This window comes from Streptococcus infantis, assembly GCF_964243025.1.
Lineage (GTDB): Bacteria > Bacillota > Bacilli > Lactobacillales > Streptococcaceae > Streptococcus > Streptococcus infantis_N.
In genome coordinates, this window is the sequence record NZ_CAXTDJ010000003.1 from 1 (window position 1) to 57,671 (window position 57,671).

The window sequence follows — 57,671 nt, forward strand, 5'->3', positions numbered from 1 at the left end:
CAAGACCTGGTAAGGTTCTTCGCGTTGCTTCGAATTAAACCACATGCTCCACCGCTTGTGCGGGCCCCCGTCAATTCCTTTGAGTTTCAACCTTGCGGTCGTACTCCCCAGGCGGAGTGCTTAATGCGTTAGCTACGGCACTAAACCCCGGAAAGGGTCTAACACCTAGCACTCATCGTTTACGGCGTGGACTACCAGGGTATCTAATCCTGTTTGCTCCCCACGCTTTCGAGCCTCAGCGTCAGTTACAAGCCAGAGAGCCGCTTTCGCCACCGGTGTTCCTCCATATATCTACGCATTTCACCGCTACACATGGAATTCCACTCTCCCCTCTTGCACTCAAGTTAAACAGTTTCCAAAGCGTACTATGGTTAAGCCACAGCCTTTAACTTCAGACTTATCTAACCGCCTGCGCTCGCTTTACGCCCAATAAATCCGGACAACGCTCGGGACCTACGTATTACCGCGGCTGCTGGCACGTAGTTAGCCGTCCCTTTCTGGTAAGATACCGTCACAGTGTGAACTTTCCACTCTCACACTCGTTCTTCTCTTACAACAGAGCTTTACGATCCGAAAACCTTCTTCACTCACGCGGCGTTGCTCGGTCAGACTTCCGTCCATTGCCGAAGATTCCCTACTGCTGCCTCCCGTAGGAGTCTGGGCCGTGTCTCAGTCCCAGTGTGGCCGATCACCCTCTCAGGTCGGCTATGTATCGTTGCCTTGGTGAGCCGTTACCTCACCAACTAGCTAATACAACGCAGGTCCATCTGGTAGTGGTGCAATTGCACCTTTCAAGTAGCTATCATGCGATATCTACTGTTATGCGGTATTAGCTATCGTTTCCAATAGTTATCCCCCGCTACCAGGCAGGTTACCTACGCGTTACTCACCCGTTCGCAACTCATCCAGAAAGAGCAAGCTCCTCCTTCAGCGTTCTACTTGCATGTATTAGGCACGCCGCCAGCGTTCGTCCTGAGCCAGGATCAAACTCTCATTAAAAGTTTGAGTTCTCACTCATTTCTGTCACTGACAGATTTATTGTTTTTTTCATTGTTCAGTACTACAACATCAGTTGTAGTGCCCTGCACATTGGTTCGTCTTGTTCAGTTTTCAAAGGTCTTTGTCGCGCTTACGACAACTATATTAGTATATCACAGTCACTTTTCTCTGTCAACAGGTTTTTTAACTTTTTTTAAATCCTATTTCCATCAACCACGATACACCCATAGTCCGTACGGGATTCGAACCCGTGTTACCGCCGTGAAAAGGCGGTGTCTTAACCCCTTGACCAACGGACCCTGAGCTTTTTCAACTCTTTCTATTATACCCACTTTTTCTGCCTTGTCAACTAGTTTTTTAAAAAATTAGTTGACAGAATGCTAGATTCACAAGTAGATGAGTAACTGAGATTACAATTCAGCAATTTGATTCAAGTTTACTTCTGCTACTGTATCATTACCAAACATTGAAATAATCATTTTCACTTTGTTGTTATCAATTTCAGTAATTTTTCCTGTGTAATCAGCAAAGGCACCATCAATGATTCGAACTGTTTGACCAACTTCAACATTGATATCGAATTCTTGAACTGTTTGTCCCATTGATACCAAGATATCTCTGATTTCTTGTTCCAAAAGTGGAGTTGGTTTAGATCTGTTCCCGTGTGAGCCGACAAATCCCGTAACGTTTGGTGTATTACGAACTACAAACCAAGCTTCATCAGTCATAACCATTTCCACAAGAACATATCCTGGGAAGCGATTTTCTTCAACTTCTTTTTTCTTCCCATTTTTTTCAACTTGCACAGTTTGAGTTGGAATTTCCACACGTAGGATATTATCCAACATATTGTATGTTTGTGCACGTTGCAAGAGATTTTCTTTTACTTTATTTTCATAACCAGAATATGTTTGTAGGACAAACCATCCTTTATCAAAACTATCCATCTTTTTTCCTTTCTTAATGGTAAACTTCTTTCAGCCTATTTATATTATCTTAAAAAATGTTAATGAATCGGATCAATCCGCTAACGATTAACTGGTCAAAAATATAAATGATGACAACAAAGAAGGCAGTGTATTCCATGATAGATTTGAAATCTACCCAACTTTGTTTTCGAGTTGGCCAAGTTGTATCTTTAAGAAGTGTAAAGATATCCTTTATAAAACCCATTCTTATCTCCTATCTCGTTTCTCGATGTGTTGTGTATTTACCACAATGTTTACAAAATTTATTTACTTCTAAGCGAGTCGGTTTTGGATTCCCACTAATTTTAATTGAGTAGTTTCTTGAACCACAAACCGCACAGGCTAAACTTGCTTTTTTAAGTGCCATAGCGCCTCCATCCTATCTATTATAACAAGAATCCTTGTCTTTGACAAGTTAAATTGCACTCTGCATTTTCCTATTTTTAAAATAAAAAAGCCTAGGAATAATCCTAGACTCTATTTTACATTATTTACCAAGATAGTATTCAGAAACTACGTTCAATTTTTCGTCAAATTCGAATACCAATGGTGGGAAGTTAGGGATTTCCACATCCATGATTTCGTCATCTGACAATTGTTTGATGTGTTTTACAAGGGCGCGGATTGAGTTACCGTGTGCACCTACGAATACGTTTTTACCATCTTTAAGTGCTGGAGCGATTTTGTCTTCCCAGAATGGAAGGGCACGTTCCAAAGTCACTTTCAAGTTTTCAGCATCTGGAATTACTGAGTCATCAAGTGAAGCGTAACGACGGTCAGTATGAGCTGAGTACTCATCATCACGAGGCATTGCTGGTGGCAATACATCGTATGAACGACGCCAGATGTGAACTTGCTCATCACCAAATTGTTCAGCAGCCTCAGCTTTGTTTTTACCAGTCAAACCACCGTAGTGACGTTCGTTCAAGCGCCATGATTTTTCAACTGGAACCCACAATTGGTCAGATGCTTCAAGAGCCAAGTTAGTTGTTTTGATTGCACGTTTCAATACTGAAGTGTAAGCTTGGTCAAATTCAATACCAGCTTCTTTGATCAATTTACCAGCATCGATAGCTTGTTGAGTACCTTTTTCAGAAAGATCTACGTCAGCCCAGCCTGTGAAAAGGTTAGCTTTGTTCCATTCAGACTCACCGTGGCGAGCGAAAACCAATTTTACCATTAGTTGGATTCTCCTTTTATTTTTCGAGGTTGCCCTCGTTTATCTATTCTATTTTACACAATTTTTCACAAAAAAGCTAGTTAAAATCAACGAAAAAGAGAAGAGCTCATGGACTCTTCCCTAAAAAATAATTTATTCTTCAATTCTAAATTGTTTCAAGCTTGCTAGGTACAAAGCTCCACCAATGACAAGGACGATTCCACCAATCCACCCAAGGAAAGGAATCAAGGCAACTACAGATCCAACGATAAATAGAATCGATGGTGCTAGTGAAATACGATTGTCATCCTTATAGTAGACAAGTGAGAGGATTCCAAGAATGAGGGTTGCAATTTTCACTAAAGAGAAAACAATGAAAATAATGCCCAAAATTAGCCCTGCAGCATCTTCGTCTTCAGAAATGGCTGCAAGAAATACCATAAAAATTGGTAAGAAAGCTAAAATTGCCCCTGCAATAATACCAATAAAGCCATCTACTTGTGCTAGTGTTTTTGTCTTCATAAATATCTCCTTTTATTTTAATAAGGTATATTATACCATATTTTTATTAAAGTTTTTATTTTTTAAAAAAATACAGGAATTTCTCCTGTATTTTTGTTAGACTATTTAGCTTCAAATCCTTCTGCTACTGCATCCGCAAAGTTTTCTTCGACGATGCTTGCACAGTGATCGCAGATAGTTGCATGGTAGCTACGTTCTGCTGTACTTGGATCAATACGACGGCAACGATCACAAACTTCACCAGCTGCACGTTCAACAGTGAAGGCAACATCTTCGAAGGCCACTGCACCTTCTGGAGCTGGACCTTCTGCAATGGTCAATTCTGATACAATCAAGAGTTGAGCAACATTACTATCTACTGCCCCAAGAAGAGTCTTCACTACTTCGTTAGGATAAACTGTCAAATGAGCTTCAAGAGATTTACCGATCACTTTTTCATTACGAGCTTCTTCCAAGGCTTTTTGAGCTTGTCCACGGAAGTCCATGAAGGCTGCCCATGTATCCAAGATTTCCTCTTGGTTAGCAAAAGTTTGAGCTTCAGGTAATTCTGACAATTGAACAAAGTCTTCTGTTTCAAACTCGAGATATGACCAGATTTCTTCAGCAGTGTGAGGAAGAATTGGTGTCAAGAGTTTTGTGATTTTTACAAGGATGTCATAGAAGACTGTTTGCATCTGACGGCGTTCGAGAGATTTGGCACCTTCGATGTAGACAACATCTTTGGCGAAATCAAGGTAGAAGGCTGACAGATCAACATTGATAAAGTTAACCAAAGCCTTATAAATCGTCAAGAATTCGAAGTTTGCATAAGCGTCACGAATGGCCTTAACAAGTTGGTTAAAGCGGATGGTCATGTACTTATCAACAGAACGAAGTTCTTCGTAAGCGACTGCATCCTCAGCTGGGTTAAAGTCAGAAGTGTTAGCAATCAAGAAACGAAGGGTATTACGGATCTTACGGTATGTTTCAGAGACTTGGCTCAAGATATCCATAGAGATACGTACGTCGTTGCTTGAATCAACACTTGTTACCCAGAGACGCAAGATTTCCGCACCGAATTGTTTTTCAACATCGCTTGGGGCAATGGTATTTCCAAGAGATTTAGACATCTTCTCACCTTTACCATCCAAAGCAAAACCTTGCGACAAGATTTGTTTGTATGGTGCAACACCATGATTAGCCACAGAAGTGATAAGTGATGAGTTGAACCAACCACGGTATTGGTCTGAACCTTCAAGATAAAGATCTGCTGGGTATTTGAGTTCTGGACGGTTAACCACAACACCATTCCATGATGAACCTGAGTCAAACCAAACGTCCATTATGTCTGTTTCTTTCTTGAACTCGCCATTTGGTGAACCTGGATGGGTAAATCCTTCTGGCAAGAGGTCTTTAGCATCACGTTCCCACCAGATGATTGAACCATGTTCTTCAAAGAGTTGGGCTACATGTTCGATGGTTTCAGCTGTCATGATTGGTGTTCCGTCTTCTGCGTAGAAGATTGGAAGAGGAACTCCCCAAGCACGTTGACGAGAGATCACCCAGTCACCACGGTCACGGATCATGTTGTAAAGACGGACCTTACCCCACTCTGAGTGGAACTTCACTTTTTCAATTTCGTCCAAGATTTCTTGGCGGAATTTAGATACAGAAGCAAACCATTGAGGCACTGCACGCCAGATGATTGGTTTTTTCGTACGCCAGTCAAATGGATAAGAGTGAGAGATTTCTTCTTGAGCAAGAAGTAAATCACCAAGTTTTTCAATAACCGTTGGCACAACCTTGTCGTAGAATTGACCTTCGAACTCTGCACCAGCATTGGCCATCATGATTCCGCGTTCGTTAACAGTCACAGCAACTTCAAGCCCATTGGCAACACCGACATTGTAGTCATCCTCACCAAAACCAGGAGCTGTATGGACGATACCAGTACCAGAATCAGTTGTAACGTGGTCACCAAGGATAACGAGTTCATCTACTGCTGTATCCCATGGGTGCTCTGTCACAATTTGGTTCAATTCTGAACCACGGTAAGTAGCCAAAACTTGAACATCTGCCCAACCGAATTTCTCAGACAAACTGTTCAACAATTCTGAAGCAACCACAAACTTACGAGATTCGCCAGCTGGTTGCACCAAGACGTAATCAATATCCGCACCAACAGTCAAACCACGAGAAGCCGTGATGGTGAATGGAGTTGTTGTCCAAACGACGATGTAAGTATCAGTATCAAGGGCACCTTTACCATCTTTTACCTTGTTGGCATAGTAAAGGGACGTAGAAACCAAGTCGTGGTATTCAATTTCCGCTTCAGCAAGCGCAGACTCAGATGACCAAGACCAATAAACAGGCTTCGCTCCACGGTAGATATAACCTTTATTAGCCATTTCACCGAAGACACGGATTTGCGCTGCTTCATAGTCAGGCGTCAAGGTTACATATGGATTTTCCCAATCACCTGAAACACCCAAGCGCTTAAAATCTTCGCGTTGTTTATCTACTTGAGACAGAGCGTATTCACGGCAAAGTTTCAAGTACTCAACAAGGTCCATCTCTTTGCGTTTAACACCTTGTTTTGCCAAAACTTGCTCAATTGGCAGACCATGAGTGTCCCAACCTGGAATATATGGTGCGTAAAATCCTGACATAGACTTAGAACGAACAATGATGTCTTTAGAAATCTTGTTCATGGCATGCCCAACGTGGATGTTCCCGTTAGCATATGGAGGGCCATCATGAAGCGTGAAATGTGGTTTTCCTTCATTTAATTCTTGACGACGTTGATAAAGTTTAGCTTCATCCCATTCCTTTTGCCAAACTGGCTCTTTGGTCGGAAGACCGGCACGCATTGGAAATTCTGTTTTCCCAAGATTGAGGGTTTCTTTAAGTTTCATTAGTACTCCTTTAATGTAAATTGACAATATAAAAACCACGACTCGCAAAAAGGACGAAAATCGTGGTACCACCTTTGTTCGGAAAAAGACCTAGTCTCTTTCCCTCTTTTCCCGTAACGTGGGCAACGTCAAATCTTACTATTTTCAGATTTGATACTAAGAGAGGATAAATTTACCAACAGGGATTGTAGGACTTCCACCATCTCCTACTCGCTAGAAATGTGATTGATAAATTCTTGTTCTCTAATGAGATTCTTATAAAATTAGAACTGATTCTTGTTGAGTGTCAGCATCATCTTGAGATTCTTCCTCATGTGCTGGTTCAACAGGAGTTTCAGCAACTGGCTGAACTTCAACTTCAGTTTCAGTTGACTCTTCAGTAGCTTGTTCAGCCTCTAACAATTCTTTGTTAGCTGCTTCAATACGCGCTTGAAGTTCTGCAACTTCTTCTGGAGAAAATTGACGAGTCATGTCAATCGGTTCTTCATCATGATATGAAGATACATCTTCACCTAGAACCTCTTGGACGACTTCCTTGAATGCTTCGTCGCTCGTTTGAAGATAAGTTGCAGTAGGACGCAAAATTTCTTCCCAATCTGATGAATCAACAATAGCCAACTGACTTTCGATTGTTGATTTCAAACGTTGGTGGAAGACGCGACTCTTGTTCTTCAACTCTTCAGTTTCTACAGCAACTTTTTTAGCATTATCTGTTGCTTGTCGCAAAATTTCATTGGCTTTGTATTTTGCTTCATCAAGCAAGCGTTGAGCATCTTGCTCAGCCTGCTTAATGATGTTGTTAGAACGGTCATTCGCAGCTTGTTTCACACGTTCAGCTGTATCTTGAGCAATCAATACTGACTGACTCAATGAATCTTTGATTTCATCAAAATAAGATAGACGGTCTTCTAAATTTTTAATGTGCTGATCTTTTTCATGATTACTACGAACTAAGTCTTCATAGTCACGAACAACAATATCTAAAAATTCATCAACTTCTTCACGGTTAAAACCTCTAAACTGAACACCAAAGGTTTTATCCTTAATTTCTAACGATGTAATTGGCATATTTTTCCTCACTTATTTAATAAAAAATAGAATCATTAATTGCTTCTGGTTCTTGCTCGTTTGTTACTGTTCTCTTAGGAATATCATTCGTATAGTCGGAAAGACGTTCTTCTAGTTTTTTGATGTAGAGTTCAGTTTCCTCTTTGTTTCGGATTAATTCCTCTAATTCAAAATAAATCTTATCTAGAAATAAATCAACTTCTTCCTGATTATAGCCTCTGAATGTTCTTGAGAACGCCTTATCACTAATTTCTTGTGGTGTAATTGACATATTTTTCTCACTTGCTTAATAGTAGCTGGACTGTTAATTTTTTCTTATCCTTTTTGGTTTGACCGTTTTCTTTGAGTAAGATAATTCGACCAAAGCGTCTGACGCTGATTAAATCACCAATTTTTACCGGATAGTCCGATTTTTCAACTATATGATAGTTGACTTGAACCAACTTTTTTTCAACCAGAGCCGAAGTTTGGGAACGAGATAATTTCAATATGCTAGATAAGAAGGCATCCAGACGAAGACTTGAAACCAAGACTTCTTTTTCTTGATAGTCATCTTTGGATTCTATCATATCTGAAAAAGGGCGTTCTACTAAACTTACAGGCAACTTGGAAATCTTTTGAATTCCATCTTGGAAAAGAGTGGTAAATCTCCGGTCGACAATAATTTGGGCTTTTTCTTCTGTCACCAGAATGTCTCCGAATAACTTACGGTCAATACCTAGTCGATTGAGAACTGTACCCAATATCTTTGAATGGGTCAGTTGCTGAAACTTGCTGGGATACACGATCTCAAGCAAGGTCATTTCAAAATCTTCCAAACTTGGTGTGAAGTAATCAGGCGCTAAAATAACCCTAGCATATTCCGAAGAGATATAACTCGTACTAGAGAAGACTTTTATCCCTCTGTTATTTCCCAAAGTTTCCAAGATAAATACTTGGTGAGGATTTATAAAAGGAGATAAAATCGGTGCATAGTGCTCCTCGACTTGACTCAACCATTCCAAGCCCTTATCGATGAATGGAATATCCTCCGTTGCGAAATGTTGGTAAAGTTCCTTGCTCATAATACGACCAGCAAATTGATGAGATAGCGGCTAATCATGCGTAAGAGAATTAGGGCAATCCAAACAGAGAAATCCAAACCTGCGATTTGAAGAGGTAGACGTTTTAGAGGCTCAAGAATTGGTTTACACAAAGTCTCTAAAAATTTCCCCAACTGTGTGTTATAGGCATTTGGAAACCATGATAATAGAGCAAAAGCTACAAGTATCAGTGAATAGATATCTGTAGCATTTTGGATAAAACGAATTATTAGAAACATTAACGTACTCTATTTCTCTTCATGTCAAAGTCGTATTCTTCGCTTTGAGCTTCTTCAGGTAAACGAATATCTTCAATGTTTACCACAACACCAACAGGTGTCAAAAGATACATTGTGTTCGCTACTTTTCTTAACTCACCAGCAAGGACATGACGTGCTCCATCCAAGTAATCCAAACAACGACGAGCTTGAACTTCTGTCATATATTGGAAGTCAATCAAGATACTTTCATTTCCAGCCAACAAATCAACAATATCTGTTGCATCTTCGTAACGGCGTGGGTAACGAACATCGATGGTTACTTTTTCAGTAGAGCGATGGCTTTCAATTGCTAGTTGTTGTTGACGGGCATGAAGTTTTGTAATATTTTTCTCTTTTGCTTCGGCTGAAGAAGATTCTTGAGCAGCAGCTTGCTGTGGCAATTCTCTTTTTTGAGGAACCGAAGCTAGTGAACGTTCAGGTTGTGCAGCTACAACTTCTGAAGCAACTTCATCTCCATCTTCTGTAAAGTAATCTATAAATTTATCAAATTTATCTTTTAATGACATGATTATTTCCTATTTAAAAAATGCTGTACCAATTCGAACAAAAGTTGAGCCACATTGAATCGCTTCTTTGTAGTCACGACTCATTCCCATACTTAGTTCTGTCATTGGCATATTGGGGAATTGTTGTTCACGAATGTATTGTTGCAACTCTTGCGTTTCTTTAAAGATTTTTTGCAACTCTTCTGTTTGGGCCTCAAAGGGAGCCATGGTCATGAGACCAACATACTCGATTTGATCCAAGCTAGACAAGTCTGGCAGGACTGTCAATAGTTCCTCTTTTGAGAAACCATGCTTGCTTTCCTCTCCAGAAATATTGACCTGCAAAAAACATTTAACGGTTCGATCGGCACGTTTTTGAATCTCTTGGGCTAATTTCAAAGAATCTAAAGCGTGAAAATAATCAACATAAGGAATGATATCCTTGACTTTTCTTCTTTGTAAGCTACCAATCAAGTGCCAAGTGACATCTTTATCACTTAAAGCATGATACTTTTCAAGAAATTTGTCAACACGGTTTTCACCGATGTGTTTGACTCCTTGGTCAATCAAATTTTCTGCAGTTGCAATATCAACATATTTTGTTACGGTAATTACAGAAACCGAACCGTCTTCACGGCCGGTTTCTTGAATTGCTTTTGTAACCTGTTGAAATACCTGATTTGTATTTTCTTTTAAATCCATCTCTATTAACGGTTTTTAAAGAATGGTGGTGTTTCCAACTCATCTTCGTCAGAAGCTGGTGCTTCAAAACGCTCAACTGGAGATACGACTGATTCACCTTGACGAACAATTGAATCACGTCTCAAGTCCCAGTCACCAAAAGCTGATGCTTTAGGTGCTTCAGTGTGACGTTGTGAAGGAGTTGGAAGTTCAGCTGTTTCTGCCAAATCAAAATGACGGTCATAAGTGTGTGTATGTCCAGATTTTACTGGTTCACGGAATGACGCTTGTCTTGGTTGGGGCGCTACAACTTTTTCGACTGCATCTTGACGAACTCCAGTTGCAACAACAGTTACACGGATTTCATCTTTCATTGATTCATCAATAGAAGTACCGAGCCAGATATTTACGCCATGTCCAGCAGCTTGATTGACGATTTCAGAAGCTTCTTCCGCTTCAATCAAAGTCATATCCAAACCACCAGTTACGTTAACGATAACATCTTCCGCTCCATCAATAGTTGTTTCAAGAAGTGGTGAGTAGATAGCTTTACGAGCTGCTTCGATAACACGCTCTTCTCCGCTACCGATACCGATACCCATAAGGGCATTTCCTTTGTTTGCCATTACTGTCTTCACGTCTGCGAAGTCCAAGTTGATCAAACCAGGATTTGTAATCAAATCTGTAATCCCTTGAACACCTTGACGAAGAACGTTATCTGCTTCAGACAAAGCTTCAAGAAGTGGAGTTTTCTTGTCAACAATTTCTAATAAGTTGTTGTTTGAGATAATCAAGAGAGTATCAACATGTTCACGTAGTTCGTTGATCCCTTGGACTGCGAATTGACCACGTTTGCTTCCTTCGAAACCGAATGGACGTGTCACAACACCGACAGTCAAAGCACCTAAACCTTTAGCGATACGAGCGATAACTGGTGCAGCACCTGTACCAGAACCACCACCCATACCAGCAGTGATGAAGACCATATCTGCACCACTGATAGCTTCAGTAATTGCTTCTTCGCTTTCTTCAGCAGCCTTACGACCAACTTCAGGCTGTCCTCCAGCACCAAGTCCGCGAGTTAATTTTGGACCAAGTTGGATAACTGTTTCAGCTTTTGTACTGCTCAAGGCTTGCACATCTGTGTTGGCTGCGATGAACTCAACACCTGAAACGCCTTCGTCAACCATGCGGTTAATGGCGTTTCCACCGCCACCACCGACACCAATTACTTTAATTACTGCACCTTGTGCTGCTGCTGTATCAAATGAAAATGTCATATTTTATTCCTCTATCCTATTCATCAAACATGCTTCCGATTAAGCTACGGAATCGGTCAGTCAATTTTGGTTTTTCTTCTGATTGATTTGGAGTTGCTGATTCAGCAGTATAAGTTGGTTCTGCTGATTCAGTTGAAGTTGTACCAAACACTGAACGTTGAGAAGCTGCAGGTTTTTCCTGACTTGAAGTTCTGAAATCAATTGGTTGTTGACGTAGAACTTGGTCTCCTCTGATAGCTCTTTGAGCTAAAACATTCACTTCTGTAAGACTTCCAGCAAATTCTGACAAACTAATCACATGAGCAAATGCAGGATTGCGGATACCTACTTGGTTTGGAACATAAAGTTTCACACGAACTCCAAGTACTTCTTGGGCAAGCTCAACGATACCTGGTAGAATAGCATTCCCACCAATCAGAGCAATACCTCCCGGCAAGTCCAACAAATGTCTTCTTTCCAAATCTTGTTTGATTTGTTCAAAGATGTGTTTCAATCTAGCTGAAATAATTTGAGCCAAGTATTCTTCTGTAACTTCAACAGGTTCTACTTCACCAATCACTTCAACTTGGAAAGTTTCTTTGCTTGCAAGTTGCGGATAAGCTTCACCGTAGTTAAGTTTCAAACCTTCTGCAATCTTCTTAGAAGTTTTAAGAACTTTTGAAATATCTTTAGTGACGTAGTCGCCACCTTCTTGGTAAACATTTGTGTATTGTAGTTCTTGATTACGGATAGTAGCAACACTTGTTTGGCCACCACCCATATCAATAACAGTCGCTCCAAACTCACGTTCGCCTTCGTTAAGAACAGAGTTTACAATTGCAAGCGGTGAAATAATCACGTTATCAACTTGAACTCCAACACGTTCTACAGTTTTACGAAGGTTGTGAAGAATGGTTCTTGGACCTGTATAGAGAAGCCCACGCATTTCCAAACGAACACCCATCATACCACGAGGGTCACGAATACCTTGGAAACCGTCTACTACAAATTCTTCTGGCACAAACGTAATCACTTCACGATCAGGTGTCATGCTCTTAGTCAAAGCTGATTTGACAACATTCTCAACATCTTGATCTGTAATTTCTTTTGTATCTGATGTTACAGGAATCATTCCTTGAGTTGGTTCCACTTGCAACAAGTTTGCTGGAAGCCCAACGTTTACTGATTTGATTGAAATCCCTGCTTTTTCTTCTGCTTGAGAAATAGCAGATTTGATAGCCGTTGCTGCAGCTTCGATGTCAACGATAATCCCATCCTTGACACCTTTACTTTTGGCGTTGCTAACACCGATTACATTTACTTCACCATCTACAAGCTCAGCAACTAACACTTTAATTGAGCTTGTTCCAATATCTAAGCCTGTAAAGAAACCATTTCTAGTCATTACATTGCGTCCTCTCTATCTTCCAAGTTTCACACTTTGATTTTTTTAACAGCTACAAGAAGGCATAGCTATTCACAGAATATTATATCACAAAAATCCGATTCGTGCCTAATTTTTTGTGATTTTATCGAAGGTTTTTCATTAAATTTATTTTAATATTCCATTACAAGTCCCTCTTTTTAATTTTTTCTATGAAAAACAGTGTAAAAATGTCAGAAAAACTGAAAAAAGCGATGTAATTTGTTGTATTTTTCAAGTATTTTCATGCCAAGTTCATTTCAATTTTACGTTAAGATGAAATACTTAAATTGTCCCTAAAAAAATCGTTCTCTGTTGCTCTAATTTTTATATAAAAATGATTAGTTGTAACAAAAAAAGAAGTCCAAAAAGACTTCTTATTTTGTTAATTCTTTAAGAGCACGGGTTAGATAAAAACCATCTCGTATCTTTTTACCAATATTTTTTGCATTTGCAATCAATTCTTGATAATCTGCATCTGATAGATTTTCGATCGTGTTTTTCAAATCATGAAGCGATTCTACTGCAATCCCACAGCCATTCTCAAGCATAAAACGAGACAAGGCAGACTGTTTCCACACTACAAGTGGGAATCCAGATGCCAAATAAAGGGATGCCTTGTGAGAATTGTTATAACGGAGGTACTCTCCGAATACACCACTACATGTTTCAGCACTATCGCCATCCCATACAAGCCCAAAGCCACCCTCAAGGGCTGCAGGTAGTTCGTCAGGTAAGAAAGAACCAAAGTAAGCCTCATTCTCTAAAGCTCTACTCTTATCAAATCCAACACCATAGAGGTTATAGATTGGAGTTTCTGGAAGAACATAAAGATACCCAGCTTTCTCTTGTGCCAAATTACCTGCGACAATAATGGGCTGATCTTTTGTTTGGCCACTCTTTTCTTGAAAATCTGGAATCAAATAGTCGAAAATTCCAAGGCTGACAATCTTATCTTCTGCAATCCCTTTGTCCACTAAAACAGATTTCATGATTGGATTATGGGCAATCACTCCATCAGCTATCTTCAACAAACTTGATTCTTGAAGATGAACCCGAATCTTATGTTTTAAAGGTACTGTATCCAAATTAGCATATCGTAAAGCTTCCAAATCATGGATAATAAAGTAGACTTTCACCCCACTTCGCTGGATTTTTCTTACCAATCGAGTGGTGAAAAAACTATGGTGGAGCATGGGAAATTGAATCAATAATTGATCCCCTGATTTCAACTGAGAGAAAGCTTGAGCTAGAGCTTTCGCCTTGTGTTGTTGAGCTTTAACGGTTCCCATATGGTACCAATTATCAACTGTTAACAACAAAGGTTGATAACCTTCTCGTTTGACGATCTCCTCGACATCATTTCTAGCCTTATTCCCGGCGTTTCGAGCACCAGAATCTTTTAAAAATTCTTCTTTTAGAAAATACTTCATGAATCACTGTTTCTTTCAATCAAATTCATTTGCTACGACTTCCAAAGCACGCTCAATAACCACATGCATATCGTAGTATTTATAGTCTGCCAAGCGGCCACAGAAGATGACCTTGTCATTTTTGGCTGCTTCTTCTTGATACTTAGCAAACATGGCATTGTTCTTTTCATCATTGATTGGGTAGTATGGTTCATCTCCACGTTTCCAATCAGCTGGGTATTCACGGGTGATAACCGTCTTCGGTTGAGTACCATACTCAAAATGCTTGTGCTCGATGATACGAGTATAAGGAATCTCACGTTCTGTGTAGTTGACCACGGCATTTCCTTGATGATTTTCTTCATCCAAGACTTCGTGTTCAAAACGAAGACTACGGTATTCCAACTCTCCATGCTTGTAGTCAAAGTACTGGTCAATCATACCTGTAAAGACAACTTTATCAGCTGATTTTTCCAGCTCTTCACGATTAGCAAAGAAATCAACGCCAAGCTCTACTTCCACATCACCAAGCATGTTTTCGATGATGACGTTGTATCCACCGATTGGAATTCCTTGGTAACGGTCATTAAAGTAGTTGTTATCAAAAGTCAAACGCACTGGAAGGCGCTTGATGATAAATGGTGGAAGCTCTGTTGCTGAACGTCCCCATTGTTTTTCTGTGTAGCCCTTGATCAACTTTTCATAGATATCCGGACCAATCAACTTGATTGCTTGTTCTTCAAGGTTTTTAGGCTCAACATCTTTCATATCAGCCGTTTGCTCTGCTATCTTGTCCTTAACTTCTTGTGGTGTCTTGGTTCCCCACATGGCATAAAAGGTATTCATGTTGAAAGGAAGATTGTAGAGGCTTCCCTTGTAGTTAGCCACTGGTGAGTTGATATAGTTGTTGAATTCAGCGAACTGGTTCACATAGTCCCACACTTTTTTGTTAGAAGTATGGAAAATGTGGGCGCCATACTTGTGGACATTGATGTCTTCAACATTTTCACAGTAAATATTTCCACCGATGTGATCACGTTTGTCAATCACTTTTACTTTTTTGCCACGTTTTGTAGCTTCGTGTGCGAAGATTGCTCCAGACAAACCTGCACCAACAATTAAATAGTCATACATATTAAAACTCCGTTAATGAACTCTACAATTTCTTATTAATGCTGACTCCAGGCCAGCAAACGTTATTCTTTCTTAGAAAGGACTCTTAGCATCTATTAGAGCCTCCTAAAGTCTAGTTCTAGAACTAGGTCGCATTTAATTTAGTAATATCATTTGATTCTTTTTTACTAAAAGTATTTGTTGTAAATAGTAAAAACATGAATATATTATATGTAGGAACAAACCAGAAGGCTTCAATCATACAGTTAAAAGCAATCAATGATAAAATCGCAACTAATAAATATTGACCATCCTTATACTGTTTCTTTGAGGCGACAACATAAATTATTATCAATAGAACTACAGGCACTATTCCATATGTAAATAACATCTGCACATAAGAGGAATCTACATAGTTATACCCTATTACAGATTCTGTTTTTCCACCTGATCCTATAAATTGAACGTTTCTCGTCCCAAATAGATGAACTCCAAATGTATCAAATGCATTCCTACCTAGAGCTAGCCTTCCCGTGATTAATTTGTTTACCGTTACCAAAAATGGATTAGACCAAGAAAACTTGTATGACAAATAGGTAACAATTGATGCGAATATAACAGCCGAATATGGGAACAAGGCAAATATCTTTAGTTTTTTCTCTTTACTGTAATAAAAATAAATGAAAATAACTGTCGCTAATAAGATTGACAAAGCATTTAAACGTGCATCACAGTATTTTATAATGAAAGCTGATAGCAAGACACCAAACAGAGATCTGGTCCATATAAATTTATCTTTTAGAAGATAGGAAATTGCTAAAAATAGATAGAAGCAATGTGATGCAAAATCCGTAGGATAAATAAACCCAAACGAATTTCGAATAACTCCCGCACGATTATATTGTAGATTAGGAACTATGCCAGCAAGTGATAAAAGAAAAACTCCAACTACGAGAATACCAGCTACAACTACATAGTTCCTCAAAACTACTTTCATATCTACATTAACCAAGAGGACTAGTAGCATCGAATAGACTAGAAAATTAAGTCTATTCGTTTGAAAATACACTAAAACCCCCGAAAGCAACAATAGAATAGAAAGTATTAGATATTTGTATGAGACCCGCATTTTATACAAAAAACGAAGCCCTAAAAGCAATACAACCAAAAATAGGAAATTTGCTTTGACTTGAAAAAAAGTCCTATCCAGCATCGTAGTTGATATGGTATTAAAAAATACCACTACAGATACAACAATGCTGACTAGTAGGTTTTCAAATTTAATTTTTATCATATTTTTTGAAAAAGAATCATACAGAGTGATTTATAAGAAAAAGAAATATGGAATTGAATGAGAAAAATAATATTTCTTTAATCTTCTAGTTCACTTATACTCTTCTATCCTTCCTTTCCTAACTATTTAATCAACCAAAGCGAATTTAATCTATACAAGAGTTCATTTTACAATAAGACTATAAGCTACTGAAATTTCTATTTATTCCATTCAATTTCACTTATTCAATAACTGCTGTTTCAACTCTTTTGGACTAATTACCTTTAAGAATAGTATTTGAAAAATGTAAAGTATCGCTCCTATTGTAGCAAATACCATAACATTTATAACAGGCGTAAAATTCACTGTAGTTTTTACAACGAATAGTACACCGTACATGAGAGCTGATGCTCCTATAATTTTAATTGTCGAAGCAAGAAGAGGCACTTCCTTTAAATAGTTTCTTGTGAAATACAGTTGAATAGCCCATACTAAGGCTTCTGTTAATACAGAAACAATGGCTGCTCCGATATAACCTAATTTAGGTAGTAATAATAAATTTAAACCGACACTCACAATAGCTGGAATAGTTGTCGAAATCATAAATTCTTTATTTTTATTATGTGGAATCAAGATTTGAATCCCCATAATATTTGTCCAGCCAATAAAGAACATTCTAAAAATCATAATTGCTATCGCATATTTAGCATCTTGGAAATCCTGTCCTAAGAAAAATTGCACGAAATCATCATTAACAATTAACATTCCTGCTATTATAGGAAAAATGACTAAATTGTATATTAAGAAAGACATCTGATGCATTTTGTTTACAGCCTTGTGATCTCCAGTTGATAGGAGATTGGCAACACGAGGAAGCATTACGCTTCCTAACGAAGTCACTAGTGTAAGCAAAATATTGACCAATTTTAAGGCTTGGTCATAAATTCCGACGTCTTTAGTTGAGGCTAATGCCCCTAGCATAGTACGATCCAGAGTAACATATAGCGAAATAGCTATTTGCGGCAAAAATAAGAGAATAACTGGTTTCAAATGTTGTTTAGCATAGGACCAATCAAAATGTGGCTTCCCGATAAATTCTCTAGCTGGCCACCACATACTAAACTGCCCCAATAATTCAAATATTGTTAGCAAAAACACATAAAGATATAAATCATTTGCTGATTTTACAAATAAGAAGATTGAAATGACACCGACCAGTTTAACAGTAATATTTCTAACTGTTATCTTGCGAAAATCCTCTAAACCTTGAAATAACCAGGAGATATCCATCCCTTTAGATACCAGACTCAAGCCCAAAATATATGCAACGGGATTTTGCATAAATGACAAGGACAGACATAAGAGAATGTATAAGCATATCGACAGAATGGTCGCACCAAACTGCAAGGTGTATATGCCCCAAAAGTTTTTTCTGATATCTTTACGATGGCCTGAAATTTCTTTTGTACCATAATTGGCCACGCCCAATGTCGCCAATAAAATAAAGTAGGTTACAATTGAATTGAAATAACCATAAGTACCTAAATCAGTTGAACTAAATACCCTAGTTACATAAGGTGTTGTTATAATAGGAAGAATTATCACTAGTAGCTGGTAAGAGAGATTATATGCATAATTTTTTAAAATCTTCATTCTTACCTAACTCATCTTCTCTCTAATTTTTTCATACAGTTTTGGAGAAACCAAAAGCATCAAGTATTTCACTTTATTTTTCCTTGTAACATTTGAATTCAGAATAACATCTTTGAAATATTGAATGTATTCTTTTCTAATTTTATTAACTTCAGCATACATATCTGAACTAAGCATAGCATGTACAATATGCAGACCATTAAAAACATAGCGAACATTCAAGGCTCTTCTCATATCCCTATCACCTGAATAGTCTCGTTCAACATAACTTATATTCCATTCCATTGCCTTGTAAAAATCTAAGAGACGATCACTATACTTAGAATTTACAATACTTCCTGGTCTTCGATAGTATTTATAAAGATTTAGATCACTAACAGCAATATTTTCACAGGAAGCAATATGCTCATAAGCAAGAGCTAAATCTTCATACAACATCCCATTAGGATATGGAAACCTTAATAAAATTTCTTTCTTATATAGTTTACCACCTGAATGTGTCCCAACATAATTTCCATAAAACATTTGTTCTAAAGCTGTTCGACGATCTAATTTTCCAGAATATTTCTCTCTGAAATCTCCTAGGAAATCGCTATTTTCATAGTTTCTAACTTCAATCACTGGAGTTGCTACAAGATCAACTCTATACTTATCTCTAAGTTCTACTAAATATTCAATGGCTCTATGGTCATAATAATCATCTGAATCAATGAAAACAATCCAATCTGTTGAAGATTCTTTTACCCCAGTATTGCGGGCATTGGATAATCCCCCATTTTCAATATGCAGAACTTTTATTCTGTCATCTTCTTGAGCATATTGGTCACAAATTTCTCCTGAAGAATCTGTAGAACCATCGTCTACCAGTATAATTTCTATATTTTTATAGGTCTGTTGTCTTAGACTGTCTACACAATAGCTTAAGCAATCTTCGACATTGTATACTGGTACAATAATAGAAACCTTATCCATTATCCCTATCCTTCCAAAATGATATTGACGATTCTTTCACAAGCTTTTCCATCTCCATAAGGGTTGCTAGCCTTACTCATCTTGTTATATTCTATTTGGTTTTCTAAAAGAAGCTTAAAATTAGAGTAAATATTTTCTTCTTCCGTACCTACTAATTTTAATGTTCCAGCCGCAATCCCCTCTGGACGCTCTGTTGTATCACGCATGACTAAAACAGGCTTCCCTAACGATGGAGCTTCTTCTTGAACTCCACCAGAATCTGTTAAAATCATGTAGCTTTGATTCATGAAATTATGGAAATCAATAACTTCTAAAGGTTCAATGATTTTCATGCGTTCATTATCCCCAAAGACTTTACTTGCCAATTCACGAACTTTAGGGTTTTTATGAATTGGGTAAACAACTTTTACATCTTCAAATTCATTTAAAATACGATTAACAGCATTAAACATATTTTCCATTGGTTGTCCAAGATTTTCACGTCTGTGAGCTGTCAACATAATCAACTTACTATCCTTAGCCCACTCTAAAATTGGGTGATTGTAATCATCCTGAACAGTTGTCTTTAAAGCATCAATAACCGTATTACCTGTTACAAAAATATTCTCTCTTCCCTCTTTTAGAAGATTGTCTTTAGCCACTTCTGTTGGCGCAAAATGATAATCTGCAATGATAGAAGTTGTCTGACGATTGAACTCCTCAGGGAATGGACTTTGAAGATTGTAGGTTCTTAAACCTGCTTCCACGTGTCCAACTTTAATCCCCATATAAAAGGCTGCCAAGGCCGTTGCGAAAGTTGTTGTCGTATCTCCGTGAACAAGCACAATATCTGGTTGTTCTTGTTCAAGCACTGCTTGAATTTTGTCTAGAATACTGGTCGTGATTGAAAATAGGGTTTGATTTGTCTTCATAATCCCCAAATCATAATCAGGAACGACCTTAAAGACATCCAAAACCTGCTCAAGCATCTCCTTATGTTGTCCAGTCACGCAGACAAGTGTCTTAATCGAGTCATTTTTTTTCAACTCGTTTACCAAAGGACACATTTTGATTGCTTCTGGGCGCGTCCCAAAAACCAACATGACTTTTTTCATTTTGATTCTCCCTTTATTTCTCTATACAGTTTCCTATAGTTCTCCAAGAATAAAGGATAACTAAATTTGTTTTCATAGTCTTTTTTTGCTTGGCTAGAAAGTTCCTGTCTTAATGTTGCATCTGTAGCTAATTTATCAATAGCAGATGCCAGAGTAGCAGGGGCTTTTGCTGGAACTAGAATCCCATTTTTATTTGATACAACTTCGTTTAACCCCGGGATATCTGTCGCAACAATTGTTTTTCCATTCATAAATGCTTCAATAGCAACTAAGCCAAATCCTTCAAATACTGAAGGCAAAACACAAAAATCAAAACTATTGATACATTCCACAATATCCTTACGATATCCTAAAAAAGTTACCGAATCTTGAAGATGTAGCTCTTTAACCTTATTCTCAAGTTCATCTCTAAGTTCACCATCACCAACGATAAACAATCGAATATCCTTAACAGTCAGTAAAGGCATAGCATCAAGGAGATAAGTCAAGCCTTTTTGCTCAGATAACCTGGCAATACAACCAAGTTTAATCCCACCATAACTGATAATCTCATCGACCTGGTCATCCGTTTCTTTTAAAACAACTCCATTATAAATAACCCTGCTATCAGTAATACCTACGTCTTCTTTTAGATTTTTATTTACTGCTTCTCCCACTGCTACACTTTTGGCAGTTTTTAAAGCAAATCCATATAGAGGCAGTTTATCTTTAAAGACATTGTGAGCGGTATAAACGTGTATCAATTTTGGATGAACAAGTTTTAATAAACGGATATAAAAAGCAGCCATCCGATGATGAGTGTGCACTATAGTAATATCATTCTTTTTGATTATTTGACGGATGCTAGTTAGAAGCTTTAATACCGTCACGGGATTTTTACTATCGATATCTAAAATTTTATGATGTTGAATCCCTTGAGAAGCCAGTTCGCTCTCCCAAAGTCCACCAGTAGACGCCACATGGACACTATCAAACTCATCTTTCAAATCCGAGCTCAATTGGTAGACAATTCTCTCTGCACCACCAATATCCATGGTACGTGAAATATGTAAAATATTATTTTTTTGATTTTCGTTTTTCATCTAATACTCGCTTAATAAACGTGACATTTCCTACGAAATAACGTTTAAAGAGACGTTTAGGTTCATTTGCCACTCGGAACAACCACTCAAGATGTGCATTTTGCATCCATAGAGGAGCTCGTTTAATATGGCCAGATAAAACGTCAAAACTACCTCCAACTCCCATAAAGACAGAATTAACACCTTGATCCATAAATTTTTGAATGATGTATTCTTTCTTAGGAGAGGTGATCCCAACAAAAACAAAATCAGGATTTTTCTCACGAATGTCTTCTTGAATGCCATATTCATCTTCTTCAGAAAAATAACCATTACGATATCCAAGAACTCGTAAGTTAGGATAATCTTTCTTGAAGATTTCTAGCATATCTATTAAAACTTCTTCCTTGGCACCAAAAAAATAAACTGAATAAGACTTTTCATTGGCTAAAAGGAGTAATCTTTGCATCAAGTCAATCCCAGCGACTCTCTCAGGAACTTGATAACCCAAAAAACGGGAAGCAAGAACAACTGATGCTCCATCTGCGTTAATGATTTCAGAATCATTCACTATCTTTTTGATCGATTCATCTGTTTGACATTGATTTATTTTGTCCGCATTCACTCCCATTAAGTGGAGTGGACGTTGTTCAATAACAAATTTTTCAACAGCTTGGACAGTTTCGTCCATTGTTAAGGGGTCAATTCTGACCCCCATTAAATCAAAACTATTCAACTTAATCTCCCCACGTAGACTCAAAATGACCCTTACGCTCAGCTTCTTTTGGTAGTTGCATGTAATCACCATATATTTTTGTCAAATACTCATCTGGATTTGCATGACAACTAATTTGTAAGTTTTCAAACTCTAGTAATTGCGGTTCCCCGAACACTTCTTTTCTTGCGAGTTCTCGTTTGCGGTAGGAACCCAAGACATTTCCGACCATGGTACTAGTTTCGTAATCATATTGTTTAATGATACTTTGTAATTTTTTGTTAATTTTTGAAGTGTTTAAGAGTTTATTTAATTTGAAGGCTTTTGAAACTTTTACAATCGCATTTTCGAAAGAGCCTCTATCTCTCTCATGCAAACGATCAATAACAGAAATCTTAGACAAGGCACGATAGAATTTTATTTTATTCGTATGCAACCAGTAATGGATTCCATCTTCTGGATAACCATCTAAAGGAAAGATATCAATAAAAGGACTACACCATTCATTACCAAATTGAATTTGGATTGAAGTATCCATAATCGAAGTATTACCTAGATTATCATCGTGAAGTCTTAAAATAACACTTTCAGGAAGCTCTTTCTCACAGATTGACAAGAATTTTTCATAATCTTTTCTAGGCATTCCTAAATCCATATCGTCATCCCATGGGATAAATCCTTTATGACGAATGGCACCGAGTAAAGTCCCACCCAATGCATAATAACGCAAATTATGTCTTTTACAAAGATCGATATAACTTTCTAAAAGTGTTAACTCTCCTAATTGAATTTCTCTCACTTTATTCATAGAATCATTTTGCTCCATCTCTCATCAGCACTACTTTTATTGTTTTTAATAAAATTTCAAAATCTTTCCAGATTGTCCAATCATCGATATAGGCCACATCTAGTTTGACAACATCATCAAAGTTGGTAATTTCACTACGACCACTAATTTGCCACAAGCCAGTAATTCCTGGTTTGAAACTCAAACGACGTTTTTGTTCAGGTGTGTATTTTTCGTATTCGTCCACTGTTGGAGGTCGAGTTCCTACTAGGCTCATATCACCAATCAACACATTCCAAAATTGGGGCAGTTCATCCAAACTTGTCTTTCGAATAAAGTGTCCAATTTTGGTAACGCGAGGGTCATTGTCCATCTTAAACATACCACCCTGCATGGTATTTTGGTCCATCAATTGCTGCTTGATTTCTTCCGCATCTACTCGCATAGAACGGAATTTATAAAAAGTGAAATGACGACCATTTTTTCCTATTCGGGTCTGAGAAAAAATTGCTGGTCCACCATCTTTTCGAATCATTGGAACAAGGACTATGCTTACTAGTCCACAGATGATTAACCCAACAATTGCCCCTAAAATATCAATAATTCGTTTGGCAACTATGTGGCTTGGTTTATATAAGTTTGTAGAAAAAGTTACTACATTTAATCCAGCCATCTCATGAATCTGTTTATTTCTACCTAAATTCTTATCAAAGGCATTTAAATTTACAGTAACATCAATTCCCATTGTTTCAAATTGTGAAATAATGCTACCGATATCATAATCCTCACTAGGCAGGTTCACAAAAACTTCGTCCACAACCTCATGAGTTGCATAATTAATTAGATTCTCTCGAGGAATAACCGTTACTTTATTGTGTTTAAAATCTGGTTTATCTAGTACACTCACAGCGACAAGTTTCCCACCGACATCAGTTGCATTTAACAAACGGTCGATAACCTTCTCAATTCGGGATGTCGCAGTGATCAAAATGATTTTACGGCTCCCTTTTAAATTATGGTTAAAATGGACCCAATATTTTTTGATAACAAAACTCAGGAAATAATTAAACACTCCGTACAAAGATAGGAAGTAAATCATACCCCGTCTAGAAATTACAAATTGATCCTTCAGAAAAAAACTAGAAAAACTAATCAGCAATGCAAAAAAGATGATGTATTTTACTATCTCTATCAATTCGACGGATTGACTGCGTTTGAAAAAATCCTTTCCGTAGCCACTGATATAGAAGGCTGCAAAATGAAGAAAATACAGAACAAAAACCGTTTTTGCAACAATTTCTGTTTCAGATACAGAGATTAGTATATAAGCCAATATGCTGACCAGTATACTCTGCAAAAACGCTAGAGTTACGTTGTAGAAACCCCTTCCTTCCATTTTTTACTCCCTTTTTTTCCTACTTATTTCTTCCCGTAGGAACCGTAGTTCCCGTATGAACCATATGAACCATATTTTTCAAGCTGAATATTAAATTTATTCAGAATAACTCCTAAGAATGGTGTTCCTGTTTGCTCTAACTGGTCTTTAGCTTTTTGAACTTCTCTCCGTTTTGTTGCAGAAGCTTCAGTTACCAGGATAGAGGCATCGCATTTTTGTACGATAATAGCTGCATCAATGACAACACCGATAGGGGCTGTATCCACAATGATATAGTCAAAGTATTTGCGTAAAGTCTCAATCATTGCTTCAAATTTGTCACTTTGAAGAAGAGCAGTCGGGTTTGGTGAAACAGCTCCTGATTGAATGACAAACAAGTTTTCTACGTTTGTTTCACACAAACCATGAGATAAATCTTTGGTTCCTGATAAGTAGTCTGTCAAACCTGTAATTTTTTCTCGAGATTTAAAGACACCTGACATTACCGAATTACGAATATCGGCATCGATAAGGAGTGTCTTATAGCCTGCACGCGCGAATGCCCAAGCTATGTTGGTTGAAGTAGTCGACTTCCCTTCTCCAGGTCTAACTGAAGAAAGGGCAATCACTTTGAGACCATCTCCACTCAACTGGATATTGGTCCGTAGTGCGTTATAATACTCCTCAGCTTTTTTTACAGAGTGTAATCGTTGTTCTGATAATTCTAACTTTGCCATATTTCCCTCTTTACTTTAATTTCTCAAGATTTGGAATAACACCTAAAAGTGAGATGTGCATCACTTCTTCGATATCTTCTGGACGCTTCACTCGATCATCCAACAATTCAACTAAAAGTACGATAATCGTGACGAATCCTACACCTGCTATAGTGGCTATCATTGTATTGCGACGAATATTTGGAGACGATGGTGATGTTGCCGGTCTTGCTTCTTCAAGTGTGGTTACATCTGACACTCGTGTTACAGAAATAATTTTCTGCGCGGCTACTTCTCTGAGTGCATTGGCAATACGACTTGCTTCCTCAGGATTGCCATCTCGAACCGAGATAGATACAATACGAGTTTCTGCTGGAACTGTTACTGAAACTTTTCTTCCAAGAGTTTTTGCATCCATAGTTAATTTTTGGTCGGCCACTACTTTTTCAAGAACATCCTGAGAGAGGATGATTTCACGGTAGTCTTTTACCAAGTAAGCACCCGCTTGCAAATCTTGGTTGGTCAAACCAGGCTTATCTGCTTGGTTACGATTGACAACATAGATACGGGTGGTACTAGCATACTGAGGCTTAATCATAAATGAGCTATAAGCAAAAGCTGCTAGACCTGCTACTAGTGCAGCTAAGACAATGAGGAATTTTCGTTTCCATAGCACTTTTATCAATTGAAATACGTCAATTTCAAATTTATCTTGTTCTTTCATCATTTCTCCTATATTAGTTTGTCATTTATTATTTTTGATGGATTTGTTTCAAAAAGCTCACGAGCTTTTCCTGATCCGTATTTTTTAGCAATGAGCTCATAAGCTTCTCTCATATACGGTGGGCGATTATCTAAATTGTGCATATCGCTAGCCACTACATGGACTAAGTCCTTGTCCAAAAAATACCTAGCACGCTTTTTCATAAACTTGTAGGTGTCTCCAAAAATCCGCGGTTTTAAGACACTCGAGCTATTAATCTGCATATAGCAGCCCATATTGATGAGCTCTCTAACTTTTTTCTCATCATTTTCCAAAGTGTGATAGCGCTCAATATGAGCAACCACTGGTGTAATCCCTAACATGAGAACTTTAGTCAAGGCGCTATGAATATCTCTGTAGGGTGTATTCATGCTAAACTCAATCAAAGCATAACGAGTGCCATTGAGTTTTGGAATGATATTTTGTTCAAGTTTTTCTAAAACATCACTAGAAAAGTAAATCTCAGCTCCGTACACTACCTTCAAATCCGGTGCGATTTCTTGAGCCAACTGTTTGACTTCGCTAAAATTAGCTGCAATTTTGTCTTCTGGTGTTTCAAACATCCCTTTTCTACGATGAGAGGTGGAAACAATGGTTCGAACACCTTGTGCGTAAGCTTCCTCTAAGAGAGCCTTGCTCTCAGCTCTATTTTTAGGTCCATCGTCAACATCGAAAACAATATGTGAATGAATATCAATCATCTTATTTTCCTTCCATGGTATCTTTAATAGCCGTTTTTACAGCTTCCAAGCTGGTTGGGTCGATTTCTAACATGTAAAGATTGCTATCTGGCATAGCGTAAGACGGGAGACCCATACGACCAGTTCCTTTCAAATCTTGATTAGTAACGGTATATTTTCCTCCACTTGCCAACTGAGTATTGACAAGACTTACCATTGTTTCTGGTGGCATATTGGTCTGAATTGAATCCTGCAAACTCTGAATAATACTGTCATAGTTTTTCAGGGATTCTGCCGAGGTTAATTTCTGGATAATCGCCGCAATGACTTTTTGTTGGTTACGGCCGCGATCCCCATCACCATCCGCAAGCGAATAACGTTCACGCACAAATCCCAAAGCTTGTTCAGAATCCAGATGGACATTGCCGACTGGGAAGTGGTATTGCCCATGACGCGATGTGAATTCTTGATCATTGTATACATCCACGCCTCCTAGAAGGTCAATCAACTTCAAGAAAGAGGTGAAATTAAGTCGAGCATAATAGTTCAAGTCGATACCATAAAGATTTTCTAAGGTATGGATAGAAGCATCTACACCATAGATACCCGCATGCGTCAACTTATCGTTTTGGTTGTTCCCACCATCTGCAATAGGGACATAGGCGTCTCGAGGAGTTGTCGTCAAGAGAATCTTCTTAGTATCTTGATTCACTGTCATGATGATATTGACATCTGAGCGCGAAACAGAACTGATAGGACCATAGGTATCAATCCCGCTGATGTAGACATTGAAAGAATTTCCTGTAGCTACCTTAGGCGCCTCCACTTTCTTAGTCAAGTCCTTGGTATAGATTTTCTTGATTTTCTTAGCGTGGTCGGGATATTCCTGCTCAATCAGATTTTCAAAAACACCGTTTAAGACTATTGCTTTGGTTTCTCCATCTAACAAACTCTTATAGGCTGCTAGGTAAGAAGAAGCTTCCTCAACTGTCAATTCCTTGCTTTGAGTTGTTTTAATGTCATCTATCAATTTTTGAATATTCTCAGCATCTGTTCCTGTTGGAGCAGTTACACTAGAAAGTTGAGAAACGTTATTAATCTCACTGTCTGCTAGCACTGCCACACTCATAGAGTAGCTTGAGTAATTTGAAGTTGCATTGAATTGATTGGCGAGTCCAACAAATCGATTTACAGCTACTAAAGCTACAGAGCTAAATAAAACCGAGAGCACTAGGACTATCAAGGTGAACACCTTGGCTTTGCGTTTAACTATCAACAAGAGGGATAATAATGCTATGAGCACTAAAACTACTGCCAGGATAATATTAAAATAGCTGACCGCTAAAATCTGATATTTAAAAATCAAAAACAATAAAAAAGAAGCTAGAATAGCATAGATTAGCAACAAACCTATGTTTAAGCTCTGCTGAAATTTACTAGATTTACTTTTTTTTATGCGTCTACTTTTCATGGAACACCTCTTCAAAACATTTTAATTCAATTATATCACAAAGTACCTCTAAAGGCTATCTACATTAGTCAAGGAAACGTTTTATTTTGAAAATGTATTTAGTGAGTGTATATTTATTAGCACTTTTGCTACATTTTATGTTTTCAAAAAACAGCTAAAATAAAAAAATAGAGCTCTTAAAAAGCTCTATTTTTTTATTATTTAACGTGACTTTCGAATTCTTTTTGACTCTTTTCAACTGAGTTTTTACGTTCTTGTTCCCATTTGGCTTTAGCTTCGTCAAATTGAGCAGTTGTTACGACTTCGGTTTGCAATTTCATGTACTTATAGTTACTTCCAGTACCTTTGATTCCGACAAGTGAGTAAGCTCGTGTAAATGGTGTCACACGTGTTACTGAAGCTCCACCACCGTTTGACACAACTGGGATTAGAAGAGAACTATCAATCAACCAAGCTTGTGCCTCTGCGTAGTTTTCATAGCGTTTAGCTACGTCTGTATTTTCTGCATCTGCTGCTTTCAATTTTTGAGTATATTGGTCCAATCCTAGACTAGTAATCTTAGCTGTGTCCTTACTTGGATCAAGTCCTAAAATCTTGAGATAGAATCCATCCTCAGCATTGAAAGGATTGAGGTAAGTTGAAGGATCTTGGTAGTCAGCTGACCATCCATCCAAGTTCAAATCATAGTCATGATCTGCAGGAGTTGGTGCTTGAACTGTTGCATTTGAATAATCATCTGTTGACAATTGGATAACATCAACCACTACATTTTCAGAACCGAGCGTTGATTCGATTGATTGTTTGATTGAGTTTGTTCCAGAAAGCAAGGTCTTGTTAACCTGGTCTACAGGCAAGTCCAAATGAATTGGGAAGCTCACACCTTGTGCTTCCAATTCTTTTTTAGCTTCTGCAAACTTCGCTTGTGCTTTTTCTTTATTGAAATAACCGTCTTGAGCATCTTCAAGATTCATATTTGACCATTGTGTACCATAGTTTACCAACTTAGATGAAACTGTCTCACCAAAAGTCTTGTCACCTACTTGCACGAAAGTTGGTGGTACAAGCGAGTTACGAAGAGTGTTTTTAGCTGCTTCTTCTCCATTAGACTGAGCCGAATAAGCTGTACGGTCAATGGCAAAGTTGATCGCTTGACGGAAATTTTTATTTAAAATCGCAGCTTGGGTAGCTTGTTTTTGCTCATCGCTAGTCTTAGCTGTATGATTGTATACTTGGCGATTAACGTTAAAATTATAGTACCAAGAAGTCGCATCCTGCAAGCTATAGACGATGTTGTCCTTGTATTTTTCCTTTGTCTTAGCGAAGTTTGAGCTATTTGGATAAACACCTGCAGATGAGTAAGCACCACTTTCAAAGTTACGAATTGTCAAGTCTTGGTCTGAACCATCAAAATAGGCCAATTTTACCTTTTCAATCGTTACTTTTTCTTGGTCATAGTAATGTGGGTTTTTCACATATTCGATAGAAGACTTAGATGTAAAATCTTTTAACAAATATGGTCCGCTATAAAGAATGCTATCTGGTTTCAGGGTTCCGAAGTCTTTACCTTTAGAAGCAAGGAATTCTTCGTTTACAGGGAACAAGATACTGTTAGTTGTCTTAGAGTTCCAGAATGGTTCTGGTCGTGTCAAAGTATATTGGACAGTATAGTCATCCAAGGCTTTGACACCAACATTTGAAAAGTCTGTATTAGCACCTGTTACATAATCATCTAATCCCTTGATTGAGTTCTGAATCAAATCGAGAGCTTGACTCTTGTTATCAGCTGCATACTTGATACCTGTGACAAAATCTTGTGCTTTAATTGGGGCATATTCTTCCCCATCAGCCGTGAACCATTTTGCATCTTGACGAAGCTTATAAGTGTAAGTCAAACCATCCTTTGAAACACTCCAATCTTCTGCAAGAGCAGGAATGAGATTTCCATAATTGTCATTTTCAAGCAAACCATCCACCAAGTTGGTTACAACAGCAGTATTATCACCAGAGTAGTCCAACAGGTAGTTGAAGGTTGTCGGGTCGGCACCAAATGTTGACGAGTAGGTTTTAGCATCTGATGCAGACTTCCCACACGCTGTCAATAAGACCGCCGCGGCAAGCGTCAACCCCGCTCCAATCAGTCGTTTTTTAAGTTTCATGATTCATTTTCTCCTTATATGTTAGGTTTTATGACATAAAGCTATTCTACCAAATTTCGCCCCAAAAGTAAAGTTATTTAATTATTTGCCCTCTCGTCAGTATATGAAAAAAGAAAGAAACCCCGCATAAAATCAGGATTTCTTTCACCGTTGTTTAAAATTATTTAACGTGGTTCGCTAACTCTTTTTGATATTTAGCATTTGTTTCAAGTTTCTCTTTTTGCCATTTCTTAAGAGCTTCTTCGTATTCTTTAGTGGTTACAATATCATTTTGCAACTCTAAACCTTTAAATACAAACGGATCTCCCTTGATACCAACTTGAGAGTAGGCTTTCGAGAATGGTACTGTACGACTAACTGTAGGAGAACCTCCTGAAGACGCTACAGGGATGAGGAGTGAGCTATCAGATACCCAAGCCTGTGCTTTGGCATATTTTTCATAGCGTTTGTTAAGGTCGGTTGTTTCTGATGCCGCATCATCCAAGAGTTTCTTGTACTCATCAAGTCCAACTTGAGCCATGACTTCTGGATCTTTACCTTTTGTGATACCCAAGTGTTTAAGGGCAGAACCCTTCTTAGCATCCAAGATATTTAGATAAGTAGCTGGATCTTGATAGTCTGGTCCCCAACCAGTTCCGTTCAAGTCATAGTCTTTTTGAGAAGGAACCTTAGCTTGAGAAGTAATACTCATTTTCTCATTATCTGTCATTTGAAGCACATCGATGACAACATTTTCAGTTCCAAGCGCTGCTTCGACAGATTGTTTGAGGGAGTTGGTTTGTTGAACAGCAATGACATCTGTTTGTTCAACTGGAATATCCAAGTGGATTGGGAAGGTCACACCTTTAGCTTGCAATTCTGATTTTGCTTTTTCAAAGGCAGCTTTTGCTTTTGTTGGATTGTAAATAGTATCTTTACCATCTGTCAAAGCTACATCTTTCCACTGGTCTCCGTATGTTACTAATTGTTCTTGAGCCAATTCACCGAAGGTCTTTTCACCGACCTGAACATAGTCATAAGGTACAAGACTGGTTCGGATAATCTTGTCCGCTCCTTCTTCACCATTCATCTGAGCAGAGTAAGAATGACGGTCAAGAGCAAAGTTGATTGCCTGGCGGAAGTTTTTGTTGAGAAGCGCTTCTTTTGTAGAAGTCTTTTGTGCTTCATCTGTCTTTGCTGTTTTATTGTAAGACTGACGATTCACGTTGAAAGTAAAGTAATAGCTGGTCGCTTCTTGTGGACTATAGACAATCTTATCCCCGTATTCTTGCTTAGTTGAATCAAAGTTTGAACTTGTTGGGAAGAGACGAGCTGTTGTATAGGCTCCTGATGAGAAACTACGAATCAATGATTCTTGGTCAGATCCATCGTAAAAAGTAAGTTTGACGTGGTCAATTTTAACATTGTCTTTATCCCAATAATTTGGATTTTTTTCGTACTCGATCACTGATTTTGAAGTGAAGTTCTTCAAAATATATGGTCCATTATAGAGAATACCTGAAGGTGTCGCTGCACCATAATCTTTACCTTGAGAATTCAGGAATTCTTCATTAACTGGGAGCATAGTCGCTGTTGTTACCTTAGAATTCCAGAAGCTTTCTGGTTGGTTCAAGGTGTATTGAACAGTGTAGTCGTCAATTGCTTTAACTCCAACTGTTGAAAAGTCATTGCTTTCACCACTGACGTATTCTGCCAAACCTTTGATAGAATCTTGGATCAGACTTAAGCCATCTGACTTACCATCAGCAGCATGTTTCAAACCAGTCACAAAGTCTTGAGCCTTGACCTCGGCGTACTCCTCACCTTCAGAAGTATACCATTTGACACCTTTACGTAGTTTGTAAGTATAGGTCAAACCGTCTTGTGAAACCGACCAGTCTTCAGCAAGAGATGGAATCAAGTTTCCGTATTTGTCATTTTCCAAGAGTCCGTCGACCAAGTTAGCAATGACGTCCGATGTTGAACTTTTACTAGTAACGCTATAGTCCAATGTTGATGGATCGATGGCATATACGTATGAAAATGTTTTTGGAGCGTCTGCTTTTTTCTCTGTCTTTCCACAAGCCGCTAAAAGAAGAGCTGCGCTCATCGTTATCCCTGCTACTGCGAGCAACTTTTTCGATTTCATCGGTATTCTCCTTTAAAATATTATTTTTCACCATTATACCCTATTTTTTTATAAAAGCAAGGGTTTTAAGGGTATTTTTTAGAAAATTCAAAATAATATTTTTTTAAGAAATTTTTACACTTATTTTAGAAAAAAAACTCAAGCATCTTGGATACTTGAGTTTTTTAGGTTTAATTGGCCAATTCGACACAGAATGTATCCCAAGGTGCTAGTGTTAGTTGCTCGAGATTTTCTTTAACCTCTGTGTTAGCAACTAAGATTGATTTGAGAACCCCATTAAAGTAAAACTCTTGTTCTTGATTTGAGAGGTTAGCTACTACTAGGAAACGGCGTTCCCCGTCCTTGCGAATATAGGCAAAAACTTTCTCAACCGTTTCTAATAATTCAAAGTCAGCTTGAACCAGCCAGCTGTTTTCTTTGCGAATCTGAACTAATTTTTGATAAGTATAGAAGATGGAATCTGGATTTGCTAAAGCCTCTTCTACATTAATCTTCGCATAGTTTGGATTGACTCCTAACCATGGTTTCGCGCTTGAAAATCCAGCGTAGTCTGTAGTATCCCACTGCATTGGGGTACGCGCATTATCGCGTCCAATCACACGAATGCTATCCATAATTTGCTCTAGCGGTACACCTTGTTCTAGCGCTTCTTTGGCATAGTTGATAGATTCAATATCTTCTACTTGCTCCAAACTTTCAAATGGATAGTTGGTCATCCCAATCTCCTCACCTTGGTAAATATAAGGTGTTCCTCTCATGAGATGAAGCAAGATTGCATATGCTTTGGCAGATTTTTCGCGGTATTCTCGGTCATTTCCCCAGATAGAGACGATCCGAGGAAGGTCATGGTTGTTCCAGAAAAGGGAATTCCAGCCATCCTCAACTCCTAATTCTGTCTGCCACTTGTTGAAAATCTCTTTTAATTTCCCAACATTTAGCTCTTTTTGGTAGTGCCACTTAGGTTGTCCTTCCTGATACTGAAGACAGATATGTTCAAACTGGAAGACCATAGACAGTTCTTGTCCTTTTGGATCTGAATAGAGTTTTGCGATTTCCGGTGTCGCTCCCCATGTCTCCCCTACTGTCAAGAGCTCTTTGTCGCCGAAAGTAGCCTGATTCATTTCCTTGAGGTAGGGATGAAGCATGGGACCATTGTTGACAATCTTCTGGTCAGGTATCTTCCCAATCATGTCAATAACGTCCATACGGAATCCACCAATTCCTTTATCAATCCAGAAATTCATCATCTCATAGATTTTATGACGGAGCTCTTCGTTTTCCCAATTGAGGTCTGGTTGTTTCTTACTGAAAAAGTGTAGATAGTATTGACCAGATTTTTCATCATATTCCCATGCAGAACCACTAAAAGTAGAGGTTAAATCATTGGGTTTATCTCGCCAAATATAGTAATCACGTTCGGGACTTTGAGGATTTTCACGCGCTTCAATAAACCAAGCATGCTCATCGGATGTATGATTGACAACCAAGTCCATGATGATTCGAATATCTCGTTTTTTGGCTTCAGCAATCAGCTGGTCCATGTCTTCCATGGTTCCAAAGATAGAAGCGATGTCTTGATAATTGGCAATATCATAGCCATTATCATCCATAGGGCTATCATAAACTGGAGAAAGCCAAATTGCCGTAATTCCTAGCTTAGCTAGATAGTCTAACTTGCTAGTAATTCCAGGCAAATCACCAATCCCATCTCCATTACTATCCTTGAAGCTTTTAGGGTAGACTTGATAGACAACTGCATTATGCCACCATTTTTCTTGCATCTTTTCACCTCTTTTAAATTCACTTTACTCCATCATAGACTTTTTTAATCGTTTGTGCAAGCGTTTGCTTTATCTTTTTTCTTACTTTTATTACTCTGTAGTTTCTTATCTTCTATTTTTTTTATATAATAGAAAACAGAGGTAAAAAAATGAAAAAACAAGCTTTTAGTTCTGAAAAATATCTAAATTTACAACGCGACCATATTTTGGAGCGTATTAACCAGTTTGACGGCAAGCTTTACTTGGAGTTTGGAGGCAAGATGTTGGAGGACTTCCACGCTGCCCGTGTACTTCCTGGTTATGAGCCAGATAACAAAATCAAACTTTTGCAAGAGTTGAAAGAACAAGTCGAAGTTGTTATTGCCATTAACGCTAGCAATATCGAGCACTCAAAAGCTCGTGGTGACTTGGGTATTTCTTACGACCAAGAAGTGCTTCGTTTGATTGACAAATTCAACGAACTTGGTATCTTTGTCGGCTCTGTCGTTATCACACAATACGCTGGTCAGCCTGCTGCAGATACCTTCCGTAATCAATTAGCAAAAAATGGGATTGACTCTTATCTCCACTACCCAATCAAGGGTTATCCGACAGATATGGACCATATCATCTCTCCTGAAGGTATGGGGAAAAACGACTATATCAAAACGAGTCGCAATTTAATTGTCGTGACTGCTCCTGGACCTGGTTCAGGTAAGTTGGCAACTTGTATGTCTAACATGTACCACGACCAACTGAATGGTATCAAATCTGGTTATGCTAAGTTTGAAACCTTCCCAGTTTGGAATCTACCTCTCCATCATCCAGTTAACCTGGCTTATGAGGCTGCTACTGCAGACCTTGACGATGTCAATATGATTGACCCATTCCATCTCCAAACTTATGGAGAAACTACAGTCAACTACAATCGTGATATCGAGATTTTCCCTGTTCTCAAGCGTATGCTCGAACGTATCTTGGGCGAATCTCCTTATGCATCTCCAACTGACATGGGTGTAAATATGGTTGGTTTTGCAATCACTGATAACGACGCTGCAATCGAAGCATCAAAACAAGAGATTATCCGTCGCTACTACCAAACAGTTCTCGACTTCAAGGCTGAAAAAGTTGCTGAATCTGCTGTCAAGAAAATCGAACTTCTCATGAATGATCTCGGCATCACGCCAGCTGACCGTAAGGTTGCTGTTGCCGCTCGACAAAAAGCTGAAGAAACAGATGGACCTGCTCTAGCACTTGAGTTACCTTCTGGTGAAATCGTCACTGGTAAGAATTCAGAACTCTTTGGTCCGACAGCTGCCGCCGTGATCAATGCTATCAAGAAGTCAGCGAATATCGATGCTGAAACCAAGTTAATTGAACCAGAAGTGGTGAAACCAATCCAAGGTTTGAAAATCAATCACTTAGGCAGTCGCAATCCACGTCTTCATTCTAATGAGATTCTTATCGCTCTTGCAATCACAGCTATGCAGAATCCTGATGCAGACCGTGCTATGAAAGAACTCGGAAATCTCAAAGGTAGCGAAGCTCATTCTACGATTATCCTAACAGACGAAGACAAAAACGTTCTTCGCAAACTAGGAATCAATGTAACCTTTGATCCATACTACCAATACGATCGTTTGTATCGCAAATAGATTGAAGACTCGTAGGAACTTCTTATCAAGTATCACCCCTCTTCGATAGATTTCGAATCTCTCTTAAGGGATGACTTTCTTTTATGCTAGAATTTTGACAATCTTCGGTTATCTTCTTTTCTAATTATTCTAACATTACTTCGGGAGTTTATTTATAATGAGAGAATTACTCAGCCAAAAAGAGCAAAGGCAATTAAAGATTTTAGAATATTTGTTTGAAAATCCTGACTGGATTTACCTAGATGATTTATCTAAGACCATTGGCTACAATGCTCGTATCATCAAGAGTGATATCAAGGATTTACGCGAAGTCTTCCCTGACTTTGATATCAGACATTCAACTGCAGGGATTATGATGGTGAATGTACAAAATAATGGTATTGAGCGAATCTACCAATATTTCTTACAGACATCCGATTATTTCCAAATTTTAAAAGCTTTCTTCCTCTTGAACAGCCCCTTTACCTATGAACATCTTGCCGAATCTTTGGATATTTCCCTTCCTTCTTTGCGTAAGAAGGTTGCAGATATCAATAAGATTCTTGACGGAACCTACCGCTTCAAGCTCAAGGTAACCCCTATCTCTATTATTGGTGATGAAAAAGATATTCGATTTTTCTTCTCCCAATATTTCCATGAAGCATATAGCTTTTTAGAATGGCCCTTCACAGAAATCAAAGAAGCAGACATTGATAGCTTTGTTTCCTTCTTTATCAATTTGGCAAAATTCCCTGCAAAATATCAAAATCTTTATCAAATCAGAACTCAGGCTACAGTCGATTTGCACCGAATGAAGAGAGGTTATTTTGTTCGTTTCCCAAAACAAACCACTTCCTGGTTGAGCCCTATCTACGACCAACTGTCTGATTTTCAGAGTCAGTTACAAGACTTGGCCCAAGGGCTCAATGTTGAAGTCACCCCTGAAAACCTTAATCAGATTTTCAGTCCCTTTGCTGAGCCTGGTCTTTTCTTTACAGTCGAAGATTTCCTAGAGGCTCGTCAGTCTTACGAACAAGTCGATCGTTCCTATCATGCTGCGCGAGACATCCTAGACAACTTAACTCGAAGATTTGGTGTTCAATTTTCAAATACGGATACCTTGATTTGGAACCTGCACAACACTGCCTTGCTTGAGCGAAGAGAAATCAACTCCGAATCGATCATTTCACAAAACAAGGATTATACGCTTGGAAAAATTAAAAAATTCTTCCCTAAATTTTATGAAGCAACCGTCTTTGAAATGATGCGATACAAAAACATTATGGGACAAAAGGAGAAGACTCCTGCCCTTTCTCACCCGATCTACACGCTGTTCACTCACGCTGAAGGGCTAACAGATCAATTATTTGAACATAAAAAGAAAGTCAAGGTCTTAGTTCTGAGTGAGTATGACTTTGCCCACCCACAATTCTTGATTTCTCTCTACGAATTCCATACTTCAAATAACATCCAGTATGAAACTTGGGATAAAGAAACCCTTAACATCGAAGAAATCATGGATAGTGACTACGATGCTATTATCACTAATTTTGATATCAAAGGCCTCGAAGACATGCTCGTCATTAATATCAGTCGACTATCTATCCTACAAGTTGTCAACGAACTCAATAAGATTTCTATGCAAGATTTATAATTTTAAAAACCTCCTAGAAAGAATCTAGGAGGTTTTTGTAAATCTATGTTTTCTCTAAAGAATCATGAGTCAATCACATTATTCAAAATCAACAGTCTTATTCTTAATCACAAGCTTGGTATGAGCTGTTATATATTGTCGGTCAAGGGTTGTTGTAACTTCCCCTTCACCATTTATAATATGCCAAGCTCCATCTTTATGAACAACCATAGCAACTTCTTGTTTGTTTTTATCTTCATTCTTAACAGCCAAGGCATAGGCGTCATCGACCCCTTCTAGCAAGAGTTCTTTGTTGCTACTGAGTGTCAGTAGATAATAGGCTCCGTCTCGAACACCAATATTGTATTGATTATTAACAAATATGGTTTTGTCGTAGCTAGGTCTCGGTTCAAAAGTTCCTGATCCATTTCCAAGGATATCTTTAAAAGTATCCTTTTGCTTTTCTGCCTCAGCCTGTTCTTGAGATTTGATAAATTCCTGAACTGCAGCAATCTTTTCACTCTCTTGTTTCTTTGAAGCTCTCATTTGATGGATCACTACAGTCCGAATCAAAAACGAACTTGCAAACAAGAGTCCTATGATAGATGAAATTTTCCCCTTTTTCATTTCCGCTCCAATCTCCTTATACTTCACTATTAACTACTTTTCTATAGTATAACAAGATTTTTATTGGTTGACAAGAAATGTTGGAATTCAGTAACAGGACTTCCTTATTCTACCGTTACAGACTTAGCAAGGTTACGCGGTTTGTCCACATCGAGCCCACGGTGAAGGGTTGCAAAGTAAGCGACTAGTTGCGTTGGTACGACCATTGAGATTGGTGAGAGGTAAGGGTGTACGGTCGTAAGAACGATGTCGTCTGTATCTTTAGCAACATTTTCTTCTGCGATGGTGAGGACCTTAGCACCACGAGCTGCCACTTCTTGGATATTTCCGCGAGTGTGGTTAGCAAGAACTGGGTCTGACAAGAGGGCCAAAACTGGTGTCCCATCTTCAATCAAGGCAATGGTTCCGTGTTTGAGTTCTCCTGCCGCAAAACCTTCACACTGGATGTAAGAAATCTCTTTGAGCTTGAGACTGGCTTCCATGGCTACGTAGTAGTCTTGACCACGTCCGATGTAAAAGGCGTTGCGTGTTGTTTCAAGAAGCTCACGAACCTTACTATCAATCAATTCTTTTTCTGAAAGGGTTGATTCGATAGACTGAGCCACGATAGACAATTCGTGAACTAGGTCAAAGGCTTGCGCTTTAGCATTCCCATTTGCTTCACCAACCGCTTTTGCAAGGAAGGCAAGGGCTGCGATTTGTGCTGTATAAGCCTTGGTTGATGCTACGGCAATTTCAGGTCCTGCATGAAGAAGCATGGTATGGTTGGCTTCACGAGAAAGAGTGGATCCTGGGACGTTTGTCACTGTCAAGCTTGGGATCCCCATTTCATTAGCCTTAACCAAAACCTGACGGCTATCAGCTGTTTCACCAGATTGACTGATAAAGATGAAGAGTGGTTTCTTGCTGAGAAGTGGCATACCGTAACCCCACTCAGAAGAGATTCCAAGTTCAACTGGCGTATCTGTCAATTCTTCCAACATCTTCTTAGAAGCAAACCCTGCGTGGTAAGATGTTCCAGCTGCAAGAATGTAGATGCGGTCTGCATCTTGAACAGCCTTGATGATAGCTGGGTCTACCACTACTTGACCAGCCTCATCAGTATAGGCTTGGATCAACTTACGCATCACCGTTGGTTGCTCATCGATTTCCTTGAGCATATAGTAAGGATAAGTTCCCTTACCGATATCTGACAAGTCAAGTTCAGCAGTGTAGCTAGCACGTTCACGACGATTGCCATCATAGTCTTGAACTTCAACGCTATCAGCTTTCACGATTACCAACTCTTGGTCATGGATTTCCATGTATTGGTTGGTTTCACGAATCATAGCCATGGCATCTGAACAGACCATGTTGTAGCCATCCCCAAGACCAATCAAGAGTGGTGATTTATTTTTCGCTACATAGATGACATCTGGATTTTCAGAGTCAATCAAGGCAAAGGCATATGAACCACGGATGATGTGAAGAGCTTTTTTAAAGGCTTCAAGTACTGACATGCCGTCTTCTTCCGCAAATTTCCCAATCAAGTGAACGGCGATTTCTGTATCTGTTTGTCCCTTGAAGCGGTGACCTGCAAGGTAGTCTTCCTTGATTTCAAGGTAGTTCTCAATCACCCCATTGTGCACCAAGACAAAACGTCCTGTCTCAGAGCGATGTGGGTGAGCATTGTCTTCTGTTGGTTTACCGTGAGTGGCCCAACGAGTATGTCCAATACCAGTTGTCCCCTCAACGCCAGCAGTCTTAGCAGACAATTCTGCAATACGACCAACAGCCTTCACCAAATGGCTTTCAGCACCACCTAGAACAAAAATTCCCGCAGAATCATAACCACGGTATTCGAGCTTTTCAAGCCCTTGAATCAAAATATCAGTTGCATTTGTGTTTCCAACAACACCAACAATTCCACACATAGTATATACGACACAGGCAAGCTGTGCTTTCTCCTTATCGAAATTGGTATAGTCTGATTTTCTGTTTTTAGAATCAGTGAAAACAGTATATACTTGTTTCTTTCACTTGTCAAGAATAAAAATTGGTATAGCTCAATTGTTTTTAAACAGCAAACAAAAAACCATTCAAGAAATAGCTCTTGAACGGCTTAGAAATATGGCTAATCAACTGATATCCATACCCTATCTAACACTAGATATCATAGTTTATCTTTTCTCACTCCTCGCAGCCAATTATTTATTAGGGTGGATGGGATAGACACTTTCAAAAGTATCCACTATCTCTACTAAATGATCATCCAAATAGGCTATAGCTTGATTTCTGATTGGAGCAGGAATTCCATAGTAGGCTTGCGCAAGACCTCCACAGATAGCAGCGATGGTGTCGCTATCTCCTCCGATGGAAATAGCATTTCTGATAGCATCTTCAAAATCTTGTGACTCGAAAAAGGCTTGAAAGGCCTGAGGAACCGAACCTTGACAAGTCACATCAAAGCTATAGTCCTCACGAATTTGGTCCAGGGTAAAGTCCATCGGATAGTAATTTTTATCGATGTAGTCTCTGATTTCCTGGCGGCTAGAACCAGTTCTAGCCAAGAAGATAGCTACTGCAACTGCTTCTGCACCTTTTAGTCCCTCAGGATGGTCATGACTCACTTCTGTCACTGCTTGGGACAAAGCCTTTGCCTGCTCTGTACTATCTGCCACAAAACCGACAGGGCTAATTCTCATGGCAGATCCATTCCCATAACTCCCATAGGGTTGAGGATCATCTGAAAAATAATCCATCTGCAGTTTGTTTTCATATAACTCTTTTCTAGTCATAAACTTCCTCCTGATACAGTTGGATGGCGAGAATATCATCTACCCTTATTAATCGATAGCCTTCATCCGTTCTAACAGAGATTTCTTGAGGAGATAATTCTATTACTTCACCCAATATCGTGCTTTTATGATTTTTCTCCTTGACCATAAAAGAGCCTTTTAGTCGTCCGACGTAGAGCTGGGAAAGTAGCAACAACTTCTCGACTGGATTCAAGTCTGTTGATAAATCGACACGATTTTTTTCTGCACTGAGTGAACTGGTATGCTCCGATAGAAAAAAGCCCATCCACTTCTGCATGCCTGGATCTTGATAGTCCCTCGCGGATTGAAAGGGCAAATAAGAGCGATCAATCATTTTAATCCATCTAATCCTCCAGCAGAGTGCCCTCCGATCAGCTTACTTCTGGCAATACTTCTCGATGCATCCTCTAAAGCAGTCGCCTTCAAGAGAGAAGTAAAGCCGAATTGTTCTCGAATGGAATCAATGGCAGTCTGGAGCCTTTCTTCTTTTTCTAGCTTGTCAACCTCATCAAAAAGGGAAATCAACGCAAAGGATTCGTCCACAAATCCTGAATAACTAACGGCAACACTTCTGACCGCTCCAGAAGTATATTTGCTATGGAATAATTTCAGTACATAACTGACTAAAAGACCGGTATTATTGGTCGGCTCCACCTTCATCTGGGTATGGATGGAGCGTTTTTGTTCCTGCTTAGAAAATCCAAGATGAATAGACACCACCGTTATCTTTTTTCTGGCCCGTCGAAGCCTGACAGCCACCTGTTCAGCCATCTCTCGAAGGATAATTTCGATGTCTCGCTGCTTGACATAATCTCTCGGTAAAATTTGCGAATTACCCAAGCCGTGAGATTTGGCTTTATAGGGCTTATGAACATTACTCTCGTCTATTCCATTAGCATGAAACCACAAGCGAAGTCCAGCTTGGCCAAGTTCTTTCTTCAGGAAATCCGGATTGCTATTGGCTAATTCCTTAATCGAATAGATTTCCAAGCTACTCAAGCGCTTCTCCATCCGATTTCCAATCCCCCAAAAGTCGGTCATCTTTGGAATGGACCAGACCTTATTTTCCACGTCCTGGTAAGACCAATTGGATCGCATGGTCGGTGTGTGCTTGGCTTCATTATCCAAGGCCAATTTAGCAAGCAGAGGATTGGCATTCGACATACCGACTGTCGAGTAAATCCCGGTCTGTCGCCAGATATCTCTCTGGATACGAGCCGAAAGCATGTCCAGCTTATCTTTACGAGAAATCTGCTGGTCCGGGACAAAATAATTGAGCGAACTGGTTAGGTCAATAAAGCCTTCATCAATTGAATAAGGATAAATATCATCTGGACTGCCATAATTCTGGAAAATGCGCTGAATTTCCATATTGACCGCGATATACTTATCCATCCGAGGAGGGACAATGACGGTCACCCGAGCCCAATCTTCGATAAATTTCACATAGTCCGGGTCTGTCCGTAAGCCTTGTTTTTTGGCATTATAGTAGGAAAATTTACGCGTCTTAATATCAAAGGGGAGGTCATAGGCACGTCCGACATTTGCTTTCCCAAAGACCTTTTTAAACATCGGCGAGGAGGCAAGAATAAGCCCAACAGAATTATCCGCCCGGCTCATGACACAAAGGGAGGTTTTAAGGGGATGGAGTCCTCTTTCTACACACTCAACACTGGCATAAAAGGATTTCATATCGACAAAGGCAATATCACTTTGGGGCTCTCTGGAATAATCAAAGTAGCCCATAGGCTATCCCTCCATCGGTACAAAATTACCCACGATAATACCCACAATCCGCGGATCTTCTTCGTAAGAAATGTGAATATCCTTGTATTTAGGATTGATGGAAACCAAACGTAAGCCATCTTCTTCTCGATAAACCCGTTTGATATAGGTCTGGTTATTGCAAACCACTGCATAGACAGCACCATCATAATCAAATCCGGTCTCTCGAATCAGAGCCACTGAACCATTTTGATATTTGGGTTCCATAGAATCCCCAGACACCCATGAAGCAAAATCGTGAGCCAGTTCTTCATTAAAGTAAACCGTATCAAAGTTTCGATCATCATAAACCGAAGCCCCAATCCCAGCCGACATGCGTTCATAAACATGATACTCGAAAAGTTTTTCTGAAATAGCAGTCACCTTCTTGGCTTGTTCTTCTTGAGCCAAGTCGCGAGCATAGACTATCACCTTTTCTTTTCCTTTATTGGAAAGGCTATTATAGAGACGGACAATTTCGATTTGAGTAAAATAGCCTTTTGGTACTTTTAAAATCTCTTCTAGCTGGCTAACCTTTTCTTCGGAAGGCTCCTTGACTCCACGCTCCCAAGCTGAATAAGCCTGAAAACTAATCCCAAGCTGCTCTGCAATCTCTTTCTGTGTTAGCTTTAACTCTTTTCTCCTAGCCTTAAGCTTTTCTGGTTGGTACATGTTTTACCTCCTAGCGTGATGTTTTCATCGTAGGTTGACTATATTTTTAAAATTCAACCATTTTGGTTTAGTTTTATTATATAAAAAAAGTAGATGAATGTCTACTAGAAATGTTGAGTTTTGGCAAACGACTGGTAATGATGATACTATAGATTCCTTATCTCAAATACTGCCGTATGAATCCACTCGTTATGCATTTGAAAGTCATTCTCTATGATTCTACTAAAGGTGAAACCATTTTTTAAAAGCACTCTCTGAGAGATCAGATTGTCCGTTGCCGTCCCTGCGATAATCTTATGTAAACCATAAGTAGTAAAGGCCTTTTCTAAAACGAGTTTAACCGCTTCACTTGCATAACCTAAATTAGTAACATTTTCTCCGATCCTATATCCAAGTTCTGCTGTTTTTCGATCATCCTCTAAGACACTTAAATTGACTCTTCCGACCATAGTACCTTGTGCATCTCTAATAAGATGCATGTAGACATCATGATTCTCTTGTTCCCTTAACAATTCCCTTGTAATTTCTTTAAAACCTTCTGAATCAAAATAGGTAGCTGGTCTAGGAGGTAAATTCCGCTCAAAATACTCCCGATTTTCTTTTTCAAAAGAATAAACATCTATGCTATTTTCTTCAGACATCAGCTCTAAACTTATCATTGTAAACCACCTCCTATCATTCTATAAATTCAAATGTACTCATGTTCACACAAAGTGACATTTACAGAATTTACAGAGATATCTTAATTTATTCATATCGTATCTACATTATAACACAACATACTATGAAGAAAAATAATACCCGTCAAGGTCCTCATAAATTCCAACATCTTGCTAAACAGGCTAGAACGCCTATGGAAGCTATTTTTGAAGCATACTTGATTAACCTTCATAAAATGATCATGACTCACAAATAAAGAAGAAAACCATCTCAAATTTGATGAGATGGTGAATCATTTAGTCTACTTTATAAAAAACTTGTTCTGATCTAGTTGGAGCAGCTTGACCAGCAATCAGCCTATTTTTAGTTAAATCAGTATCTAACCCAGGCATAATCAGTCCAGCAGGATAAATACTCATTCCATAGCCTGAGATCCCATCTCTAATGCTGAATTCAATCGTTCCATGGCTACCCATGCTCTTTTTTTCAATACTTCCACTGTCTACTAGCCCATTTTTATCGAATGTAAACTCTTTCCCAAGTCCATTTCTCCAAGTTCCAACTAGAGTAGAGAAATCTCCATTGAGAATAGCTTGCTCATCTATTTTTTGTGATTCAGCATTCGTTTGCTCTTCTTGTGTCGAGAGTTTTTCCTCAGTAGTCGTAACACTATCTTGAGTAGTCGTCGAACTAGTGGTTGTTGTACTAGTCGCTGTCGTACTAGTAGTAGAAACCTGTTCTTTTGTAGTACTTACTGCTTCTGTATCTTGCTTCTTATGATTAAAGAGGAACATAAAACTTATCAGTACTATAGCAACTAAGCAACTTAACAGAATCAAAATCCAATTGATGCCTTTTCCTATTTTCATTTATAACTCCTTTAAATTATTCGTATTTAATTATATCATACTAAACTGATACTAGGAAGAAATTGTATAAGACAAAGACTAGTGGTGTGAAAAGTGGTGTGAATTTTGCTAAAAATCATCAAAAAACACCCCATGGTGTGAACCATGAAGTGTTTCGTCATCTCCTGCATCTATTTCTGAGCACATTATGATTGTATCAAAGTCATTCGTGTGATTTCAAATTGTTTTATAATACAACATTCAGTCCCCCTAATTCCCCAACTATCTATCCAGTCAAAATCATCTCTCTTTAGATACCACCCATAACATGGACTAAGTAAGTCTTTAGTTTAATTTCAACTCGTATTCTCCAAATCTTCCGTGATAATGTCTATCTACAATTCTTTCATCTGTCACACGGCCCAGGACATAGGTTACTAAGATTTATTCCGATAGCTACTTTTAAACTGAAGGTTTAATGGCTCCCACCTACTAGGCTAGTAAACCAATCATCATAAAATTGTTTCTGTTCTGCGACACTGACACAGTTTAAGTTTGGTTTATCTTGGTCAAAAATCTCATAAACATTGTTTAAACTGGCTTGTTTTCCCATTTCCAAGAAATAGGCTTTTTCTCCTCCAAAATTCATCTGCATCGGAGATGGAAATACACACCTGTCAGCTCCATTACATTGTAGAATCCCGCCTTCTTTCTCCAAATCCAGACGATAGTTCGTAAGCGCCTCAAAGAAAGAGTCGGCTTCATAGCGTTCAAAACCCGAATCTCTATCAACATCAAGAATACATAATTCTTCGCTATCTCTAATAAAAATCTGACAAGTTTCTATTCTATTCTCATCCTTATAATAAATTGGCAATAAAACGACTCTCATTTCCCACCTCTGCTGATTTTTTGTAAAATCTTTTACTTTAAATTTTTCACGATTTCGAGCATCCGTCTCATAACTTAGTTCTGCACAAGCAAGAAAATCTACAAGCTAGAAATCTCAACACTTTTCCCAATAGAAATTGCATGTTCAAAGCCCAAAATATTATCATAAGACGATAATTTGCTAAACTATACTCTGTAGTTAGAGTAGACAATTCTTTAAATAATATACTGAAACTCTCCCCTGATACAACTCGTTCATAAGGATTGGATAACAACTACACCAATTTGAATTTTCAAGATGTATAAAAACAATTGAAAAAAAGGAATTCAAAATCCAATTGTCTAACAGAACAAGCTAACCTTTAAGACAAGTGATATCGTAATCCCCCATAAATGTATTCCAACAGAGGATCAGTTATTCTAAGCTATTATAGCATTCTTTCGAGTAAAGTTGTATGGGTTTTCTAAAATTCATCAAAAAAACACCCCATGGTGTGGACCATGAAGCGTTTCGAAATGTTGACAGTATCGTATTGATTAACGTTTTGAGACAACTGACTTTGTCAGGTTGCAGCCACATTTGTAAGCGACTAAAGTCGCAACAACTGCGTCAATTGCGCTAATTTAGTAAGAACGTACAAAAAAAAGGTGTTCTTTGTAAGTATAGTCATTCTTTCGAAGAACGTTTACTAAATTGTGATGCTTTACGAGCTTTCTTAAGACCTAGTTTGGAAAGTATTGTTTTCACTTGAACTAAAAAGAGCGAAATATCAAGGCTTTTCAGAACTATATCTACTGATTAATTTCATAAAATATGAATAAGTTTAAGTGAAATAGGGGAATAGGTTAGGTCCGTTTCAAGTATCACCTAGTTACAAAAATTTGGGGTGAACAGAAAAAGCACCCCGTATTTTTGATACGAGATGCTTTCAATAAGTGTAAATAAGTTTTAACGTTTACTAAATTGTGATGCTTTACGAGCTTTTTTCAAGCCTGGTTTGACAAGGTTTTGTTTTTATTTATTTTAGTGTAGCATGATACCAACATCTTTTGACCTTCTATTACAATATTTAATAAAAAAATTGAATAAGTTGAACTAAAAAAGAGAAAGTTTCTCCTTCTGTTATTATCAATATCTTGCTTTTGGACTAGAAAGTTAAGTAGTTATGCGGAAACTGAGTCATAGGAATAAATCTTTTTCTAGTAATGTTTCGCAACTCTACTATAACGTATTTATTCCTTTTGGTGTTTACACAACTTATTTTACACTACCTCACTTTGTCATTCAAACTAAACATGGTATAATAGTTAAGATTTTTACACTACTCATTTCTGGGCAGAAGTGGGCAGTAAAATTTAAGAAACAGGGGCTAAACCCTTGGTATGAAAGGAATCTATAAAATATTATGGTGAACATGCAAAACTTGTTCCAAGATTTTTTTAGACTTGTTAACGCCAGAAATATTGATTTAAAGCCTTTCTTGATTCCCAAAATTAAACTAAAATGACCTGAAATCATTTCAATAAGGCTAAAAATAGACTATGCAGTATCTTCTATACAATCAAAAATGCTTCACTTAATTAGTGAGGCATTTTTGATTAATATTCACTGTAAAGGTCTATTTATTTAACTCAAGAGATGATGATATTATTTTCAGAAAGATATTTTTCACACTTTTTAAACTGATTATAGTAATGTTGCAAATCCACCGCTCCTTTATTTAATGCATCTACCCTATCAATAACTTGAAGATCATAGTTTCCATTTTCATTTTTTAAATAAACAAGCAATAATAATTTATAAGAACCATCTACACCTTCGAATAAACAAAAAATAAAATGAGATTGATTTTCATTTGGATTATTCGAAATGAACGAATTGGGAGCAATACAATTATTATAATGTAGCCTGGCTGGATTGAAAAAATTACTATTTTCATTAAGATGGATATGAACTGCATTAAATGAAAAATAGTTATCATCTATTGTATCATTTTTTACATCATTATTTTTAATATAAGGTGTGAATATGTAAGTAGACTTTATGGTTCCTGAATTTTCATATATTCTTAGCTTAGGTACCTCAATCTCCTTTTTCTCACCATTGAATTCAGCTTTTACTTCTGACATCTCCTCTTTTTTATAGGAGATGGATAATTTAGCTCTTCTATCTGTTTTTAAAACATTAATTCTTTCTATATATACAGTAATAATACTGATAAGAAATGCCAAAAATGCAATCGGTTCACTTATGACTTGCTGATAAACATAAGAAACGATATCAATAAATATTTTAACAACTGTAGATTGTCTAAATATGTAGACCAATAAACATATAGTTAACCAAAACCAAATCGTTTTATAAAAAGTTAGTTTTTTCAATTTTTTCATTTTAAATTCTCCACTCCATAATCTTTATCGTTCTCTAAAATTATTATCCTAATCAGTTTGATTTACCATTTATTATGACCTCCAATAATTCATCCGCAACAACATCTTCAACGTACTTCCTTATTGCTCTAACATTAGGGAGGGTGTTTAGATGCGATTCAATACAAGCTAATATCTTGTCCTCATCTAGATATTCCTGATACCTTTCATCTATATATTCAGAGCTAATAATTTTTGAATACGTCAATTTTAAAATTTGCTTTTTCTCATCAATAGATAGTGGAGAAAATTTAACAAAACCATCAAATCGGCTCAATAATGCTATATCAATATTTTTTTCCATTTCTAAACGACTTTTAAAATTAGAAGTGCAAATAATAATTGAGTTACTTAAATCTACTTTATAATTTTGGTCTTCATAAACGCCTTCATCAAACATTTGAAAGAAGGTGCTATGAAAAAATGCAGGAGCTAAAGCAAACTCATCAAGCAAAATAACATTAGATTCTCTGTTTAGTAATGTTTTAGAAAATGAGTCCTCGCTATGGTTTGTTGATTTAAAATATTTTACACTTGATTCACCACCAACCATCGACATTTGTTCTCTAATAAAATTGTTATTTCCATACAGTGTAAATGATAGTTGTTTTGCTGTTTCAGTTTTTCCTATTCCTGGTTCACCATAAAACATTAATACTAGTGGTTTCGCATTCGTACGCACCAACTGAGTAACCAATTTCCTTAATAAACTTTTCTTAGCTTTTTCTTGACCAACTATTTTTTCATTTAAATCTTCAGAAATCCTTTTAAGTTGCTCCTCACTAATTTTTGCAAAAGTACTTTGTTCAATATTTAAAAATTCTGATTTAACTTGTTGCTTTAATGAATTAAAGAATTTTTTAGGGGGATTATGAAGATATATTTCTTCAGTTCCTGAATCATTAAAAATTTTGATTAATAAATCAATATTTTCAAAAACTAGGCTCCCAGAAAGCGAGTAGGTATCCATTCTAAAAATACAATTCTTTTTATCTATTAGAGGTTTTATTATATCAATAATAGTAGAATCTTTAGTCCAATTTATAATAACCTCATTAAATGAAACATAGTTATCTAATTTTGCGACCCTTTCATTAAACTTTTGAACTGGCTCAAAAAAAATATTAAATCTTACCATTACACACCTGCCACTAGAACATCATATATCGGTATTTTCTCATTATTTTGTTCTTCATCAAAGTCAGCTCCTAGTTGTGACTGTCTCTGGTTTGATAATCTATCTATCATTGTATTAAAACTTAAATCAATTGAATCTACTTCTCCAACCTTAATTCCATAAAGTTTGACATCCATCTTGGTTAAGTCACTCAACGTATAATTATTACGTAGACCCGATATATTGAATCTGAAAACACTTTCATTACTCTCGGAACTAATTCCCTTAATTTCATAATATCCAGAAAGTCGGTCCAAAGTTCGTTCAATATTCTTTATTTCAATACCTTTAAAATTATTTTTATCATCATCTGTAATACTATTCATTTTAGTAATATCACTAATCATATCGAGAACAGGAGTGATGTTACGGTAAAAAGCGGGGGAGTCTTTTTCAATAAAAAGTTTAACATTATCTAAACGTTCCACTTTTGAAGAACCTTTTTTATTGGTCGCAAACTTTTTAAAGTTACTTAGCAATGTAGAGGTAATCTGTGATTCTACTACACCGCTTCGTTGATATGAAGCATTTCCAGAGAGTCCTATTTTAAATCGAGTAAAGAAATTCATACCAACCTTTCCCTCGGCATCTACCTCAACCATATTTTCGGACACACGTTTTATGATATCAGATTGTATCCCATTTTGATGTAATTCTAAAAAATCAAAAACAGCTTGCTCATCAAGATAAACAATTTTCCCAGCAAAAAAATCAGCCATTACTTCCTCCTTGTTACTATATATTCAGACTATTTAATAATCATATTATACCAAAATATCAAGTATTACTAAAAAATACTACTATATATCCCTCAATTTAGTAAGAAAATCGAAAAAAGAACACCACGAAAGGTGCTCTTTGTATGTATAGTAATTCTATCGAATTAACGTTTACTAAATTGTGATGCTTTACGAGCTTTCTTAAGACCTGGTTGGAAACACTTTTATTTAAATAAGTTTCAATATCCTCTTAAAATCAATGTTTCCCCACGTTTTCAGAAAGAGCAATTTCGTCTAATTTGAATCAATTTCAGTTGAATGGTGTGAATTTTACCCTAAAAATACACGAATTGAGCTAGATTTTACCAAAAAGTTCACACCATATATAGCAACAATCACTATCAAAAAATAGCTTACTTGATATCAAGAAGCTATTTTTTATTATATAGTATAGTAGTGGTTTCTCCCTGTATTTTTTCAACTTTCACTAAGTTGATAAGAGTTTGACCCATTTCATAATGTTTTGCGGTATTCCCTGCTCTCATTTCGCTCTGTATTTTTTTTCGAAAAACTGAAACTGGGTAGCAAATATCAGTATTCTTAACTTTCTTAGAGGATTTATCAAACAAAAAATAAAATTCTTTATCTCTATATTGAAAATGCAATAAATACTTTGCTTTAATCTTAGAACCTATTTTTTGGGGGTCAAAATAATACAATCCCTTTAAGTTGACACTTATATTATCCAACATTGTATAAATTAGATTCAGAGAAGTTGCCCTAGATAAAAATGCAACTTTGTGCTGAGATGTATCTTTATCTAAATCATAAAAAGTAATATGATTTCCCAAAATTTGGTTATATATCTCCTGAGCTCCCTTGCCATTGAAACACTTGACTTTATCTACCCCTTTAAGTTTGTGCAAACCTATAAGATGATGGAAATTCGGTTCTGTGAAGCTTAATTCGATATATTTATTTGTAGTTTGTCCAGAAATGGTCTGAGTAGTAGTAAATTTGTATCGGGTATCCATCAATGTTCTATAACTAAGAATTAAATTTCTTAACATATTATACCTTTTCTCAAAAAAATAAAGAGGCTATTTACACCTCTTTCTACGATATATTTATTAGTTGTCTGTTTGCGGAAAAACATATAAAACCCAAATAAGCCTATCTGCGAATGACTGACCAAAACAGACCGACCAGTAATTCTTTGGCTACGCTAAAAGCGATAGTTCTTTTCTACGTATATTATTGTATAACATATTCAGCATTTTGTCAAGTCAGAACATAAAAAAGTAAACTTTTCAAATTTTAATAATTTTTTTAAAAATAGAAATAATAATTATTCAACTATTTTCCATTTTTTATAAATTGTAGACTTAGGTAAATCTGAAATTAAATCCGTGTTCAAATGTAGATGACCCCCTGCGTCTGAAAATACCCCCCCAACTCTTGTCAGTTCTCGAATATCTTCAATTGAGACTATCACCGTTTCAAATAATGATATATTCCCCTTGGTAAAATTATAAGCAATACAAGGTTTAAGTGGCTCAGCATTTGATTCTACGAAGTGTATTAATTTAGTCAAAGCTTTTCCATCTGCTTTAAATGTAGGACTTTCTTTATCAGAAAATTGTTTACTTAAACAATAAATTAATAAAGGTTGTTCCCCCTCCATCTCTGCTATTAAATACCCAGACTCATCTGTTAAATCATATCCAGTAAACTCTAACGTTGCTTTAGTAAGACTAAGACAAAGCTCTTTAACTGTTTTTCTAGTTAATTTCATACCAATACCTCCTCAAGTTAAATCTATTATATCATACTTTTACACCCTTTTAGAATCTTTTTTAAAAAAAAGATTCTTTTTTTGTTGACAAGCTTTATTAATTCTGATAAACTAATCTAGAAACAAATAATATATTTTGTTTCTATTTTTAACGCCATAGAAACTATTTCTATAATTTGTTTCTTTATGAATTTTAAGATGGAGGACATCATTATGTCTTTGAAAAATTTAAATTACTTTACTGCATTCAATACATCTCAATTTTTCTTAAGAAAAGAACTTCGCTTCATTTCTGCAACACGTTGGATAGAGAAAACCGATACGGGTTCAGAGGTCGAAAAAGGAGTAAAGGTCTTACTTCTAATTTATAAGGATAACAGTGAGTATCCAAATAGCAAGACGAATCTAGGTGCCCAAATCACAGTGAAAGTTCCTCTAGCTTCGCTCGAAGACTATACTGTTTTTCAGCCAATGGTAACTATATGTGATGTTACAAACATCGAAAAAGCTGTCGTCTATGGTGAATACCGCAATCAACTTAGTTTGACTGCTACAGTAATTGAAGCCGATGAAAACATTGAGTTATAATTTTTGGAGGGTACAAATATGGGTATGTTTTTATTTTTTCTTTTAGTAATTATGCTATTTGCATTTCCAAAATTCAGACACAACTGGCTTCTATCTTATCGATGGATAGAAAAGCAAGAAGCAGGTGGCGATATAATTTGGAAGATTCTTGCCGGTTTGGTGGCAAGTTTTGTAGCTCCTATAATTACAATCTTTATTTCAATTAAGAATCAGTTTAGTGGACCTACTATTGCAACACAATCCACTCAATCTGAACCATCCCCACAAGACAGATACAACACCTTCGCTGCTTGGTTCGATTCTATTTTGATTGCTGACTGGGAGAATGATGAAAGGCTAAAAGAACTTATCTCAGGACGAAATTGGATTAAAAATCACTTGGTCGTCCATTTTCATAATAGGCCTAAACATCAGGAACTAAGTGAGCTCAAAGAACGTTTCAAGTCCTATGGACTAATGGCAGGTTGGGAATTTCAAGATTTAGGAGAGCTTTATCTTCATAATTTTGAGACATCTTCTAAATGGTCAACTCCAGTGATATTTGTAGATAAAATATCAAAGAATCACGAAGTGAGGTTAGCTGAATTAGCCCGTGTTGAACGTGAAAGGGAGCTTGATATTTTGCCAATCTCTTTAATAAATCAGAATAGAGAAAATATCAGAGGGAAGACAAATAGAAATTTCCCACTATGGGCTGACCGAAAAGGAAACTATCAGTTGATTAAACTGAACAGTCATCTGCTCTTAACCGGTTCGACTGGAGCTGGAAAAACAGGAACTTTGACTTATTGGATATGGCTTATTGATAATTTAAAGAATAACCAAGATGAACTCTTTATTCTGGATTACAAACGAGGTAAAGATTGGTATCCGTTCTACACTAGTAAAAATTATGCTTCAGCTGAAGATACTAAAGTGGCGTGGAATAAGCTATATCATCAATTCAAATTATACCAAACTGGAGTAGAGGATATTGGCGATAAAGTCGTCTATATCATCATCGATGAGCTATCAAGCCTCGTTGAGAGCTACACTACTAAAAAAGAACGTGATGATTTTTTAAGACAATTCAAGGATATGCTACGGCTCTCTCGTAGCCTTGGAGCAGGGAGAGGGGGCTACCGCCTTATTGTAGGACTCCAACAGGCTGACTCTACCTATTTCGGAGGAACTGAAGGACGAGGCAACCTTGGAATTCGGGTAGCACTTGGCGGAGTAACTACCGAAGGAGTTCGAATGGTTTTTGAAATCACAGACGAATCAGACAAACCTGAATCATCTCCAGCCGGCAAAGGATTCGCTCAGATTCATGGGGAACCAGTTCGACGTATTATGATACCTTACATTAAAGATAGAGAGCTAGTACTCAATGACATCGCCAAACGATACTCAAACTAGCAAAAGCACCATTTAATTAATGAATTTTGGCTTTATGTCGTGAAAGTCTATTGAACAGTAGGCTGAGAGTTAGTAAACTGATTGGTACGGTGCGGTTGAACTTGGTTCAACCGTACCGATACTGATTAGCTTTCTCCTCTCAGGGTTCCTGCTCTCAATAGAAGCATGAAATAAAAAGAAATTCATTATTTTTTGACGCCTTAACTAGATAAAGCGTCAAACAAGATCACAGAAACATATTTTTATAGGTACAAAGCATGAAGCAAATCGAACATAGTAAGGTAGTAAAGAGTTATGTTTACGGCAATACGGTGGAGATTACTACCGCTAACGGTCAGCAAGAGCAAACTATTAAAGTGATAGAAGGCAAGCGTTACGTAAATCTTGAGACCGGAGAAATTCACGCTATGGATACTTCAAACAATAGTAGGTTAGATAATCTTAAGTCAACAAAGCAAACTATGAAGAAGTTACGGCGAATAATAGCCCATAATTTTACTGGCGGAAAAAATCAGCTTTGGATTACGTTGACTTATCGTGACCATGTTACCGAAACAGCTATAGTTTATAGGGATTTCAAAGCGTTCATTCGTCGCATTCGTAATCAGTTTGGAAAGGTTGATTACATTACGGTCATTGAACCACAAGCTAGTGGAAGGTGGCATTTGCATGTGTTATTAAAGAATGATTCAGAGCTAACAATTCCTAACAATGACCTTGCTAAAATGTGGGGGCAGGGTTTTACAAAGACCAAAAGGTTACGGAGAGCTGACAGGGTTGGGAATTATTTGATTGCTTATTTATCTAATTTACAGATAGGTGATGATGAGGGGTCACAAAATAAAGCAATTATAAAAGGTGCGCGCCTATACATGTATCCCAAGGGTATCAGAATTTATCGAACTAGCAGAGGAATTGAAAAGCCTTTGGAAATTACAACAACAAAGGGTGAGCTTATAGAAACTTATAAAATTAACAGTCCTCCGACATTTTCACGTACCACAAAACATGAAACTCCTTATGGTGTGAAAGAATATACAACGGAGTTTTACGATAATATAAAAAGTCTGTCAGACACTTTTAGCAGAGCAACTGACAGACCTAAAGAGTAGTGAAAGTACTATCACTACTCCTATTTTACCACAGAATAGGAGAAACTAATGCAAGTTATTCTACCAGATGAACAGATTCATCAAATTCAGGTTTTGATTGCTGACTTACACTCAAGCACGAAATCAAAAATCGGTTGAACAATAGCACTCTTGGAAGTCCATTTTTGAACAAACAGCAAACTTGCGACTATCTAGGAATTTCCAATAACACGCTTGATAGTTGGGTCCGGAAAGGTTTACCTATCATTCGTATTGGAAAAACCGTTCGATTCGATAAAACAGAAATCAATCGCTGGTTACAAAAGCAGTAGAAATTCTATGGTCATTTGTTATAATGTAACCATGGTATTTTCTAGCTCAATTCAAAAGGAGAATACTATGTCTATTACAAAAACTAAAAACGGAACCTATCGCTTACGTGTTTATATTCCTGAGGAGGTTAAATCTTCGCTAGGTATTGATAAGAAAGTGATTTAAAAACGGTTCAAAACAAAGAGTGAAGCAAAAAGATACGAACTAGAACTTCAAAATAAGATTGATAAAATTCTTAGTGGAGGTTCTGCTTCATTGGAGAATAGCGGTTCTATCCTCTTTTCAGATTTCTATCAAAACGTTTGGTGGGAATCCTACAAAGCAGGTCAGACAACTTCTACTGCTAAACCACCTTCTCAAGCAACTATAGTTGGAACAGAAATTGCTTTTAGAAAACACATCTTACCCTTACTTGGGAATTATTCAATAGACTTTCTTAATCAAAATAAACAAGTTATACTAAATCTAATGACTCAAAAGGCTGAAGAATATGCAAATTTCAAAGTTATCAGGAGCTACGTTAACTCTATCTTTGACTGGGCAGAAGAATTAGAGTATATCGAAACTAATCGCCTATCAAAAACGATAAGTCGTATCAAAGCCACTAAGAATATCAAGCTACAGGAATCAAAAAAAGATGAAGATTTATCTCTATCTCAAGAAGAACTTCAAGCATGGTTTACAGCTTTTGAAAAAGATTTAGAGACTGAAAAGATTCTATTCAAAGACTATGTTTTATTCTATACTACTTTCTTCTTGGGAGATAGAAAATCAGAGAGTTACGCTTTGCAATGGAAGCATATCAATACACAGGAACAAGAAATTAAGTTAGTAAAAGCTTTAGATAAATACAAAAATCCAAATTCTACCAAAGGAAACAAGAAGACAACTTTTCGAATTCCTAATGAGTTAACTGACTTGCTTCAGGAATGGAAAAAAACAACAAAAAATTGAACTGGCTAAATTCAATATTATCCAGACTCCAGAACAGTATGTGTTTACGTACATTGATACAAAGGGAAATGTAAACAGTTGTCTCCATGCTGATTATCTTAACAATAAGATGAAATCTGTTAAGCGTCGTCATCCAGAACTTGCACATGCAACCCCTCATAAATTACGACATACAGGAGCCACACTCGCTAAACAAGCTGGAACCTCTATGGAAGCTATTTCTGAAGCACTCACTCATAGTGATACGATTACAACTAAGACTTATGTCAACACTTCAAATGTAATCCCAATGGCTGTTGGGGAAATTGCCTTTCGAAATCTAAAAAAATAATGGTGTGAATTTGGTGTGAAAAGTGGTGTGAATTTTGCTAAAAATCATCAAAAAAACACCCCATGGTGTGAACCATGAAGTGTTTCGAAACGTTGATATAATCGTATTGATTAACGTTTTGAGAATTGTGATGCTTTACGAGCTTTCTTAAGACCTGGTTTCTTACGCTCAACTTTACGTGAGTCACGTGTAAGAAGTCCTGCGCGTTTCAATGAATCGCGGAAGTCTGGGTCTACTTGAAGAAGGGCACGAGCGATACCGTGACGGATAGCTCCTGCTTGACCAGCGTAACCACCACCTACAACGTTAACGAAAACGTCGTATGAACCTACAGTTGAAGTAACTGCGAATGGTTGGTTGATGACCAAACGAAGGTCAGCGTGTGGGATGTACTCTTCAACATCTTTTTTGTTAACAGTGATTTTACCAGTTCCTGGAACAAGGCGAACGCGTGCAACAGCGTTTTTACGACGTCCAGTACCTGCATATTGTGCTTGTGACATACTTTATTGTTCCTTTCCTTAGATAAGTCCTGAAATATCAAGAACTTCTGGTTGTTGTGCAGCGTGAGTGTGCTCAGCTCCAACGAATACTTTCAATTTCATACCTTGAGCACGGCCAAGAGTATTGTGTGGAAGCATACCTTTAACTGATTTCTCGATCAAACGAACTGCATTTTTAGAACGAAGTTCACCAGCAGAGATTGATTTCAATCCACCTGGGTGGTTTGAGTGAGTGTAGTAGATCTTATCAGATGCTTTTTTACCAGTCAATTTAACTTTTTCAGCATTGATAACGATTACGAAGTCACCTGTATCAGTGTGTGGTGTGAATGTTGGTTTGTTTTTTCCGCGAAGTACGCTAGCAACAACTGCTGAAAGGCGTCCAAGAGGTACATCAGTTGCGTCAACAACGTACCATTTGCGTTCTACTTGGCCTGGTTTAGCCATGAATGTAGTTTTGTTCATGATTTCTCCTATATGAATGTCGTTTTTGTTTACAGGGCGGATGTTCCGGTCCGCAGGGTATTTGAAAGGTTCCGGGGCCTTACAAATGGGGTAAACAATACCGCCTACTATTGTATCAAAATTCTCAGATAAAAGTCAAGCGGTTGGGAAAATATTTTTTATTTCTGCCAGATTTTCAATCTTCTTTCTGCCTTCTCCTGAGTGATGACTTGAAAACCTTTAGAGAAGAGGAAAATAGCACAAGTCAAAAATAGAGTGACAATAATATAATTAACCACAAGACCATGGTCTCCCACCAATGGTGGTTTTGTCATAAAACCGTAATCTCCACCCGTCAATAAATTGACTATAAAAATCAAACCATTAAGTAAAGAGGTCAGTATAAGAATACCTTTGAAATCCAACAGACG

Annotated in this window: 54 protein-coding genes, 1 tRNA gene, 1 rRNA gene, 3 pseudogenes and 1 other annotated feature (1 of these 60 running past the window's edge); of the genes and pseudogenes, 8 read left to right on the forward strand and 51 right to left on the reverse strand. The window is 37.5% G+C overall.

Annotation, left to right across the window (positions count from 1 at the left end):
* The 33 genes from ACESNQ_RS03920 to ACESNQ_RS04080 form a co-directional block, all read right to left on the reverse strand.
* Positions 1-999, reverse strand: a 16S ribosomal RNA gene (locus tag ACESNQ_RS03920); the annotation flags it as partial.
* Between the two features lie 227 nt (positions 1,000-1,226).
* Positions 1,227-1,298, reverse strand: a tRNA-Glu gene (locus tag ACESNQ_RS03925).
* Between the two features lie 111 nt (positions 1,299-1,409).
* Entirely contained in the window at positions 1,410-1,946 is a 537-nt protein-coding gene (gene nusG / locus ACESNQ_RS03930) for a transcription termination/antitermination protein NusG (RefSeq protein ID WP_004254102.1), read from the reverse strand.
* A 49-nt stretch (positions 1,947-1,995) separates the two neighbouring features.
* Positions 1,996-2,172 (reverse strand): preprotein translocase subunit SecE, encoded by a 177-nt coding sequence (gene secE, locus ACESNQ_RS03935; RefSeq protein WP_004254104.1) that lies wholly within the window; start codon positions 2,170-2,172, stop codon positions 1,996-1,998.
* Between the two features lie 9 nt (positions 2,173-2,181).
* Positions 2,182-2,334, reverse strand: coding sequence for a 50S ribosomal protein L33 (gene rpmG / locus ACESNQ_RS03940; protein WP_001809375.1), 153 nt, complete (start codon positions 2,332-2,334; stop codon positions 2,182-2,184).
* 120 nt (positions 2,335-2,454) lie between these two features.
* The gene (locus ACESNQ_RS03945) at positions 2,455-3,147 is read right to left on the reverse strand and encodes a phosphoglycerate mutase (RefSeq protein ID WP_070458655.1); all 693 of its coding nucleotides are present in this window, start codon (positions 3,145-3,147) and stop codon (positions 2,455-2,457) included.
* A gap of 132 nt (positions 3,148-3,279) precedes the next feature.
* Complete coding sequence (locus ACESNQ_RS03950; RefSeq protein WP_004254107.1) at positions 3,280-3,648, reverse strand: hypothetical protein; 369 nt, start codon at positions 3,646-3,648, stop codon at positions 3,280-3,282.
* A 101-nt stretch (positions 3,649-3,749) separates the two neighbouring features.
* The gene (gene ileS, locus ACESNQ_RS03955) at positions 3,750-6,542 is read right to left on the reverse strand and encodes an isoleucine--tRNA ligase (RefSeq protein ID WP_373075183.1); all 2,793 of its coding nucleotides are present in this window, start codon (positions 6,540-6,542) and stop codon (positions 3,750-3,752) included.
* 46 nt (positions 6,543-6,588) lie between these two features.
* Positions 6,589-6,801: a binding site (T-box leader), on the reverse strand.
* Positions 6,798-7,610: a DivIVA domain-containing protein gene (locus ACESNQ_RS03960; protein WP_373075185.1), complete on the reverse strand. Its 813-nt coding sequence runs from the start codon at positions 7,608-7,610 to the stop codon at positions 6,798-6,800. It overlaps the preceding feature by 4 nt.
* Before the next feature lie 16 nt (positions 7,611-7,626).
* Positions 7,627-7,881, reverse strand: coding sequence for a DivIVA domain-containing protein (locus tag ACESNQ_RS03965; protein WP_373075187.1), 255 nt, complete (start codon positions 7,879-7,881; stop codon positions 7,627-7,629).
* 7 nt (positions 7,882-7,888) lie between these two features.
* The gene (locus tag ACESNQ_RS03970; protein WP_373075189.1) at positions 7,889-8,674 is read right to left on the reverse strand and encodes a YlmH family RNA-binding protein; all 786 of its coding nucleotides are present in this window, start codon (positions 8,672-8,674) and stop codon (positions 7,889-7,891) included.
* Complete coding sequence (locus ACESNQ_RS03975; RefSeq protein WP_006153053.1) at positions 8,671-8,931, reverse strand: YggT family protein; 261 nt, start codon at positions 8,929-8,931, stop codon at positions 8,671-8,673. The genes ACESNQ_RS03970 and ACESNQ_RS03975 overlap by 4 nt, the downstream gene beginning before the upstream one ends.
* Positions 8,931-9,479 carry a cell division protein SepF gene (locus ACESNQ_RS03980; protein ID WP_006155243.1) on the reverse strand — a complete coding sequence of 183 codons (549 nt, stop codon included), beginning with the start codon at positions 9,477-9,479 and terminating at the stop codon, positions 8,931-8,933. The genes ACESNQ_RS03975 and ACESNQ_RS03980 overlap by 1 nt, the downstream gene beginning before the upstream one ends.
* 9 nt (positions 9,480-9,488) lie before the next feature.
* Positions 9,489-10,160 (reverse strand): YggS family pyridoxal phosphate-dependent enzyme, encoded by a 672-nt coding sequence (locus tag ACESNQ_RS03985; RefSeq protein WP_254731012.1) that lies wholly within the window; start codon positions 10,158-10,160, stop codon positions 9,489-9,491.
* 5 nt (positions 10,161-10,165) lie between these two features.
* Complete coding sequence (gene ftsZ / locus ACESNQ_RS03990; protein WP_006149538.1) at positions 10,166-11,419, reverse strand: cell division protein FtsZ; 1,254 nt, start codon at positions 11,417-11,419, stop codon at positions 10,166-10,168.
* Between the two features lie 16 nt (positions 11,420-11,435).
* A complete protein-coding gene (gene ftsA / locus ACESNQ_RS03995) occupies positions 11,436-12,803 on the reverse strand; it encodes a cell division protein FtsA (RefSeq protein ID WP_070679027.1) in 1,368 nt (455 codons plus the stop codon).
* A 395-nt stretch (positions 12,804-13,198) separates the two neighbouring features.
* The gene (locus ACESNQ_RS04000; protein ID WP_373075193.1) at positions 13,199-14,254 is read right to left on the reverse strand and encodes a glycosyltransferase; all 1,056 of its coding nucleotides are present in this window, start codon (positions 14,252-14,254) and stop codon (positions 13,199-13,201) included.
* A gap of 15 nt (positions 14,255-14,269) precedes the next feature.
* Positions 14,270-15,367 carry a UDP-galactopyranose mutase gene (gene glf, locus ACESNQ_RS04005; protein ID WP_314944735.1) on the reverse strand — a complete coding sequence of 366 codons (1,098 nt, stop codon included), beginning with the start codon at positions 15,365-15,367 and terminating at the stop codon, positions 14,270-14,272.
* 124 nt (positions 15,368-15,491) lie between these two features.
* Complete coding sequence (locus ACESNQ_RS04010) at positions 15,492-16,640, reverse strand: O-antigen ligase family protein (protein ID WP_373075195.1); 1,149 nt, start codon at positions 16,638-16,640, stop codon at positions 15,492-15,494.
* Positions 16,641-16,856: 216 nt separating this feature from the next.
* The gene (locus ACESNQ_RS04015) at positions 16,857-18,272 is read right to left on the reverse strand and encodes a flippase (protein WP_314944740.1); all 1,416 of its coding nucleotides are present in this window, start codon (positions 18,270-18,272) and stop codon (positions 16,857-16,859) included.
* 6 nt (positions 18,273-18,278) lie between these two features.
* Positions 18,279-19,244, reverse strand: coding sequence for a glycosyltransferase family 2 protein (locus tag ACESNQ_RS04020; RefSeq protein WP_223334535.1), 966 nt, complete (start codon positions 19,242-19,244; stop codon positions 18,279-18,281).
* A 5-nt stretch (positions 19,245-19,249) separates the two neighbouring features.
* The gene (wecB, locus tag ACESNQ_RS04025) at positions 19,250-20,338 is read right to left on the reverse strand and encodes a non-hydrolyzing UDP-N-acetylglucosamine 2-epimerase (RefSeq protein ID WP_373075198.1); all 1,089 of its coding nucleotides are present in this window, start codon (positions 20,336-20,338) and stop codon (positions 19,250-19,252) included.
* Entirely contained in the window at positions 20,335-21,420 is a 1,086-nt protein-coding gene (locus ACESNQ_RS04030; protein ID WP_373075199.1) for a glycosyltransferase family 4 protein, read from the reverse strand. The genes wecB and ACESNQ_RS04030 overlap by 4 nt, the downstream gene beginning before the upstream one ends.
* Entirely contained in the window at positions 21,395-22,117 is a 723-nt protein-coding gene (locus tag ACESNQ_RS04035; protein ID WP_373075566.1) for a WecB/TagA/CpsF family glycosyltransferase, read from the reverse strand. Before ACESNQ_RS04035 ends, ACESNQ_RS04030 begins: the two co-directional genes overlap by 26 nt.
* A gap of 19 nt (positions 22,118-22,136) precedes the next feature.
* On the reverse strand, positions 22,137-22,922 hold the full coding sequence (locus ACESNQ_RS04040) for a LicD family protein (RefSeq protein WP_373075568.1): 786 nt from the start codon (positions 22,920-22,922) through the stop codon (positions 22,137-22,139).
* A 4-nt stretch (positions 22,923-22,926) separates the two neighbouring features.
* A complete protein-coding gene (locus ACESNQ_RS04045; protein ID WP_314944753.1) occupies positions 22,927-24,297 on the reverse strand; it encodes a sugar transferase in 1,371 nt (456 codons plus the stop codon).
* A gap of 23 nt (positions 24,298-24,320) precedes the next feature.
* Positions 24,321-25,013: a tyrosine-protein kinase gene (locus tag ACESNQ_RS04050; protein ID WP_006149526.1), complete on the reverse strand. Its 693-nt coding sequence runs from the start codon at positions 25,011-25,013 to the stop codon at positions 24,321-24,323.
* Positions 25,014-25,023: 10 nt separating this feature from the next.
* A complete protein-coding gene (locus ACESNQ_RS04055) occupies positions 25,024-25,716 on the reverse strand; it encodes a CspC family polysaccharide chain length determinant protein (protein ID WP_373075201.1) in 693 nt (230 codons plus the stop codon).
* 8 nt (positions 25,717-25,724) lie between these two features.
* On the reverse strand, positions 25,725-26,456 hold the full coding sequence (gene cps4B / locus ACESNQ_RS04060) for a capsular polysaccharide biosynthesis protein Cps4B (protein WP_314944762.1): 732 nt from the start codon (positions 26,454-26,456) through the stop codon (positions 25,725-25,727).
* A gap of 1 nt (position 26,457) precedes the next feature.
* A complete protein-coding gene (gene cpsA / locus ACESNQ_RS04065) occupies positions 26,458-27,906 on the reverse strand; it encodes an LCP family glycopolymer transferase CpsA (protein WP_373075203.1) in 1,449 nt (482 codons plus the stop codon).
* 197 nt (positions 27,907-28,103) lie between these two features.
* Complete coding sequence (locus ACESNQ_RS04070) at positions 28,104-30,062, reverse strand: peptide ABC transporter substrate-binding protein (protein ID WP_373075205.1); 1,959 nt, start codon at positions 30,060-30,062, stop codon at positions 28,104-28,106.
* 160 nt (positions 30,063-30,222) lie between these two features.
* Positions 30,223-32,190, reverse strand: a complete 1,968-nt coding sequence (locus tag ACESNQ_RS04075) for a peptide ABC transporter substrate-binding protein (protein ID WP_373075207.1) — start codon at positions 32,188-32,190, stop codon at positions 30,223-30,225.
* 170 nt (positions 32,191-32,360) lie between these two features.
* A complete protein-coding gene (locus tag ACESNQ_RS04080; RefSeq protein WP_373075209.1) occupies positions 32,361-33,971 on the reverse strand; it encodes a glycoside hydrolase family 13 protein in 1,611 nt (536 codons plus the stop codon).
* A gap of 149 nt (positions 33,972-34,120) precedes the next feature.
* On the opposite strand from ACESNQ_RS04080, the gene ACESNQ_RS04085 reads away from it, so the two are divergent.
* The gene (locus tag ACESNQ_RS04085) at positions 34,121-35,605 is read left to right on the forward strand and encodes a DUF1846 domain-containing protein (protein ID WP_006149519.1); all 1,485 of its coding nucleotides are present in this window, start codon (positions 34,121-34,123) and stop codon (positions 35,603-35,605) included.
* A gap of 157 nt (positions 35,606-35,762) precedes the next feature.
* Positions 35,763-37,238: an AcpB/EbpR/MafR family transcriptional regulator gene (locus ACESNQ_RS04090; protein ID WP_373075211.1), complete on the forward strand. Its 1,476-nt coding sequence runs from the start codon at positions 35,763-35,765 to the stop codon at positions 37,236-37,238.
* 78 nt (positions 37,239-37,316) lie between these two features.
* Here the strand turns inward: ACESNQ_RS04090 and ACESNQ_RS04095 are convergent, their stop codons facing one another.
* The 7 genes and pseudogenes from ACESNQ_RS04095 to ACESNQ_RS04125 form a co-directional block, all read right to left on the reverse strand.
* Positions 37,317-37,844: a hypothetical protein gene (locus ACESNQ_RS04095; protein WP_373075213.1), complete on the reverse strand. Its 528-nt coding sequence runs from the start codon at positions 37,842-37,844 to the stop codon at positions 37,317-37,319.
* A gap of 104 nt (positions 37,845-37,948) precedes the next feature.
* Positions 37,949-39,757, reverse strand: a complete 1,809-nt coding sequence (glmS, locus tag ACESNQ_RS04100) for a glutamine--fructose-6-phosphate transaminase (isomerizing) (protein ID WP_373075215.1) — start codon at positions 39,755-39,757, stop codon at positions 37,949-37,951.
* 273 nt (positions 39,758-40,030) lie between these two features.
* Positions 40,031-40,576, reverse strand: a pseudogene (locus ACESNQ_RS04105) (ADP-ribosylglycohydrolase family protein); the annotation flags it as partial.
* Positions 40,577-40,613: 37 nt separating this feature from the next.
* Complete coding sequence (locus ACESNQ_RS04110) at positions 40,614-40,976, reverse strand: hypothetical protein (RefSeq protein WP_373075217.1); 363 nt, start codon at positions 40,974-40,976, stop codon at positions 40,614-40,616.
* Positions 40,973-42,388 carry a Y-family DNA polymerase gene (locus ACESNQ_RS04115; protein ID WP_373075219.1) on the reverse strand — a complete coding sequence of 472 codons (1,416 nt, stop codon included), beginning with the start codon at positions 42,386-42,388 and terminating at the stop codon, positions 40,973-40,975. The genes ACESNQ_RS04110 and ACESNQ_RS04115 overlap by 4 nt, the downstream gene beginning before the upstream one ends.
* A gap of 3 nt (positions 42,389-42,391) precedes the next feature.
* Entirely contained in the window at positions 42,392-43,078 is a 687-nt protein-coding gene (locus tag ACESNQ_RS04120; protein WP_373075221.1) for an XRE family transcriptional regulator, read from the reverse strand.
* A gap of 146 nt (positions 43,079-43,224) precedes the next feature.
* Positions 43,225-43,737: a GNAT family N-acetyltransferase gene (locus tag ACESNQ_RS04125; protein ID WP_373075223.1), complete on the reverse strand. Its 513-nt coding sequence runs from the start codon at positions 43,735-43,737 to the stop codon at positions 43,225-43,227.
* Between the two features lie 125 nt (positions 43,738-43,862).
* Here ACESNQ_RS04125 and ACESNQ_RS04130 point away from each other — a divergent pair, with 125 nt between their 5' ends.
* The gene (locus ACESNQ_RS04130) at positions 43,863-43,994 is read left to right on the forward strand and encodes a hypothetical protein (protein ID WP_373075225.1); all 132 of its coding nucleotides are present in this window, start codon (positions 43,863-43,865) and stop codon (positions 43,992-43,994) included.
* Between the two features lie 40 nt (positions 43,995-44,034).
* Here the strand turns inward: ACESNQ_RS04130 and ACESNQ_RS04135 are convergent, their stop codons facing one another.
* From ACESNQ_RS04135 to ACESNQ_RS04170, 8 genes are all read right to left on the reverse strand, one after another.
* On the reverse strand, positions 44,035-44,607 hold the full coding sequence (locus tag ACESNQ_RS04135) for a DUF6287 domain-containing protein (protein WP_373075227.1): 573 nt from the start codon (positions 44,605-44,607) through the stop codon (positions 44,035-44,037).
* Positions 44,608-45,061: 454 nt separating this feature from the next.
* Positions 45,062-45,478, reverse strand: coding sequence for a hypothetical protein (locus tag ACESNQ_RS04140; protein ID WP_373075229.1), 417 nt, complete (start codon positions 45,476-45,478; stop codon positions 45,062-45,064).
* Positions 45,479-45,676: 198 nt separating this feature from the next.
* Positions 45,677-45,808 (reverse strand): Imm70 family immunity protein, encoded by a 132-nt coding sequence (locus ACESNQ_RS04145; protein WP_373075231.1) that lies wholly within the window; start codon positions 45,806-45,808, stop codon positions 45,677-45,679.
* 1,301 nt (positions 45,809-47,109) lie between these two features.
* Positions 47,110-47,868 (reverse strand): hypothetical protein, encoded by a 759-nt coding sequence (locus ACESNQ_RS04150; protein WP_373075233.1) that lies wholly within the window; start codon positions 47,866-47,868, stop codon positions 47,110-47,112.
* Positions 47,869-47,920: 52 nt separating this feature from the next.
* Positions 47,921-49,045, reverse strand: a complete 1,125-nt coding sequence (locus ACESNQ_RS04155) for an AAA family ATPase (RefSeq protein WP_373075235.1) — start codon at positions 49,043-49,045, stop codon at positions 47,921-47,923.
* Positions 49,045-49,803 carry a DUF6414 family protein gene (locus ACESNQ_RS04160; RefSeq protein ID WP_106100271.1) on the reverse strand — a complete coding sequence of 253 codons (759 nt, stop codon included), beginning with the start codon at positions 49,801-49,803 and terminating at the stop codon, positions 49,045-49,047. The genes ACESNQ_RS04155 and ACESNQ_RS04160 overlap by 1 nt, the downstream gene beginning before the upstream one ends.
* A 431-nt stretch (positions 49,804-50,234) precedes the next feature.
* On the reverse strand, positions 50,235-50,873 hold the full coding sequence (locus ACESNQ_RS04165; RefSeq protein ID WP_373075237.1) for a PBECR4 domain-containing protein: 639 nt from the start codon (positions 50,871-50,873) through the stop codon (positions 50,235-50,237).
* A gap of 278 nt (positions 50,874-51,151) precedes the next feature.
* A complete protein-coding gene (locus ACESNQ_RS04170; protein ID WP_373075239.1) occupies positions 51,152-51,598 on the reverse strand; it encodes a hypothetical protein in 447 nt (148 codons plus the stop codon).
* 213 nt (positions 51,599-51,811) lie between these two features.
* Between ACESNQ_RS04170 and ACESNQ_RS04175 the strand changes: the two genes are divergently transcribed.
* From ACESNQ_RS04175 to ACESNQ_RS04195, 5 genes and pseudogenes are all read left to right on the forward strand, one after another.
* Positions 51,812-52,186 carry a hypothetical protein gene (locus ACESNQ_RS04175; RefSeq protein WP_373075241.1) on the forward strand — a complete coding sequence of 125 codons (375 nt, stop codon included), beginning with the start codon at positions 51,812-51,814 and terminating at the stop codon, positions 52,184-52,186.
* 18 nt (positions 52,187-52,204) lie between these two features.
* Complete coding sequence (locus ACESNQ_RS04180) at positions 52,205-53,584, forward strand: P-loop NTPase family protein (RefSeq protein ID WP_373075243.1); 1,380 nt, start codon at positions 52,205-52,207, stop codon at positions 53,582-53,584.
* Positions 53,585-53,841: 257 nt separating this feature from the next.
* The gene (locus ACESNQ_RS04185) at positions 53,842-54,696 is read left to right on the forward strand and encodes a rolling circle replication-associated protein (RefSeq protein WP_373075245.1); all 855 of its coding nucleotides are present in this window, start codon (positions 53,842-53,844) and stop codon (positions 54,694-54,696) included.
* Between the two features lie 48 nt (positions 54,697-54,744).
* A pseudogene (locus tag ACESNQ_RS04190) lies at positions 54,745-55,007 on the forward strand (helix-turn-helix domain-containing protein).
* Positions 55,008-55,074: 67 nt separating this feature from the next.
* A pseudogene (locus tag ACESNQ_RS04195) lies at positions 55,075-56,293 on the forward strand (tyrosine-type recombinase/integrase).
* 110 nt (positions 56,294-56,403) lie between these two features.
* On the opposite strand, the gene rpsI reads toward ACESNQ_RS04195, so the two are convergent.
* The 3 genes from rpsI to ACESNQ_RS04210 form a co-directional block, all read right to left on the reverse strand.
* The gene (gene rpsI / locus ACESNQ_RS04200; RefSeq protein WP_000075969.1) at positions 56,404-56,796 is read right to left on the reverse strand and encodes a 30S ribosomal protein S9; all 393 of its coding nucleotides are present in this window, start codon (positions 56,794-56,796) and stop codon (positions 56,404-56,406) included.
* A gap of 18 nt (positions 56,797-56,814) precedes the next feature.
* Positions 56,815-57,261 (reverse strand): 50S ribosomal protein L13, encoded by a 447-nt coding sequence (gene rplM, locus ACESNQ_RS04205; protein ID WP_001044622.1) that lies wholly within the window; start codon positions 57,259-57,261, stop codon positions 56,815-56,817.
* Between the two features lie 158 nt (positions 57,262-57,419).
* Positions 57,420-57,671, reverse strand: partial view of a YwaF family protein gene (locus ACESNQ_RS04210; RefSeq protein ID WP_373075248.1) — the end only. 456 nt of this gene lie beyond the right edge of the window; only the last 252 of its 708 coding nucleotides appear in the window; the start codon falls outside the window, past its right edge; it ends in the stop codon at positions 57,420-57,422.

Excerpts from the sequence above, each read along its gene's own strand:
- nusG (WP_004254102.1), bottom strand. The coding sequence starts at position 1,946 with ATGGATAGTTTTGATAAAGGATGGTTTGTCCTACAAACATATTCTGGT.
- secE (WP_004254104.1), bottom strand. The coding sequence starts at position 2,172 with ATGGGTTTTATAAAGGATATCTTTACACTTCTTAAAGATACAACTTGG.
- rpmG (WP_001809375.1), bottom strand. The coding sequence starts at position 2,334 with ATGGCACTTAAAAAAGCAAGTTTAGCCTGTGCGGTTTGTGGTTCAAGA.
- ACESNQ_RS03945 (WP_070458655.1), bottom strand. The coding sequence starts at position 3,147 with ATGGTAAAATTGGTTTTCGCTCGCCACGGTGAGTCTGAATGGAACAAA.
- ACESNQ_RS03950 (WP_004254107.1), bottom strand. The coding sequence starts at position 3,648 with ATGAAGACAAAAACACTAGCACAAGTAGATGGCTTTATTGGTATTATT.
- ileS (WP_373075183.1), bottom strand. The coding sequence starts at position 6,542 with ATGAAACTTAAAGAAACCCTCAATCTTGGGAAAACAGAATTTCCAATG.
- ACESNQ_RS03960 (WP_373075185.1), bottom strand. The coding sequence starts at position 7,610 with ATGCCAATTACATCGTTAGAAATTAAGGATAAAACCTTTGGTGTTCAG.
- ACESNQ_RS03965 (WP_373075187.1), bottom strand. The coding sequence starts at position 7,881 with ATGTCAATTACACCACAAGAAATTAGTGATAAGGCGTTCTCAAGAACA.
- ACESNQ_RS03970 (WP_373075189.1), bottom strand. The coding sequence starts at position 8,674 with ATGAGCAAGGAACTTTACCAACATTTCGCAACGGAGGATATTCCATTC.
- ACESNQ_RS03975 (WP_006153053.1), bottom strand. The coding sequence starts at position 8,931 with ATGTTTCTAATAATTCGTTTTATCCAAAATGCTACAGATATCTATTCA.
- ACESNQ_RS03980 (WP_006155243.1), bottom strand. The coding sequence starts at position 9,479 with ATGTCATTAAAAGATAAATTTGATAAATTTATAGATTACTTTACAGAA.
- ACESNQ_RS03985 (WP_254731012.1), bottom strand. The coding sequence starts at position 10,160 with ATGGATTTAAAAGAAAATACAAATCAGGTATTTCAACAGGTTACAAAA.
- ftsZ (WP_006149538.1), bottom strand. The coding sequence starts at position 11,419 with ATGACATTTTCATTTGATACAGCAGCAGCACAAGGTGCAGTAATTAAA.
- ftsA (WP_070679027.1), bottom strand. The coding sequence starts at position 12,803 with ATGACTAGAAATGGTTTCTTTACAGGCTTAGATATTGGAACAAGCTCA.
- ACESNQ_RS04000 (WP_373075193.1), bottom strand. The coding sequence starts at position 14,254 with ATGAAGTATTTTCTAAAAGAAGAATTTTTAAAAGATTCTGGTGCTCGA.
- glf (WP_314944735.1), bottom strand. The coding sequence starts at position 15,367 with ATGTATGACTATTTAATTGTTGGTGCAGGTTTGTCTGGAGCAATCTTC.
- ACESNQ_RS04010 (WP_373075195.1), bottom strand. The coding sequence starts at position 16,640 with ATGATAAAAATTAAATTTGAAAACCTACTAGTCAGCATTGTTGTATCT.
- ACESNQ_RS04015 (WP_314944740.1), bottom strand. The coding sequence starts at position 18,272 with ATGAAGATTTTAAAAAATTATGCATATAATCTCTCTTACCAGCTACTA.
- ACESNQ_RS04020 (WP_223334535.1), bottom strand. The coding sequence starts at position 19,244 with ATGGATAAGGTTTCTATTATTGTACCAGTATACAATGTCGAAGATTGC.
- wecB (WP_373075198.1), bottom strand. The coding sequence starts at position 20,338 with ATGAAAAAAGTCATGTTGGTTTTTGGGACGCGCCCAGAAGCAATCAAA.
- ACESNQ_RS04030 (WP_373075199.1), bottom strand. The coding sequence starts at position 21,420 with ATGAAAAACGAAAATCAAAAAAATAATATTTTACATATTTCACGTACC.
- ACESNQ_RS04035 (WP_373075566.1), bottom strand. The coding sequence starts at position 22,117 with ATGGGGGTCAGAATTGACCCCTTAACAATGGACGAAACTGTCCAAGCT.
- ACESNQ_RS04040 (WP_373075568.1), bottom strand. The coding sequence starts at position 22,922 with ATGAATAAAGTGAGAGAAATTCAATTAGGAGAGTTAACACTTTTAGAA.
- ACESNQ_RS04045 (WP_314944753.1), bottom strand. The coding sequence starts at position 24,297 with ATGGAAGGAAGGGGTTTCTACAACGTAACTCTAGCGTTTTTGCAGAGT.
- ACESNQ_RS04050 (WP_006149526.1), bottom strand. The coding sequence starts at position 25,013 with ATGGCAAAGTTAGAATTATCAGAACAACGATTACACTCTGTAAAAAAA.
- ACESNQ_RS04055 (WP_373075201.1), bottom strand. The coding sequence starts at position 25,716 with ATGAAAGAACAAGATAAATTTGAAATTGACGTATTTCAATTGATAAAA.
- cps4B (WP_314944762.1), bottom strand. The coding sequence starts at position 26,456 with ATGATTGATATTCATTCACATATTGTTTTCGATGTTGACGATGGACCT.
- cpsA (WP_373075203.1), bottom strand. The coding sequence starts at position 27,906 with ATGAAAAGTAGACGCATAAAAAAAAGTAAATCTAGTAAATTTCAGCAG.
- ACESNQ_RS04070 (WP_373075205.1), bottom strand. The coding sequence starts at position 30,062 with ATGAAACTTAAAAAACGACTGATTGGAGCGGGGTTGACGCTTGCCGCG.
- ACESNQ_RS04075 (WP_373075207.1), bottom strand. The coding sequence starts at position 32,190 with ATGAAATCGAAAAAGTTGCTCGCAGTAGCAGGGATAACGATGAGCGCA.
- ACESNQ_RS04080 (WP_373075209.1), bottom strand. The coding sequence starts at position 33,971 with ATGCAAGAAAAATGGTGGCATAATGCAGTTGTCTATCAAGTCTACCCT.
- ACESNQ_RS04085 (WP_006149519.1), top strand. The coding sequence starts at position 34,121 with ATGAAAAAACAAGCTTTTAGTTCTGAAAAATATCTAAATTTACAACGC.
- ACESNQ_RS04090 (WP_373075211.1), top strand. The coding sequence starts at position 35,763 with ATGAGAGAATTACTCAGCCAAAAAGAGCAAAGGCAATTAAAGATTTTA.
- ACESNQ_RS04095 (WP_373075213.1), bottom strand. The coding sequence starts at position 37,844 with ATGAAAAAGGGGAAAATTTCATCTATCATAGGACTCTTGTTTGCAAGT.
- glmS (WP_373075215.1), bottom strand. The coding sequence starts at position 39,757 with ATGTGTGGAATTGTTGGTGTTGTTGGAAACACAAATGCAACTGATATT.
- ACESNQ_RS04110 (WP_373075217.1), bottom strand. The coding sequence starts at position 40,976 with ATGATTGATCGCTCTTATTTGCCCTTTCAATCCGCGAGGGACTATCAA.
- ACESNQ_RS04115 (WP_373075219.1), bottom strand. The coding sequence starts at position 42,388 with ATGGGCTACTTTGATTATTCCAGAGAGCCCCAAAGTGATATTGCCTTT.
- ACESNQ_RS04120 (WP_373075221.1), bottom strand. The coding sequence starts at position 43,078 with ATGTACCAACCAGAAAAGCTTAAGGCTAGGAGAAAAGAGTTAAAGCTA.
- ACESNQ_RS04125 (WP_373075223.1), bottom strand. The coding sequence starts at position 43,737 with ATGATAAGTTTAGAGCTGATGTCTGAAGAAAATAGCATAGATGTTTAT.
- ACESNQ_RS04130 (WP_373075225.1), top strand. The coding sequence starts at position 43,863 with ATGAAGAAAAATAATACCCGTCAAGGTCCTCATAAATTCCAACATCTT.
- ACESNQ_RS04135 (WP_373075227.1), bottom strand. The coding sequence starts at position 44,607 with ATGAAAATAGGAAAAGGCATCAATTGGATTTTGATTCTGTTAAGTTGC.
- ACESNQ_RS04140 (WP_373075229.1), bottom strand. The coding sequence starts at position 45,478 with ATGAGAGTCGTTTTATTGCCAATTTATTATAAGGATGAGAATAGAATA.
- ACESNQ_RS04150 (WP_373075233.1), bottom strand. The coding sequence starts at position 47,868 with ATGAAAAAATTGAAAAAACTAACTTTTTATAAAACGATTTGGTTTTGG.
- ACESNQ_RS04155 (WP_373075235.1), bottom strand. The coding sequence starts at position 49,045 with ATGGTAAGATTTAATATTTTTTTTGAGCCAGTTCAAAAGTTTAATGAA.
- ACESNQ_RS04160 (WP_106100271.1), bottom strand. The coding sequence starts at position 49,803 with ATGGCTGATTTTTTTGCTGGGAAAATTGTTTATCTTGATGAGCAAGCT.
- ACESNQ_RS04165 (WP_373075237.1), bottom strand. The coding sequence starts at position 50,873 with ATGTTAAGAAATTTAATTCTTAGTTATAGAACATTGATGGATACCCGA.
- ACESNQ_RS04170 (WP_373075239.1), bottom strand. The coding sequence starts at position 51,598 with ATGAAATTAACTAGAAAAACAGTTAAAGAGCTTTGTCTTAGTCTTACT.
- ACESNQ_RS04175 (WP_373075241.1), top strand. The coding sequence starts at position 51,812 with ATGTCTTTGAAAAATTTAAATTACTTTACTGCATTCAATACATCTCAA.
- ACESNQ_RS04180 (WP_373075243.1), top strand. The coding sequence starts at position 52,205 with ATGGGTATGTTTTTATTTTTTCTTTTAGTAATTATGCTATTTGCATTT.
- ACESNQ_RS04185 (WP_373075245.1), top strand. The coding sequence starts at position 53,842 with ATGAAGCAAATCGAACATAGTAAGGTAGTAAAGAGTTATGTTTACGGC.
- rpsI (WP_000075969.1), bottom strand. The coding sequence starts at position 56,796 with ATGTCACAAGCACAATATGCAGGTACTGGACGTCGTAAAAACGCTGTT.
- rplM (WP_001044622.1), bottom strand. The coding sequence starts at position 57,261 with ATGAACAAAACTACATTCATGGCTAAACCAGGCCAAGTAGAACGCAAA.